Origin of the sequence: Formosa undariae, assembly GCF_042427615.1 — a bacterium.
Classification (GTDB): domain Bacteria; phylum Bacteroidota; class Bacteroidia; order Flavobacteriales; family Flavobacteriaceae; genus Formosa; species Formosa undariae.
The window spans coordinates 1-57,671 of record NZ_JBHMEZ010000031.1 but is presented as its reverse complement, the minus strand read 5'-3'; the positions used below and the strand labels follow the sequence as shown (position 1 = coordinate 57,671).

Annotated in this window: 46 protein-coding genes (1 of these 46 running past the window's edge); 13 read left to right on the top strand and 33 right to left on the bottom strand. The window is 34.0% G+C overall.

The genetic code is table 11. The annotated features are described in order from the left end of the window. From ribB to tpx, 6 genes are all read right to left on the bottom strand, one after another. A protein-coding gene (gene ribB, locus ACFFVB_RS16825; RefSeq protein ID WP_382384393.1) for a 3,4-dihydroxy-2-butanone-4-phosphate synthase crosses the window boundary here: on the bottom strand, positions 1-395 show its 5' end (the start). It extends 763 nt beyond the left edge of the window; only the first 395 of its 1,158 coding nucleotides appear in the window; its start codon is at positions 393-395; the stop codon falls past the left edge of the window. Positions 396-413: 18 nt separating this feature from the next. After that, the gene (locus ACFFVB_RS16820) at positions 414-2,411 is read right to left on the bottom strand and encodes an LptF/LptG family permease (RefSeq protein ID WP_382384392.1); all 1,998 of its coding nucleotides are present in this window, start codon (positions 2,409-2,411) and stop codon (positions 414-416) included. Positions 2,412-2,418: 7 nt separating this feature from the next. Continuing rightward, positions 2,419-3,060, bottom strand: a complete 642-nt coding sequence (lolA1, locus tag ACFFVB_RS16815; protein ID WP_382384391.1) for an outer membrane lipoprotein periplasmic chaperone LolA1 — start codon at positions 3,058-3,060, stop codon at positions 2,419-2,421. A 1-nt stretch (position 3,061) separates the two neighbouring features. After that, positions 3,062-5,527 (bottom strand): DNA translocase FtsK, encoded by a 2,466-nt coding sequence (locus ACFFVB_RS16810; RefSeq protein ID WP_382384390.1) that lies wholly within the window; start codon positions 5,525-5,527, stop codon positions 3,062-3,064. Positions 5,528-5,590: 63 nt separating this feature from the next. Next, positions 5,591-5,959 carry a diacylglycerol kinase gene (locus ACFFVB_RS16805; protein ID WP_382384389.1) on the bottom strand — a complete coding sequence of 123 codons (369 nt, stop codon included), beginning with the start codon at positions 5,957-5,959 and terminating at the stop codon, positions 5,591-5,593. After that, positions 5,952-6,458: a thiol peroxidase gene (gene tpx, locus ACFFVB_RS16800; RefSeq protein ID WP_382384388.1), complete on the bottom strand. Its 507-nt coding sequence runs from the start codon at positions 6,456-6,458 to the stop codon at positions 5,952-5,954. Before tpx ends, ACFFVB_RS16805 begins: the two co-directional genes overlap by 8 nt. Before the next feature lie 229 nt (positions 6,459-6,687). Here tpx and ACFFVB_RS16795 point away from each other — a divergent pair, with 229 nt between their 5' ends. Next, a complete protein-coding gene (locus tag ACFFVB_RS16795) occupies positions 6,688-7,266 on the top strand; it encodes a fasciclin domain-containing protein (RefSeq protein WP_382384387.1) in 579 nt (192 codons plus the stop codon). 249 nt (positions 7,267-7,515) lie between these two features. On the opposite strand, the gene katG is transcribed toward ACFFVB_RS16795, so the two are convergent. From katG to ACFFVB_RS16765, 6 genes are all read right to left on the bottom strand, one after another. After that, a complete protein-coding gene (katG, locus tag ACFFVB_RS16790; protein ID WP_382384386.1) occupies positions 7,516-9,819 on the bottom strand; it encodes a catalase/peroxidase HPI in 2,304 nt (767 codons plus the stop codon). A gap of 953 nt (positions 9,820-10,772) precedes the next feature. Next, positions 10,773-11,030, bottom strand: coding sequence for a DUF6952 family protein (locus ACFFVB_RS16785; protein WP_382384385.1), 258 nt, complete (start codon positions 11,028-11,030; stop codon positions 10,773-10,775). 72 nt (positions 11,031-11,102) lie between these two features. Further along, positions 11,103-11,411: a thioredoxin family protein gene (locus ACFFVB_RS16780; protein ID WP_382384384.1), complete on the bottom strand. Its 309-nt coding sequence runs from the start codon at positions 11,409-11,411 to the stop codon at positions 11,103-11,105. A gap of 69 nt (positions 11,412-11,480) precedes the next feature. Then, positions 11,481-12,119 carry a peroxiredoxin gene (locus tag ACFFVB_RS16775; RefSeq protein ID WP_382384383.1) on the bottom strand — a complete coding sequence of 213 codons (639 nt, stop codon included), beginning with the start codon at positions 12,117-12,119 and terminating at the stop codon, positions 11,481-11,483. Positions 12,120-12,258: 139 nt separating this feature from the next. Beyond that, positions 12,259-13,743, bottom strand: coding sequence for a Na+/H+ antiporter NhaC (gene nhaC, locus ACFFVB_RS16770; RefSeq protein ID WP_382384382.1), 1,485 nt, complete (start codon positions 13,741-13,743; stop codon positions 12,259-12,261). A 154-nt stretch (positions 13,744-13,897) separates the two neighbouring features. Beyond that, positions 13,898-15,100, bottom strand: a complete 1,203-nt coding sequence (locus ACFFVB_RS16765; RefSeq protein ID WP_382384381.1) for an aminotransferase class I/II-fold pyridoxal phosphate-dependent enzyme — start codon at positions 15,098-15,100, stop codon at positions 13,898-13,900. A gap of 157 nt (positions 15,101-15,257) precedes the next feature. Here ACFFVB_RS16765 and ACFFVB_RS16760 point away from each other — a divergent pair, with 157 nt between their 5' ends. The 3 genes from ACFFVB_RS16760 (at position 15,258) to ACFFVB_RS16750 (ending at position 19,638) form a co-directional block, all read left to right on the top strand. After that, positions 15,258-15,716: an Lrp/AsnC family transcriptional regulator gene (locus ACFFVB_RS16760; protein WP_382384380.1), complete on the top strand. Its 459-nt coding sequence runs from the start codon at positions 15,258-15,260 to the stop codon at positions 15,714-15,716. A gap of 122 nt (positions 15,717-15,838) precedes the next feature. Further along, positions 15,839-17,239: a dihydrolipoyl dehydrogenase gene (lpdA, locus tag ACFFVB_RS16755; protein ID WP_382384379.1), complete on the top strand. Its 1,401-nt coding sequence runs from the start codon at positions 15,839-15,841 to the stop codon at positions 17,237-17,239. Between the two features lie 251 nt (positions 17,240-17,490). Continuing rightward, positions 17,491-19,638: a prolyl oligopeptidase family serine peptidase gene (locus ACFFVB_RS16750; protein WP_382384378.1), complete on the top strand. Its 2,148-nt coding sequence runs from the start codon at positions 17,491-17,493 to the stop codon at positions 19,636-19,638. 37 nt (positions 19,639-19,675) lie between these two features. Here ACFFVB_RS16750 and ACFFVB_RS16745 read toward each other — a convergent pair whose 3' ends face one another. Next, positions 19,676-20,392, bottom strand: coding sequence for a LytR/AlgR family response regulator transcription factor (locus ACFFVB_RS16745; RefSeq protein ID WP_382384377.1), 717 nt, complete (start codon positions 20,390-20,392; stop codon positions 19,676-19,678). Further along, positions 20,379-21,449: a sensor histidine kinase gene (locus ACFFVB_RS16740; protein ID WP_382384376.1), complete on the bottom strand. Its 1,071-nt coding sequence runs from the start codon at positions 21,447-21,449 to the stop codon at positions 20,379-20,381. Before ACFFVB_RS16740 ends, ACFFVB_RS16745 begins: the two co-directional genes overlap by 14 nt. A 189-nt stretch (positions 21,450-21,638) precedes the next feature. Here ACFFVB_RS16740 and ACFFVB_RS16735 point away from each other — a divergent pair, with 189 nt between their 5' ends. After that, entirely contained in the window at positions 21,639-22,040 is a 402-nt protein-coding gene (locus ACFFVB_RS16735) for a MotA/TolQ/ExbB proton channel family protein (protein ID WP_382384375.1), read from the top strand. 82 nt (positions 22,041-22,122) lie between these two features. Here the strand turns inward: ACFFVB_RS16735 and ACFFVB_RS16730 are convergent, their stop codons facing one another. From ACFFVB_RS16730 to ACFFVB_RS16705, 6 genes are all read right to left on the bottom strand, one after another. Next, positions 22,123-22,608 (bottom strand): threonine/serine exporter family protein, encoded by a 486-nt coding sequence (locus ACFFVB_RS16730; RefSeq protein WP_382384374.1) that lies wholly within the window; start codon positions 22,606-22,608, stop codon positions 22,123-22,125. Position 22,609: 1 nt separating this feature from the next. Beyond that, positions 22,610-23,377 (bottom strand): threonine/serine exporter family protein, encoded by a 768-nt coding sequence (locus ACFFVB_RS16725; RefSeq protein ID WP_382384373.1) that lies wholly within the window; start codon positions 23,375-23,377, stop codon positions 22,610-22,612. A gap of 103 nt (positions 23,378-23,480) precedes the next feature. Then, the gene (locus tag ACFFVB_RS16720) at positions 23,481-23,894 is read right to left on the bottom strand and encodes an STAS/SEC14 domain-containing protein (protein WP_382384372.1); all 414 of its coding nucleotides are present in this window, start codon (positions 23,892-23,894) and stop codon (positions 23,481-23,483) included. Between the two features lie 303 nt (positions 23,895-24,197). Continuing rightward, positions 24,198-24,989 (bottom strand): S1/P1 nuclease, encoded by a 792-nt coding sequence (locus tag ACFFVB_RS16715; RefSeq protein ID WP_382384371.1) that lies wholly within the window; start codon positions 24,987-24,989, stop codon positions 24,198-24,200. Positions 24,990-25,005: 16 nt separating this feature from the next. Further along, a complete protein-coding gene (locus ACFFVB_RS16710) occupies positions 25,006-26,361 on the bottom strand; it encodes a DEAD/DEAH box helicase (protein ID WP_382384370.1) in 1,356 nt (451 codons plus the stop codon). Between the two features lie 41 nt (positions 26,362-26,402). Beyond that, on the bottom strand, positions 26,403-27,293 hold the full coding sequence (locus tag ACFFVB_RS16705; protein ID WP_382384369.1) for an aldose 1-epimerase family protein: 891 nt from the start codon (positions 27,291-27,293) through the stop codon (positions 26,403-26,405). A gap of 219 nt (positions 27,294-27,512) precedes the next feature. Between ACFFVB_RS16705 and ACFFVB_RS16700 the strand changes: the two genes are divergently transcribed. Further along, positions 27,513-28,805: an anthranilate synthase component I family protein gene (locus tag ACFFVB_RS16700; RefSeq protein ID WP_382384368.1), complete on the top strand. Its 1,293-nt coding sequence runs from the start codon at positions 27,513-27,515 to the stop codon at positions 28,803-28,805. On the opposite strand, the gene ACFFVB_RS16695 is transcribed toward ACFFVB_RS16700, so the two are convergent. Continuing rightward, positions 28,802-29,494, bottom strand: a complete 693-nt coding sequence (locus tag ACFFVB_RS16695) for a hypothetical protein (RefSeq protein ID WP_382384367.1) — start codon at positions 29,492-29,494, stop codon at positions 28,802-28,804. The genes ACFFVB_RS16700 and ACFFVB_RS16695 overlap by 4 nt on opposite strands. 123 nt (positions 29,495-29,617) lie before the next feature. Between ACFFVB_RS16695 and tilS the strand changes: the two genes are divergently transcribed. The 5 genes from tilS (at position 29,618) to ACFFVB_RS16670 (ending at position 34,552) form a co-directional block, all read left to right on the top strand. Beyond that, positions 29,618-30,934: a tRNA lysidine(34) synthetase TilS gene (gene tilS, locus ACFFVB_RS16690; protein WP_382384366.1), complete on the top strand. Its 1,317-nt coding sequence runs from the start codon at positions 29,618-29,620 to the stop codon at positions 30,932-30,934. 109 nt (positions 30,935-31,043) lie between these two features. Next, entirely contained in the window at positions 31,044-32,582 is a 1,539-nt protein-coding gene (locus ACFFVB_RS16685) for a YifB family Mg chelatase-like AAA ATPase (protein ID WP_382384365.1), read from the top strand. Between the two features lie 59 nt (positions 32,583-32,641). Beyond that, a complete protein-coding gene (locus ACFFVB_RS16680) occupies positions 32,642-33,061 on the top strand; it encodes a hypothetical protein (protein ID WP_382384364.1) in 420 nt (139 codons plus the stop codon). Positions 33,062-33,068: 7 nt separating this feature from the next. Then, on the top strand, positions 33,069-33,770 hold the full coding sequence (locus ACFFVB_RS16675) for a hypothetical protein (RefSeq protein ID WP_382384363.1): 702 nt from the start codon (positions 33,069-33,071) through the stop codon (positions 33,768-33,770). Next, positions 33,746-34,552 carry a sensor histidine kinase gene (locus tag ACFFVB_RS16670; RefSeq protein WP_382384362.1) on the top strand — a complete coding sequence of 269 codons (807 nt, stop codon included), beginning with the start codon at positions 33,746-33,748 and terminating at the stop codon, positions 34,550-34,552. The genes ACFFVB_RS16675 and ACFFVB_RS16670 overlap by 25 nt, the downstream gene beginning before the upstream one ends. A 1-nt stretch (position 34,553) precedes the next feature. Here the strand turns inward: ACFFVB_RS16670 and ACFFVB_RS16665 are convergent, their stop codons facing one another. From ACFFVB_RS16665 to ACFFVB_RS16630, 8 genes are all read right to left on the bottom strand, one after another. After that, entirely contained in the window at positions 34,554-35,246 is a 693-nt protein-coding gene (locus tag ACFFVB_RS16665) for an RluA family pseudouridine synthase (protein ID WP_382384361.1), read from the bottom strand. Between the two features lie 145 nt (positions 35,247-35,391). Then, positions 35,392-36,210 (bottom strand): 3-methyl-2-oxobutanoate hydroxymethyltransferase, encoded by an 819-nt coding sequence (gene panB / locus ACFFVB_RS16660; RefSeq protein ID WP_382384360.1) that lies wholly within the window; start codon positions 36,208-36,210, stop codon positions 35,392-35,394. Between the two features lie 123 nt (positions 36,211-36,333). Beyond that, entirely contained in the window at positions 36,334-37,992 is a 1,659-nt protein-coding gene (locus ACFFVB_RS16655) for an MBOAT family O-acyltransferase (RefSeq protein WP_382384359.1), read from the bottom strand. Beyond that, positions 37,985-39,280, bottom strand: coding sequence for a GDSL-type esterase/lipase family protein (locus ACFFVB_RS16650; RefSeq protein WP_382384358.1), 1,296 nt, complete (start codon positions 39,278-39,280; stop codon positions 37,985-37,987). Before ACFFVB_RS16650 ends, ACFFVB_RS16655 begins: the two co-directional genes overlap by 8 nt. After that, positions 39,280-40,767 carry an SGNH/GDSL hydrolase family protein gene (locus ACFFVB_RS16645; protein ID WP_382384357.1) on the bottom strand — a complete coding sequence of 496 codons (1,488 nt, stop codon included), beginning with the start codon at positions 40,765-40,767 and terminating at the stop codon, positions 39,280-39,282. Before ACFFVB_RS16645 ends, ACFFVB_RS16650 begins: the two co-directional genes overlap by 1 nt. An 86-nt stretch (positions 40,768-40,853) precedes the next feature. Beyond that, positions 40,854-42,278: an L-serine ammonia-lyase gene (locus tag ACFFVB_RS16640; RefSeq protein WP_382384356.1), complete on the bottom strand. Its 1,425-nt coding sequence runs from the start codon at positions 42,276-42,278 to the stop codon at positions 40,854-40,856. 154 nt (positions 42,279-42,432) lie between these two features. Then, positions 42,433-45,054, bottom strand: coding sequence for an MGH1-like glycoside hydrolase domain-containing protein (locus tag ACFFVB_RS16635; protein WP_382384355.1), 2,622 nt, complete (start codon positions 45,052-45,054; stop codon positions 42,433-42,435). Between the two features lie 620 nt (positions 45,055-45,674). Further along, positions 45,675-49,241: a choice-of-anchor I family protein gene (locus ACFFVB_RS16630; RefSeq protein WP_382384354.1), complete on the bottom strand. Its 3,567-nt coding sequence runs from the start codon at positions 49,239-49,241 to the stop codon at positions 45,675-45,677. A gap of 233 nt (positions 49,242-49,474) precedes the next feature. On the opposite strand from ACFFVB_RS16630, the gene dnaK reads away from it, so the two are divergent. Then, positions 49,475-51,376 carry a molecular chaperone DnaK gene (gene dnaK / locus ACFFVB_RS16625; protein WP_382384353.1) on the top strand — a complete coding sequence of 634 codons (1,902 nt, stop codon included), beginning with the start codon at positions 49,475-49,477 and terminating at the stop codon, positions 51,374-51,376. A gap of 478 nt (positions 51,377-51,854) precedes the next feature. On the opposite strand, the gene rplT is transcribed toward dnaK, so the two are convergent. From rplT to thrS, 4 genes are all read right to left on the bottom strand, one after another. Beyond that, positions 51,855-52,199 (bottom strand): 50S ribosomal protein L20, encoded by a 345-nt coding sequence (gene rplT / locus ACFFVB_RS16620; protein ID WP_159021242.1) that lies wholly within the window; start codon positions 52,197-52,199, stop codon positions 51,855-51,857. Positions 52,200-52,302: 103 nt separating this feature from the next. Continuing rightward, positions 52,303-52,500, bottom strand: a complete 198-nt coding sequence (gene rpmI / locus ACFFVB_RS16615) for a 50S ribosomal protein L35 (protein ID WP_382384352.1) — start codon at positions 52,498-52,500, stop codon at positions 52,303-52,305. A 58-nt stretch (positions 52,501-52,558) separates the two neighbouring features. After that, entirely contained in the window at positions 52,559-53,107 is a 549-nt protein-coding gene (infC, locus tag ACFFVB_RS16610; protein ID WP_084817534.1) for a translation initiation factor IF-3, read from the bottom strand. 34 nt (positions 53,108-53,141) lie between these two features. After that, positions 53,142-55,076, bottom strand: a complete 1,935-nt coding sequence (thrS, locus tag ACFFVB_RS16605) for a threonine--tRNA ligase (RefSeq protein WP_382384351.1) — start codon at positions 55,074-55,076, stop codon at positions 53,142-53,144. Positions 55,077-55,727: 651 nt separating this feature from the next. On the opposite strand from thrS, the gene ACFFVB_RS16600 reads away from it, so the two are divergent. Beyond that, positions 55,728-56,618, top strand: coding sequence for a hypothetical protein (locus ACFFVB_RS16600; protein ID WP_382384350.1), 891 nt, complete (start codon positions 55,728-55,730; stop codon positions 56,616-56,618). Positions 56,619-57,671: the final 1,053 nt, after the last annotated feature.

Sequence of the window (57,671 nt, the reverse complement as noted above, 5' to 3'; positions counted from 1 at the left end):
TAAGATTTGGTTTCTGGATCTACTAAGGCTTTTACAGTAAGTGCTCTGTCTGAAGCAGAAATTCCTGTAGTAACACCTTTTCCTCTTAAATCTACAGAGACTGTAAAAGCTGTTTCCATATGATCGGTATTGTTAGTTACCATCATATGTAAATCAAGTTCTTTACATCTGCTTTCTGTAAGTGGAGCACAAATTAATCCACGGCCATGAGTGGCCATGAAATTTACCATTTCTGGTGTCGCTTTAGCTGCTGAGGCAACAAAATCGCCTTCGTTCTCGCGATCTTCATCATCTACTACTATAATTACTTTACCATTTCTAATATCGTCAATGGCTTCTTTAATTGTATGTAGTTTAAAAGAAAGGGGAGTCTTTTCTTTGGTATCTGTTATCATAGTGCAAAGATATTGTTTTTAGTTCAAATGTTGGATGGCATTCTTGCTTAAGTCTGCCTTAACCTTGTGTTTAAAAAACACATTTGCCACAGGGTAAATTATAAATCCTAAAAGGATAAAAGGAACATCGGAACTTTTGTTTTTCTTTAAATGTGCGTTAAAATCTTTTAAATTGAGTTGTTGTGCGATGTAATAAACTATAAATAGCACAAAACTAATTATACTTAATTGTATGGATGATGTTGCTAATTCTGGCATCTTATTGTTTCGTAAAATAAAATATAGAACTAATAATGCGATACCTATAACATTAAAAATAAGAGCAAATCTTGAATATATATTAAACAGAGAAACAAGTCTTTTCGAGGCTTCGAATTCCGGACTTATATTAATCCCTCGAAGTCGAATTGCTTCTAGATCTAAATTACGTTCTTCTAATGTATTCAGAGCTTCTATTTTACCTGATTCATGATAATTATATGCTGTAGGATCCTTAATTAATGCAAGTAATTTATCTTCTTTATAGCGTTTAAAATCGCTGAAATCTCTGCTTAATCCATCTGGAAAAATATCTCTAGAGTGGTCCTGGAATGGTAATAGTTTTTTTAGCGGAATTAAAATATGATCAAACTCGAATAGACCTTTATCAGCTGTCGCACGACGTATTAAGAACACTCCCAACGGAAACATCACTAAAGTTGAAAACCAAGTCGCTAGAATAGGGTCCAGTGTGCCGTCTTTAGCGCTGTTTTTTGCGAAAAGTCCAATAAAGTGATACGTAAGAAAGAGTAAAATAGCAATAATCATTGGCAACCCTAAACCTCCTTTTCTAATTAAAGCTCCTAATGGTGCGCCAACAAAAAAGAGAATGATACAGGCAAACCCCAAAGATAATTTTTCATGTAAAGCAATAATATGCTTGTTTAGCCAAGTGGATTTTGCTTTAAACGATTTTTCATTTGTTCTAATAATTTGTTGTGTGCTCGTTATATTATTAATGGCCAATTCTACAACTTGAAGGCGTTTGTAATTATTGAATATATCTAACAGATTTCCTTTAAAAAGCGTGTCTTTAATTACCGTGTCTTTTTCTTTCTTTTTAGATGTTAATATATTCTGTAAACCATATCTGTCGTACACATTTTTAGTGAATTTTTTGTGCTCTTTATCACGTTCTGCTTCAAGCGAGTCTATGGTATAGCCTAGATCTTTTACATCTAACATATTGTATTTGTCCGTAACATTCTTGTCGTCCAAATCGACATTATTTAATTGAGACAAATCTGTGTTTATAGTATAAGTGTCGAAAGCACTTTTAGTAAAGGGTTTACGGCGTCTTTCTTTTAGTTTTTTAGGTGGAGTATCGTCATAATAATAACCATCTGTCAAGATTAATCTTAAAATATCGGAATTTTCCTGAGTTAAAAATTCACCTTCTTTGGCGACAATTGTAGTGTAATTTCCTATACCATTATTCGTTTTTTTATGAATAATAACATCGTGTAAAAACTGACCGTTATCTCCCGATTTTTTGGCGACTTTTATATTTATAGTACCGATATCGTTAAACTGTCCTTCGGCAATTACCATTGCCGGTTTTAATTTGGCGATATTTTTCCTTAAGTTATAGGAGTTGTATTCTCCCCAAGGAATTACATTATTTGTAAAGAAAAAAGTAAGGATTCCTAAGGCTACAATAAACACACTTAGTCCAGCCATAGCACGTTGTAGCGAAATCCCTGTAGATTTCATAGCTGCAAACTCGTAATTTTCTGCAAAACTACCAAAAACCATTATCGATGCTAATAGTATGGTAAGCGGCAGTACTAAAGGGATTAATTTAGGCGAGTAGTATAGTAAAAACTTAAAAATAATAATGACATCTAAATCTTTACCAGCGAGTTCTTTTATAAAAAGCCAAATAGTTTGCAATACAAAAATCATCATTAGTATAATGAATACACTAAGGAAGGTTTTAAGATAGGTGGTTAGGATATATCGGTCTAATATTTTCAAGTAAAGCCTAGTTTAATTTATTAATGTAATAGTTTTTGTATTTATCTTTATTGAAAGAAAACATGGCTTTAGATAAGGTCTGATTGGTTTCGAAAGACGTTACAGTAAGTGTTGTCATGGTTCCGTTATTACCAACTTCAATTAAATTATAGATATGTTTTGTTTGTGGATCGATGCCTAAAAGGACATGATCGATTTCCGAATTAGAATCTATAGGATTTAATTTTACAAACTGAATACTGCGTCCTTTAATGTTTTGTTTTTCGCCCATTTCGTAAGTGTATCCGTCGCTGTAAAACGATAACATCTTACTAGGAGTAATACTACCTTCGTCCTCTGGATTTTCTGTAGAAATAGTAACTTCTTCATCTTCAGGATTAATGCTATACAATGTTTTTCCGTCGAAAATTCTTGTAATACCTAAGATGTTTAAGATGTATTTATCACCCTCCATAACAACATCACCACGTGTTTCTTGGTTAATGTTTTCTGCAGTATTGTGAAGTACATATTTAAAATCTAATGAAATATTATCGTAAGATTTTACTTTTGTAGAAACTTGGTCTAAAAGCGCTTTCGCTTTAGGATCGTTTTGACTAAAGCCCAAAAGGGTGAAACATAAGGTAAGTGAAAGTAAAAATGTCTTCATTCTAGTTATTCTTTTCATTTTCTAATAATTGTTCTAACGCAACAAAATCGGGAACTAATACTTGACGGGCTTTACTACCTTCGAAAGGGCCAACAATTCCGGCCGCTTCCAATTGGTCGATTAATCGCCCAGCACGATTATATCCTAATTTTAATTTACGTTGTAATAATGACGCAGAACCTTGTTGTGCTGTGATAATAACTTCGGCAGCGTCTTTAAATAATTTATCTCGGTCGGAGATATCAATATCAAGATTTGTGCCACCTTCTTCACCAACATATTCTGGAAGTAAATGTGCGTCTGGATATGCTTTTTGTGCGCCAATAAAATCGACAACACGTTCCACTTCTGGAGTGTCGACAAAAGCACATTGTATACGTACCAATTCGTTACCTTGAGTGTAAAGCATGTCTCCGCGACCAATAAGTTGATCTGCTCCAGAGCCATCTAATATAGTTCTTGAATCTATTTTACTTGTTACTCTAAATGCGATTCTAGCAGGGAAATTCGCTTTAATAATACCTGTAATTACGTTTACAGATGGTCTTTGTGTGGCTATAATTAAGTGAATACCAATGGCACGAGCTAATTGTGCTAAACGTGCTACAGGGGTTTCCACTTCTTTACCAGCCGTCATAATTAAATCGGCAAACTCATCGACAACTAAAACAATATAAGGTAAAAAGGCATGTCCGTCGTTCGGATTTAATTTACGAGCTTTAAATTTCGTATTATACTCTACAATGTTACGGCACAATGCATTTTTAAGCATCTCGTAACGATTATCCATTTCGATACAAAGTGAATTAAGCGTATTAATTACTTTAGTATTATCGGTAATAATCGCTTCAGCTTCATCAGGAAGTTTTGCTAAGTAATGACGCTCTATTTTATTGAATAGCGTTAATTCTACTTTTTTAGGATCGACCAACACAAATTTAACCTCGGCTGGGTGCTTCTTATATAGTAATGAAGTAAGTACCGCATTTAGTCCAACAGATTTACCTTGACCAGTAGCACCTGCCATAAGCATGTGTGGCATTTTAGCCAAATCGACTACAAAAGTTTCATTACTAATGGTTTTTCCAAAAGCAATAGGCAATTCCATTTCTGATTTCTGAAATTTCTGAGATGCAATTACAGATCGCATAGAAACGATAGTAGAATTTTTATTAGGAACTTCTATACCAATGGTTCCTTTTCCAGGAATAGGGGCGATAATACGAATACCTAATGCTGATAGCGATAAGGCGATATCGTCTTCTAAGTTTTTAATTTTAGAAATACGAACACCGGCTTCTGGTACAATTTCATATAATGTAACTGTTGGTCCAATAGTCGCTTTAATACTCGCAATACCAATTTTATAATTGTTTAAGGTCTCTACAATTCTATTTTTGTTACCCTCAAGTTCTTCTTGATTGATAGAAATGCCTTCGTTATCGTATTTTTTTAATAAATCTAATGGTGGAAATTGATATTTTCCAAGCTCTAAAGTTGGATCGAACAAACCAAAATCTGCGACTAATTTATTAGATAAATTATCGGTTTCAGAAAGTTCTTCTTCAACGGTTTCAATCTCTAGTTCTGCAGTGTCTTCAATCGTTTCTTCTTTTGGTGTTTCAACTTCAAAAGTGCTTGTAGGAATATCTTTTACAGTATTGGTAGAAATAGGTTCGAATTCTATAACTGGTGTAGGTTCTGGAACTATAGGTTTTGGATTTACAGGAGCAACCGGTTTTGTTGGTTTGGACTTCTCTGTAGTACTTGTGGCTGCCTTGTGTGCGGCTTTTATAGCTTCTGCCTCGGCTGTTAAATTGTTATCGAAAGCAATGCGTTCTTCTTTGTCAGATTTTAATTCATCTGAAATATTCTTTTTAGCCGACTTAAATAGCGCGATAAAACTGTGAATTGTAATCTTATATCGTGTAGCTAGATACACAATAAGTCCGAAAAATAATAATAGCGCGACACCTAATATACCGATGTATTCTTGCAAGAAAGTGTTGGTTTCGTAACCTACTGTACCTCCTAGAATGGAATGTTTTTCTCCGAAAAAACCAAAAAACACAGATAGCCATACAATAAGGTATAGACCCCAAAACCAATGTTGTCTTAATTTAGAATGATTTATATTTAAAAGCACGTGCATTCCAGATCGAATAAAAAGTCCGGAAAAAATAAAAGCGGCAACACCAAATCCGCGATATATAAAAATATCACTAAGAAAAGCACCTAGTTTTTTTATCCAATTCTTTGCTTCGACATCGCGTGCAGTAAATTCATTAAGAATGCTTTGGTCGGCTTTTCCTGTAAAGAAATAAGATAGAAATGCGGTACCTAAAATAATACCAAAGATGATTAACAAACTACCAAAAATAAGCTTTTGTTGGTTTGTTAATTTTAGACTTGGTTTCTTTAATTTAGGAGTACTAGGTTGTTTAGTTCTGGGTTTCTTTTTAGCCATCAAAGCTGTTGTTAATTTGAGCAAAAATACAAATTACTAACGGTTATCCTAAAGGTATAGTATTTAAAATACTTTTGGAAAGTAAATAATAAAACCAACTATGGTTGCTGCGATTGCAGCTATAAAAACGGCTCCAGCAGAGATGTCTTTTATAAAACCAATTTTTGGATGGTGTTCAGGATGTATAAAATCTGCAATGGCCTCTACAGCTGTGTTTAAACCTTCGGCAGTCATAATAATTCCGATAGCCAAAATTTGTGCCATCCATTCTGTTGCCGATATCTCGTAATAAAATCCAGTTACAGTTACGCAAAGCGCAATTGCAAACTGGATTTTTATACTCGATTCTGTTTTTAAGAGTAGGATAGCGCCTTTAAACGCATACCCTACACTCTTAATTCTATTTACTAGAAACGATTCTTTTTTAGGCATTTTTTACAGCTTCTAAAGCAGCTTTGTAATTTGGTTCGTCTACAGTTTCAGATACTTGTTCTGTATATTTAACTTCTCCTTTTTCGTCTAAAACGACTACACTACGAGAAAGTAAAGTTTCAAGAGGTCCTGTAGTGAAGTTTATTCCGTAAGCTTTTCCAAAACTACCATCTTTATAATCTGATAAAGAAATAACATTATCTAAGCCTTCTGCACCACAAAAACGCGCTTGAGCAAATGGTAAATCGTGAGAGATACAAAGTACTTTAGTGTTTTCTAAAGCACTAGCTTCTTTATTAAATTCTCTTACAGATTGTGCACAAGTTCCTGTGTCTACACTAGGGAAAATATTTAAAATCACTTTAGATCCTTCGAAATCCTTTAAAGATTTAGCACCTAATTCAATAGTTGTTAATGTGAAATCTGGTGCTTTTGTCCCTACTTTAGGTAGTTCTCCAGAGGTTTGTATTGCGTTTCCTTTTAAGGTTACTGTTGCCATAATTGATATTTTTTGGTTTAAAGTTTAAAAATAAGAATAATTAGATGCTTAAACTATTTGTTTTTTTTGATTTTTTGTTTTCTGTTTAAAAATGTGAAAATCAGTTGTTTATTCCTGTTGCTCAGTTAATGAATTGTTAAAACGTTTATTTTAAAAAAACCGACATCCTTTAAATTTCGTTAATAGGATGTGAACAATAAAAATAACAAATATTAAAAACATCCAAATTATGAAAACATTAAATGTATTAAAATCCGTATTATTTTCTATCGCAATTTTCTCTTCTATAAGTGTATTTGCTCAAGATAGCATGATGAAAGAAAAAACAGTTATGGTAGGTGGTGCTAAAATGTACCCAAGTAAAAATATAGTTGAAAATGCAGTGAACTCTAAAGACCACACCACTTTAGTAGCAGCAGTTAAAGCCGCAGAATTAGTAGACGTATTATCTAGTGAAGGACCTTTTACTGTATTCGCACCCACTAATGACGCTTTTGCTAAATTACCAAAAGGAACGGTCGAGACTTTATTAATGCCTGAAAACAAAATGCAATTACAAACACTATTAAAATATCATGTTGTTTCTGGTAAGTGGAATGCTTCAGATCTTTTAAAAATGATTAAAAAAGGAAAAGGTAAAGCAGAAATTAAAACGGTAAGTGGTGGTATGATTACTGCTTGGTTGAAAGGGAAAGACGTTTACGTAACAGATGAAAACGGGAATTCAGCACAAGTAACTATTGCAGATGTGAATCAATCTAATGGTGTGATTCATGTTATTGATGCTGTATTATTGCCGAAATCTTAATTTATTTAAGGGATTTATTAAGATTGGCTTTAAGGGTCTCTTCATTTTGAAGAGGCTCTTTTAGTATACAGTATAGAAGCATTCAGTGTTTGAGTATGTTATTCGTGTAGGACTTTAATACTATTTCTATCTCGTTAAAATAGCGTTTAAACTGATAAAGTATCTATAGGTAAATAACTTTCAATTAAAATAGCGGCTCCAATATAAATTGAAGCCGCTATTATTTTAATATGCTCTAGTGTTCTGATTTTATTTTAAATCGAAACGGTCTGCATTCATTACTTTATTCCATGCTTTTACAAAGTGATTTACAAATTTCTCTTTGTTATCGTCTTGTGCATACACTTCAGAATACGAGCGTAAAATAGAATTAGAACCAAATACTAAATCCATACGCGTAGCGGTCCATTTAACAACTCCCGTTTTACGATCTCTAATTTCGTAAAGACCTTTTTCGATAGGTTTCCATGTGTTACCCATATCTGTTAGGTTTACAAAGAAATCGTTAGTTAAAGCACCAACCTTATCTGTGAACACACCATGTTTTGTATTGTAATAGTTTGTTCCTAACATTCTCATTCCTCCAACAAGCACTGTCATTTCTGGTGCAGTTAAGCCCATTAATTGAGTACGATCAAGCATTAACTCTTCAGGACTTACTACGTATTCCTTTTTAGTATAATTACGGTATCCATCTGCTAAGGGTTCTAACGGTGCAAAAGAATCTGCATCAGTCATCTCGTCTGTAGCATCACCACGTCCTGGAGTAAATGGGACATCAATATTTAAACCGCCAGCTTTTATTGCTTTTTCAACTCCAACATTACCCGCCAAAACAATAGTATCAGCAATACTAATTCCAAATTCAGTTGCAATAGGTTCTAGCACAGATAATACATAGGCTAAACGTTGTGGTTCATTTCCTTCCCAATCTTTTTGCGGTGCTAAACGAATACGTGCACCATTTGCTCCACCACGCTTATCAGATCCACGGAAAGTACGTGCGCTATCCCAAGCTGTATTTACCATTTCAGGTATAGACAATTCTGAAGCTGCTATTTTGTTTTTTACTGCCGCAACATCATAATCGGTTTTTCCTTTTGGAATAGGATCTTGCCAAATTAAATCTTCCTGAGGTACGTCTGTACCAATATAATTTGTTTTTGGTCCCATATCTCTATGAGTTAATTTAAACCAAGCACGCGCAAAAGTTTCTGAGAAATACTCTTGATCGTTCATGAATTTTAATGAGATTTCCTTGTAAATAGGATCCATTTTCATAGCCATATCTGCATCAGTCATCATCGGATTGTGACGGATACTAGCATCTTCAACATCTACAGGTTTATCTTCATCTTTAATACTTACTGGTTCCCATTGCAAAGCTCCGGCAGGACTTTTAACAGATTCCCATTCGTGATTGAATAGCATTTCAAAGAAACCACCATCCCATTTTGTAGGGTTCGTTGTCCATGCGCCTTCAAGTCCGCTAGTTACTGTATAGCGACCTTTTCCAGATTTCGTTGGATTGCTCCAACCTAATCCTTGTTCTTCTACATTTGCAGCTTCGGGTTCTGGGCCTAAAATACTAGCGTCTCCATTACCGTGTGTTTTTCCTACGGTATGTCCTCCGGCTGTTAAAGCCACAGTTTCTTCATCGTTCATTGCCATGCGTGCAAACGTTTCACGAATATGAGCTGCAGTTTTTAACGGATCTTGTTTTCCGTTTACACCTTCTGGATTTACATATATTAATCCCATTTGCACGGCTGCTAAAGGATTTTCCATTGTTGAAGGCGTGTCTACATTACTATAACGTTCGTCACTTGGTGCCAACCATTCTTTCTCGGCTCCCCAATAAGTATCTGTTTCAGGATTCCAAATATCTTGACGTCCGAATGCAAATCCGTAGGTTTTTAATCCCATATCTGCATAGGCAATAGTTCCTGCTAGAACTATTAAATCTGCCCAGCTTACTTTATTACCATATTTTTTCTTGATAGGCCAAAGTAATCTTCTCGCTTTATCTAAACTAACGTTATCTGGCCATGAATTTAAAGGAGCGAAACGTTGGTTTCCTGTTCCACCACCACCGCGACCATCAGAAATTCTGTAGGTTCCAGCAGAGTGCCATGATAAACGAATAAATAATCCACCATAATGTCCCCAATCTGCAGGCCACCAATCTTGACTATCCGTCATTAAAGCATGCATGTCCTTTTTTAAGGCCTCTATATCTAATTTTTTAAGTTCTTCATGATAATCGAAATCTTCTCCTAGAGGATTTGTCTTCGTATCATGCTGATGTAAAATATCAAGATTTAGAGCATTAGGCCACCATTCCATTACAGAATCTTTACTAGAGGTGTTTCCTCCATGCATGACAGGACATTTTCCTGCTGATGCGCCATGACTACTTGAATGCTCATCGTTTTCTTCTGAAATAGGATCAGCCTGATCTTTGTGTTGCTGCTGTTGTTGCTGTTCCAATTGTTGATGGTGCGGACATTGACTAATGTCTCCAGTTGGCTTTGAATTTTTATCGTTTTCCATATGTGAAAGTTTAGATGTTTTGTATTTGCTATAGATCAAATATACCCTAGTTCGTATTTATAAATTGAAAGATTTAATTTTCATATTCTATTTAGCTATAAGTGTAATTGATTGAAATTTGTTTTAGTATAATTTATTATTATCAACGATTGGTTTCCTCTAAAATTAAAATAAAAACACAAGAAATTTAAATATTAAGGTTAAATAATTGGTAATATGATAATTTAAGATCGTTTTGACTTCTTAGAATTTAAGATTCCATCATAATTTTAGTGGTTTCGAACATCTAAGTCGAGGAAATATTTCTAGCCTTTCAGAAAATGACTAGTGCAGAATTGTTCTAAATACTTAGTAAAGGGCAAGCCATTTTAAGAGTCTATGTTTTTTGAGAAATGAAAAGAGAGTAGGAGGCTTGGACCGTTTTAAATTTTTCAATTTATTTTTTTGGGTTCATTCCTAATTGTTGTGTTTTTTCAGAACCTGGAGGGGGCAGAAAAAACGCTACTTTTTTATGTTCTCGACTACGCTCGAACACCGTGTAAAGAGATGTTTTTTAATATTTTACATGCAATCTAGAAGATGCGTTAAAAAATTAAGTACTGAGCACTTAAATGATATTCGAGCATTAGTTAGAAAGAATAGTAATATTCTGAAGAAACTAGCAAACGAAGTTTGTCGAGAACCCCGATGATAATCTATAAACAATTTTCCTTTGCTTTATTTAGTAATGTGATTCGTGATTGTAAAATGTTCTACAAGTGCCTTTGGTAATAATAGCTTCAGAAGGTTCATTTACAAATTCAGTGTTTTTCTATAAATATCAAATATAATTTTGGAGAATGATTCATTTTTTTGTGGTTCCGTTTGCACTATAATATTCTGAGTTTACGGTATAAAAAAATCCCCTTTTCCAAATGAGAAAAGGGGATTTTAAATTTTATAAGAGGTTGTTCTTATTTGTCTATAGAACCTAAAACACGTTTCATAAAACTATTTAAAGCTTCTTTTTGTGGGGTACCATTTTTAATCATGGTATTTACCTCAAGTGCTCCGTACATGTTAGAGATTAATTCCCCAATAACATCTAGTTCTTCATCTTTTAATGATGATACTTCAGTTAGAGCTTCAAGTGTTTCTATTGTTTCGTTTACGAAATCTTCGTCGTTCTCCTCAATAAATTGAGTCAGGTGTTTAATTACTGGTAACTTCATTCCCTTCTTCCGTCTTCCCAAAGGGAAGAAACTAAATTAATGGTTATTATTTTATTTCCGTAAAAGGAAACTTTACACTACTTCGTCAACAAGTTCTTTCAAAACGTCAAACTTATTGGTTTGTACTTGATTTACAAATTCACCTTTTTTAAAGGTTGCAAAAGTAGGCAAGTTATCAACGTTTGCTAATTTTCTTGATTCCGCGAATTTTTCAGCATCAGCAATTACGAAAGTAACATTTTCGTTTTCAGTAGCTAATTTTTTAAATTTCGGTTTCATAATTCTACAATTACCACACCAAGTTGCAGAAAACTGTACGACAACTGTATCATTACTAGATACAATTTCACTTAAATTGTCTTGTTCTAATTCTTGTACCATAACAGATGATTTTTTTAGATTACCATCCTTTAACGAAAAAGGATGGTATATTTTGAGAGTGTTGAGTGCTTAGTTTTTTGCTAAATATGCAGCAGTACCTTTAGCATTGGCTTGCATTGCATCTTTACCTTCTTCCCAGTTTGCTGGACAAACTTCACCATTTTTTTGTACGTGAGTTAACGCATCTACAATACGTAAATATTCATTAACATTTCTACCTAATGGCATGTTGTTAATACTTTCGTGTTGTACAATACCGTCTTCATCAATAATGTAAGTTGCTCTGTAAGTTACGTTGTCACCTTCAACAAGTACTACTCCTGTTTCTTCGTTATACGTTTCGTTAGAAATATCTAAAATTCCTAAAGTAGACGCTAAGTTTCTGTTAGAATCTGCTAAAATTGGGTAAGTAACACCTTCAATTCCACCGTTATCTTTTGCAGTGTTTAACCATGCAAAGTGTACTTCTGGAGTATCGCAAGATGCACCAATTACAATTGTATTTCTTTTTTCGAATTCTGCAACAGCAGCTTGAAATGCGTGTAATTCAGTAGGGCATACAAAAGTGAAATCTTTTGGGTACCAAAATAAAACTACTTTTTTCTTGTTGTTAACTGCTTCTTCTAGAACGTTTACTTTAAAAGTATCGCCCATTTCATTCATTGCGTCAACGTTTAAATCTGGAAATTTTTTACCTACAAATGCCATAATATCTATATTTTTAAAATTGTTAATTTTCTTATGCAAATATAGGACTCTATGTGTATTTAAAGTGTGAACAAAATTTTAAATTTTTATAACGCTATAAGATTTTCTTATACTTAGTTTGAAAAATGATAGTTTTTCGTTATTTGTCAGATAGTTGTTTAATTTTTATTTTGAAGGCTGCAAAGATTAAAGTGGTAAACGGACTTAAATAATTGAAGAAGGCGTAACCGGCATAATGAAATGTATCTACTCCTAATACGCTACTCTGGTAAGCTCCACAAGTATTCCATGGTACTAAAACAGAAGTTACTGTTCCGGAATCTTCAAGCGTTCTACTTAAGTTTTCAGGAGCTAATCCTTTATCCTCGAATGCTTTTTTATACATTCTACCAGGAATTACAATTGCTAAATATTGATCACTAGCAATAGCATTTAATCCGATGCAACTAATTACTGTACTTGCAAATAATCCGAATACAGAATCGAACATGTTTAATACAGCTTTACTAATTCTTGCCAAGGCTCCAATCGCATCCATAATACCTCCAAAAACCATGGCACAAATAATTAACCAAATGGTTCCAAGCATACCATACATTCCTCCAGAAGAGAATAAATCATTTAATTCTGCACTATCTGTAGCTACCGAAGTATCTACTGTAATAGCCGTCATTATACCTTTATATGCCGTTAGAAAATTAAGTTCCGTAGCGCCAGTAATTGATTTTACTATTTCTGGTTGAAAAATTAATGCAAATACACCTCCTAATAAGGTACCAACTAATAATGCAGGTAATGGTGGAGATTTTTTAATGATCATGAAAATTACAACTGCGGGTACTAAAAATAACCAAGGCGATATATTAAAGGAATGATCTATAGAGGCAAGCATTGCCGTAGTATCTGTAGTTCCATGAACATCTAATGAAAAACTGATAATAATAAACAATATAAGTGTCACGATTAGAGTCGGAATCGTCGTATACGTCATATACTTTATATGCGAGAATAATTCTCCTCCAGCCATAGCAGGAGCAAGGTTTGTGGTATCACTTAAAGGCGACATTTTATCTCCAAAATACGCTCCAGAAATTACTGCTCCAGCAGTCATTCCGTGGTCAATGCCTAAGGCATTTCCGATACCTACTAATGCAATACCAACGGTTGCAGACGTGGTCCAACTACTCCCTGTGGCCACCGATATAATGGCACAAATAATAACACAGGCGGGTAAGAAAATCGTCGGATTTAAAATTTGTAATCCGTAATAAATCATGGAAGGAATAATTCCACTAATTAGCCAAGTTCCAGCTAAAGATCCTACAAATAACAGTATGAGTAAAGCACCGGTAGTCGATTTAATATTTTCGGCAACTTCTTCTATCATTTGGTCGTAAGAGACGTTGTTAAAAAAGCCAACTATGGCAGCAACGGCTGCTCCAAGTAATAAAAGAAACTGATTACTTCCACTTAAAGCATTATCTCCAAAGGCATATTTTACATTGTAAAACAACATAATTACTAAAGCTAAAACAGGGATTAAAGCCTCCCAAATAGTTAATTCTCTGTTTTCTACAATTTGGTCGTCTTTGGGTGTTGTGGGCTTTATGTCTTGGCTTTCCATGCGGTGTTGTTACGGTTATATTAAGATTTGTAATGTTACGATTTTAGTCGCTTATGTGCAAATACGGGCCGAGATAAACAAAATTTTTAAAAAACGGACATAAAAAAAACACTTCTAATAATAGAAGTGTTCTTAAGTTTAGAATAGATAATTTCTAGTCTAATATTTCTAATTCTACAATGCAGTCGTGCATCATTTTATAGGTGCGTTCGATATCGGCATCTAAACCTATAGAAAACCGAATTAAACCATCGCTTAATCCCATTGCTTTTTGTTCGTCTTCTGGAATTTCTGATGAAGTTGAGCTTCCAGGTGCTGAAAATAACGTTTTATAAAAACCTAAACTCACGGCTAAGTAGCCTAAGTTTTTATGTTGCATAAGTTCCATTAGTGCGTTGGCTTTTTCAATAGAGCCCACATCAATGGTTAGCATGCCTCCAAAACCATATTGAGTATTCATCATGGTTTTAAATAACTCGTGAGAGGGATGAGATGCTAATCCTGGATAGACGGTTCTTAATCCGTTAGCTTCAAACTTTTCTGCCAAGTACAATCCGTTTTTACTATGCTGTTGCATACGAAGGTGAAGCGTTCTCAGGTTTTTTAAAACCGATGCAGATCTCATGCTGTCCATTGTAGAGCCTAAAAGCATAGCCGCACCGTCATTTACACTTCTTAACTGATTAATAAAATCTTGAGTACCGCAAACGACACCGCCAACAGTATCGCTACTTCCGTTTATAAATTTCGTTAAACTATGTATTACCACATCAGCTCCCAGTTTTGCAGGAGAAATACTTAATGGTGAAAACGTATTATCGACTACCAATTGTAAATTATGCTTTTTTGCAAGTGCAGCTAAACCTTTAATATCTGCGATCTCTAATAGCGGATTACTCACACATTCACAAAAGATTATTTTAGTGTTGGGAGTAATCGCAGCTTCTACACTATCTAATTTTGTAATGTCTACAAAAGACGTTTTTATGTTGAATTTCGGTACGAAATTTTTAAGAAAGGCATAGGTGCCGCCGTAAATGGTTCTGCTAGAAACAACATGATCTCCAGCGCCACAATTTTGTAGTAAAACAGATGTTATGGCTCCCATTCCTGAAGCGTAAACATTTGCAGTTTCTGTACCTTCCATGGCCGCTAATGCTTCACCTAAATATAAGTTGGAAGGGGAAGAGTGACGTGAATATAAATAACAGCCATCGGTATTCCCTTCGAATGTATCGAACATGGTTTTAGCCGATATAAAGGTGTAAGTAGATGAATCTGAAATGGAAGGATTTACACCTCCGAATTCTCCGAAATATTGTAAATCTTGGATGCTGTTTGCGGGTTTAAATGCCATTATTTTGTTTTTAGATGAATATCAAAAATGATAAAATTTAGTATATTTATCAATGGTTAGTGTTTTATTTAGATTATTAGACTGATTATTGGTTGTAAAATAGTTTTATGTTTGGTTTAGTGCTAAGTTTATTCATTCTAATAGAAAATTTTTCAATATGACTTTTGATGCCATCGACAGACAACTCATTACATTACTTCAGATAGATAGTAAACAGACTAATAAAGCCTTGTCTACCAAACTAAATTTATCCGTGACAGCTGTTTACGAACGAATTAAAAAATTAGAGAACCAAGGGGTTATAGATAGGTATGTAGCTTTGGTAAATAAGGACGAAGTACAGAAATCATTTGTAGCGTATTGTCATATAAAATTAGAAAAACACAGTCAGGATTATGTGGTGCAATTTGAAAAGGAGGTTGCTAATTTAGAAGAGGTCATGGAGTGTTATCACATAAGTGGTGATTACGATTATTTGTTAAAAGTGATGGTAAAAGACATGGTTGCTTTTAGGGAATTTATGGTAAATAAACTCACAACAATTAATCATATTGGAAGTACCCATAGCATGTTTGTTATTAATGAAGTGAAACACAGCACTGTAATTCCTGTGTAATGGCAGATTAACTTTGATGTATTCTCAAAAAAAAGCTTAAAATTTTAATAATGTTAAGCGAGTAAACCTCTGTAAATTTGTATTTTTGTGTACCATTTAAAAAAAGAATCAAAATAAACTTTATGAATTCATACGATGTAGCCATTATTGGTTCAGGACCTGGAGGATATGTAGCAGCAATTCGTTGCGCACAACTAGGCATGAAAACTGCAATTATAGAAAAATATTCAACACTTGGGGGAACCTGCTTAAATGTAGGATGTATTCCTAGTAAAGCCTTACTAGATTCTTCTCATCATTACGAAGATGCGATTAAGCATTTTGAAGAGCACGGAATTGAAATTCCTGGTGAAGTAAAAGTAAATCTTGAAAAAATGATTGCGCGTAAGCAGTCTGTTGTAGACCAGACAACTGGTGGGATCGACTTCTTGATGAAGAAAAATAACATTGATGTTTATCAAGGTTTAGGTGCATTTAAAGATGCGACTCATATTACAATTTCAGGTGACGAAACTGTAGAGATCGAAGCAAAAAACACAATTATCGCAACAGGAAGTAAGCCTTCAAGCTTACCGTTTATCAATGTCGATAAAGAACGTATCATTACGTCTACTGAAGCTTTAAAACTTAAAGAAATTCCAAAACACTTAATCGTAATTGGTGGTGGTGTTATTGGTTTAGAATTAGGACAAGTTTACAAACGTCTTGGTTCTGAAGTTTCTGTAGTAGAATTTATGGATCGTATTATCCCTACTATGGATGCTGGCTTATCTAAAGAACTTAATAAAGTTTTAAAGAAGCAAAAATTCAAAATGAATGTGTCTCACAAAGTAAAATCTGTAGAGCGTGTTGGTGATGAAGTTATTGTGAAAGCAGATAACAAAAAAGGAGAAGAAGTCGAGTTTAAAGGAGACTATTGTTTAGTATCTGTTGGACGTCGTCCGTATACAGATGGATTAAACGCTGAAGCTGCAGGAGTGAAACTTACAGACCGCGGACAAATAGAAGTTAACGATCATTTACAAACTAGTGCTTCTAATATTTATGCTATTGGTGATGTTGTAAAAGGTGCAATGTTAGCGCATAAAGCTGAAGAAGAAGGTGTATTTGTTGCTGAAACTTTAGCAGGGCAAAAACCACATATCGATTATAACTTAATTCCAGGTGTAGTTTACACATGGCCAGAAGTTGCAACTGTTGGTAAAACGGAGGAGCAATTAAAAGAAGCTGGAGTAGAATACAAAGTTGGATCTTTCCCTATGCGTGCTTTAGGTAGAAGTAGAGCAAGTATGGATTTAGACGGATTTGTAAAAATTCTTGCAGATAAAACTACAGATGAAATCTTAGGTGTACATATGGTTGGTGCTCGTGCTGCCGATATGATTGCCGAAGCTGTTGTAGCGATGGAATACAGAGCTAGTGCAGAAGACGTATCTAGAATGTCTCATGCGCATCCTACATTCACAGAAGCGATTAAAGAAGCGGCTTTAGCTGCAACTGGAGATCGTGCTTTGCATATCTAAAACACAGATTTAAATTATATTTAAAAGGCTTTCCTTATTTTAGGAAAGCCTTTTTTTTGTTGAATAAACTAAAACCATTGCTGTCTGTAAGTCGGGGGAGTAGTTTGTGGTTTTAAAATTTTAATGTAGGTTGATTAATAGATAAGATTATTAATTAATAAGGCATCAAAAAAAGCATAATTTCCTTAGCGGTAGTTGTTAAATTTAATATTTTTATTATCCCAAATCGAATACCTTAATAAGGTCTATTTATGTCTAAATTTTACGCTTTTACCTTACTATTCTTTATTGTATCTCAGTTATCTGCTCAAAAACAATACGAGTATGAGTTAACTCCAAAAGATTCGAGTACAAACACCTATTTTAATACAACACTAAGTGATCCCTATCAATGGATGGAAAATCCAGCAGATCCCAGACTCGCTAATTGGCTAGAGGCTGAAACGAAGCTTACCAAAAAAGTAAAAAGCAGATATTTAAAGACCTTAGATTTAAAAGATCAAATAGCGGCTATGTATTATGGTGTTAAGGAGCAAAAAATTAAAGGATATGTAGAAAAGGATAAAGCCAATAAGAGTAAGTACGAATTTAAGTATAAGACACAAAATAGCAATCGATTTCCAAATTTGTATTACAGAGAAAGAGGAGATAAGAATTACAGAATTTTAGTGGATATTAAAAAATTCATGAAAGACCAAGGTAAGAATATTGCTATCATGGGCTATGATATAAATGAAGAGTACGATTTAGTGGCGATTAGGTTATCTCAAGAGGGTAGTGATTGGCAAGAATTGTTCTTTTTTTATCTGAGTAACGGACAGCAAATCCATAATTCGCTTAAATATATCAGGAGTGGAAGCAATCTTGTTTGGGATAAGATGAACCTGTATTACGACAGATATGATGCGCCTAAAGATAATCGTGCACATTTGGATAAAGCTGTAGGTCAGAAATTATACTATCACAAATTTGGTGATACTCAAGACAAAGATAACATGCTTTATGCTAATAGCGCTCAGAGCAATACAGAAGAATTTATCTGTTTCGAGTTAAATGAAAAATTATTTTTCTATAAAACGTTAAGTCATAAAAATAAAGAATATCGCGCACTTGCAGTAGCCGAAAAGAATGATTCATTACTTAATTTAAAGAATTTTCTTATCTATCCGTATAGCAGTACCATTAACATAACTATAGAAGAGGCCTTTGGTGATAAAATACTTTTAAGAACTAATTGGGAAGCTCCAAATGGAAGAGTTCTTATTGTCGATACAAATAACCCTAATAAACCCTCAGAAATTGTTCCTGAATACGATGTGTTTTTAAAACAAGTAAATCGGTTAGGTAACGATAAATTTGTGTGTATTTATAAAAACGGAAACCGTGATCTTGCTTTGTTTTATGATTTAGAAGGGAATTTATTACACAAAATTGATTTTCCAGAAGGGAAAAAAGTCAACGGACTTAGAGAAAATAAGGAAGATGTAGAATTCACAGATTTTTATGTGTCTTCATTTTATCATCCCGACTTATACTATCAACTTTCTTTAAAAAACTTGACATTTAAACCGAGTTTATCGGTATCCGTACCTTACGATCCAGAATCGTTAGAAACACGATATGTAAAATACAAGTCCAAGGATGGAACAGAAATCCCCATGTATATTACGTGTTTAAAAACAACAGAACTCAATGGTGAAAATCCGACTTTACTTTACGGTTATGGAGGTTATGGCACCACAGTAGAGCCCGCTTTCGATGAGTCTAGAGCATTGTGGTTACTTCATGGAGGTATTTTAGCTATTCCAAATGTACGGGGTGGAGGTGCAGAAGGTTCAGACTGGAGCCTTGAAGGTAGACGATTAAAAAAACAAAATGGAATAGACGATTTTATTGCGGCGGCAGAATACCTTATTCAGGAAAAATATACCAGTTCAGAGCATTTAGGAAGTAATGGTGGCTCTCATGGCGGCTTATTAGTTAGTGCGGCGGCAATACAAAGACCTAATCTGTTTAAAGCTGTAGTTGCCGAAGCTGGGCCATACGATATGTTGCGTTTTGAAAATTTTACCGTGGGCTCTGCCGCTACCAATATTAATGAATTTGGAAGCACAACCAATGAAGCCGATTTTAATAATTTGTGGTCATATTCACCTATGCATAATATTAAAGCAGGTATTAAGTATCCAAATTATCTAGTAATGACTGGGGAAAGTGACGATCGTGTGCCGCCTTTGCATACGTTTAAATTTTTGGCTACACTTCAAGAAAAGGCAAGTCCAGAATCTTTATATCTCATGTATTTAATTCCAGGTGCAGGGCATGGCGGACCATTGTCTTTTAACGATTGGTTCGATAAGGTGTTGTATAAATACGCTTTTTTATATCACTTTCTGTAATACATTGAAATGTAGGAAGTGTCAATCTTGTAACCTATTAATACCGTTCTAAAAGCTCTAAAACCTCTTTTTTATAACTTCTGCTAATGGGCAATGCTTGGTTTAAAATGGTAACATGTTCGTTAGTAAACGAGGTAATATTTTTTACTGAAATAATATACGAACGATGAATTCTTAAAAACTGTTTTAAAGGAAGTTTAACTTCAATAGCGCTAATGGTCTCGCGAGTCACGATGGTGGAATCTTGTAAATGAATTTTTAGATAATCGCTATAGCTCTCTATATAAACAATAGCGTCAAAATCGATTTTTATCATTTTCCGGTCGGAACGCACAAACATAAAATCTGATGCTTCTGCCGGTGGAACATTACTATGTTGGGATTCGGTATAGACTTCAAAATAATTATTTACGGCCTTCAATAATCGTTCGAAAGGGATGGGTTTTAATAAATAATCTACAGCCTGAAGTTCGAAACCTTCAACCGCATAATCGCGATAGGCTGTGGTAAAAATTATTTTTATACTGGGGTTAATGGATTTTGCAAACGAAATTCCTGAGATTTCTGGCATATTTATATCTAAAAAGACCAAGTCAATTTTATGATTACTAATCTGATTAAATGCTTCAATGGCATTACTACAACTCGCAACAACCGTAATGTTGCTAATTTTAGATAGGTGCGATGCAATTACTTCTCTAGCGATGACTTCATCATCTACAATAAGGCACGATATGGTTTTATTGGTTTTCAAAAGTGTCTTCAGTTTTTAATGTTAAACGGACCTTAAATGTGCCTTTAGTATTTAAAATAGACAGTGTATAGGTATCCTTGTAAAGCATATCTAAACGTTTTTTTATGTTTTCTAGTCCAATACCGGATTTGGTTTCAGAAGATGATTCACTTGTATTTTCAATATAAAAATAAATCATGTGGTCTTTAAACGATAAATCAATTTTAATATAGAGTATGCCTTGTTTTAAAACACCGTGTTTAAAGCTGTTTTCTATAAAAGGAAGAAAAAGCATGGGGGCAATTTTTGAAGTCTCGGGGATGTTTTCAATATTGAAATTGATATTCAAGGTTTTGTTGAATCGAAGTGATTCTAACGCAATATAATCTTGAATGTGATTAATTTCATCTGTCAATAATACAAATGGTTTATCGATTTGATAAAGTAAATAATCTAATAAATTCGAAAGTTTTAAAATCATTTCAGGCGTTTCATCAGCCTTTTTTAATGAAAACCCATACATCGTATTTAAGGTGTTAAATAAAAAGTGAGGATGAATCTGCATTTTTAGATACTGTAATTCCTGTTCTTTCAGCTTCAGTTGTGTTTCAAGAATTTTGTGCTCTAATTTACTGGTGTTTTCAACTTGTTTTAAATTCAACTTTAATAATTTAAAAGCACTCACTATAGTGGTTACCAAATACACACCAATCATGACAAATAATAAATTCTGACTTACAGGTGCCATATTATTGTATTCGAAATGCGATAAATATATGAGCCCGTAAAAAATGGAAAGTATAATAAGGTAAGACGAAATAATGAAAGTGTACAAACTATACAATCCGAAAAGGGCATACTTTTTCAGCATTAAATAATCCGGAATCAGTTTGTAAATAAACACGTAAGTTGTCGCAATTGTAATGGGCATTAAGAACAGCGAGAAAGAGAGTACGTAGCTCATGTCGCTACTTCCAGAGCCAAAGAAATACGTGTAAAATAACAAGACACCACACCAAAATAGGATGTGTAGACCAAGTCGGCCTAATTGTTTTAATATAAAATGTAGTGTTAACATAATTTCAATCTTATACAATAATACTATATTTTTGAAATGCTGAGGTGTTTTAGAGACGAATTACAGAATTAGCAACCGATTTAACAAGCCGGTTAAAAAAAGACCTAATTTGGTAGTCCGTCGCATTAAATATAATGATGCGCTATTTGAATGTAGTTTTGAAGTCTACTAACTATAATATATTTTACTATGTATGTTTTAATTATGCAACAACAAGGTTTTTTTACACAATTAGCTAATCGTTTTAGTGAGGGTGGTGTTTTATTTATGTCTTTAATCCTAATCTGTTTAGTGCTGTCTTTTTACTTTTTAATTAGCGGATTCTATCTAGCGAAAAGGAATGAAGTGAAATCTAGAAAAATGATTGGTCTTGTAAGTGACTCTAGTTTATTAGGATTGGTAATCGGTTTTTTAGGTTCTATAATAGGATTAATTACTGCTTTTGATGCTATTGAAGGCATGAATTCGATATCTTCTGGGATGCTAGCAGGAGGTTTAAAGGTCTCTTTTTTAACGACGCTTTTTGGAACTTTAGTCTTCGTGATTTCTAGAATAGGAATCTTAATCTATAAGTGGATGTATAAATTTTAAAGTCTATTATTTGAAATAAACTAAAACGGGCTCAATTATATAATTGAGCCCGTTTTAGTTCTTATTAAAATTGAAAAGATCATTACTCCATTTTCTTAACTGTGTTTTTTCTTAAGAGTAGCAAAGGAAGAGAAATTCCGATAGCAATAGATATAAGTATAAAAACCATGGTTAGGCCATTAGAAAATATATCACTAATTAGCTCTGCTTTCTTTAAAGGGTCTTCTTCAATAAAAAGGAAATTCATTATAGCTAATATGGTTTCGTAAGCAAAGTATCCAGGAATCATAGGTATAGCTGGAGGAATACAAAAAACGACAGGTGGATGATGAATTTTATGTGCAATGGGCATGCCCACAAAGCTGACAAATAGAATGCCTAAAAAGGTTGCTATAATAATGTTTACTCCAAAATGAATGAGCGTAAACTTTATAAGCCCGGCAAAAAAGCCCAAGGCAAATACAGTAAATATTGTGGATTTAGGGATGTTAAATAAAATACCAAATCCGACTGCGGCAATGCCAGACCAAATAGAAACTTCGATAAGTTTAAAAAGTATTTCTGCCATGTTAGTTTAAATTAAAAATTAACATTGAAATAAATAAACCTAGTGCTATTGCAAGTACCATCATAGAACCCGTAGTGAATCTAACCAGTCCGTTTATAATATTGTTATCCAAAAAATCGGTAAAAGAATTTATTAAAGGCACTCCAGGAACAAGGTATAAAACTGAGGTTGCTAATGCGGTTGCTGGTTTTGCTCCAATATCGAGTTTAATTCCAATAGAAGCAATCGATGAGGCTACCAGAGAGCCTATAAAAATTCGGAGATATACATTGTAGTTTTTTCGATGTGTATATTGTAAAACCAGTAGTCCTATAAAGGTGCTTACAAAAGAGACTAACATATTTAAATAATCGCCTTTAAAAATATTACAAAAACCTGCGCCGGCTAGGCTTACAGCTATAGTAACTATTATTTGAGGATATCTTTTAAGTTGTTTTATTTCTTCAATCTTACTAGAAATCTGATCGTATTTCCAGTTTTTTTCTAAAGCTTTCCAGCTTGTTTTACTTACGGCAGATATTGCTGAGAAATTAAGCGTAAGTCCTGGAATGTTTTTTACACGTGTACAACTCTCGGAAGAATTTTCTCTATACAACGTCATGATCATACTTTTCTGACTAATAAAAAATGAAGCGTTATAGCCAAGGCTATCTGAGAATCTTTTAATGTTTAAATTTACACGATTGGTATTTGCTCCAGACACCATTAAAAAGGAAGCAATCTCTAAAAGGAGGTTTGTTGCTTTTATTAAATCTTTTGAAGAATCCATATAAGATTAAAATACATTTTACAAGTGTAAATGTAATTTATTCTTTATTATAAAGTAAGAGATTTAGGGTGTTTATATATAAGTTAGACTTAACCTAAATATGTTATATTTCAGATTGAATTGAATCCGTGTTTAGAGCATTTTTTGTATGTTCAATGACAATATTAGTGGCCCATAACTTAGCCTCCGAGATCACTTCGAAAGATTTGTAGATCTTTTCTGTAAACTGACTTTCAATCTTAGTATTGTTTAAAGCATTAGGGATATTAGACACAACAGCGAAAGCGACTAAATTTTTAATTTTAGAAGCTTCTGTGATAGCAGATGGATCTAAAGCATAAGAATGTTTGCGATAAGAGATATACGCAAAGAAGTGTCCTTTATAGTGCTCCTCAGCAATATCACGTAAAATTTTACCTGCGTCTTTTGACAATGTTGCACCCTCATTTATTTGTGCAAGGACATAGTTGTCGTACAGTTTTAAGGAGCCAAAATCATATGTAAGTAAACGTTTCATCTGATGTTTTTTTAAACAAAAAAATTATTTCCATTAAGTTAATAAAAATAGTTTGCAAATGTATCATGTTTATTGTTTATAATTACTTGTAAAGTATAATTTTATTTGTTTTTACATATTTTAAATATAATCGATTGCTTTTTTACAGATGTTGAGTTGATGTGACGATTTTATAGGTGAAATATGCGTAATTGTCTGATTATTATTGATTAATAGATAGTGGCATAAGTTGATTTTTGACCAAAAAAAAGTTGATGTATAAAAAATACATCAACTTTTACGCTAATTTAATGAGTGTATGTGTTAAAAAATATCGTTTAATAGTCTCGCTAAACGAATTCCTCCTTTTTGAATTTGAGAGCGTGCAACACTAAGATTGTTATACGCATATTTGTAACCTAAATTGTCGCCTGTTTTTACGTCTTTATAAATGGCATTGGCTAATGTATGTGTTTCATTAACCCAGTCGGTAATTGTACCAGCTTCAATACTTTTTATTTGTTCTTTAGAAAGCGCATCTGCATTCGAAGCTAATTCTGTGTAGCTCATGTCGTAACCATTAATCATATCGCTATCCCAAATACGGTGTAAATTTGTGCTTTTACCCATCCATTTTACATCAATATCGTTTCCACCTTTATCTGCTTCTAATCCAGCGTGCATTGGTTGATGAATATCTCCAATAATATGAATTAATAATTTTAAATAAAAGGCCTTATCGTCATCAGTTGCATTTTTATCTTTTAAAACGGATACGCAATATTCAGCACCAACTACAGCATCTCCTTTAGGATTCTTTTTAGAATCTTCGTAAGATTGATTCGCTTCCATATTTACATAATGCCAAGTACCAAATTTTCTATAACGGTCGTCAGATTTTATTTCATCACCGTATGTAGATACAAATGCTAAAGATTGTCTGTTTAATAATTTTTGAATCGCACGTTTAGTACTTCCTTTTAAATAATTATCTGCGATTTTACCAACCACACGATGTCCTGTTGGTCCCCATTCTGGAGCAGGTTTAACATTTGCTAGTGTTGGTGTTACAATTAGTAAGGCAAAGAAAAGTAGAGCTATATATTTCAGTTTCATAATAGTGAAATCTAACTTATTTTTTGAATTTATTGTTTTTGTTGTAGTTTTTGTCACCTCGAGTTTTAGGCTTTTTATACTTTTTAGCAATTTCTCGACGGTAAGAACCTCCTAAGTTTTCCTTGCTATTCTTTTCACTTTTGTCATGAAAAGCAGGGCCAGGAGCATCTTCTTCTTTACGTTTAGTAGGATTATTACGTTCCTTAATTTTAACGCGTTCCTCTTCCAATAGCTCTGTAGAAATTTCAATATCTTCAGGAATTTCTGTAAGCGGAATAGTCATTTTCATTAACGCTTCAATTTTCTCTAAAGCGTCTTGTTCTTTTACTGTAGAAAACAAAATAGCATGTCCTTCACGTTCTGCACGTCCTGTTCTACCAATTCTATGCATATAGTTTTCTGGAAAATCTGGTGTGTCGAAGTTGATCACGTGAGAGATGTTATCAATATCTAACCCACGCGCCATAACATCGGTAGCAACCAATATACGGTTGTCTCCATTTCTGAATTGCTCGATACTACGTAAACGGTAATTTTGAGTTTTGTTAGAGTGAATTACACAGCTTTCTTCGCTAAATGTTTCGTCTAAAGCATCAAAAAGTCGATCTGCCATACGTTTATATCCGACAAAAATCAACACTTTATTATAGGTCTCTTTATCCTGAAGAATAGCATTTAGCAGGTTAACTTTTGTGTAAAAGTTAGGGACATTATAACGTTCTTGAGCAATATTATCTAAAGGCGTTCCAGATACCGCGATAGAAACACGTTCTGGAGAAATAAAGAAATCGTCTATTAAGTAGTCTACATCTTGCGTCATCGTTGCCGAGAACATAATGTTCTGGCGGCGTTCTGGAAGAATATCGAAAATGTTAATTAATTGATGTCTAAAGCCTAAATCTAGCATGACATCAACTTCATCAATCACTAATTTCTGAATCGATTTTAATTGTAATACATGGCTTACTGCTAAATCGTAAAGACGTCCTGGTGTTGCTACTAAGACATCTACACCTTCAGCAACCTGTCGTTTTTGGGTATTAATATTTGTTCCTCCGTACACACCTAAAACACGGGTGTTGATGTATTTTGAAAGTTTTTCAATTTCATCGACTACTTGAACTACCAATTCTCTTGTAGGTACTAAAACCAAGATTCTAGGCGTATCTTGCTTAGAAAATTTTAGGTTTTTAAGAATAGGAAGCATGTAGGCAAAGGTTTTTCCTGTACCTGTTTGTGCTATACCAACAACATCTTTTCCTGAACTAACAACTCCAAAAGCTTCAGCTTGGATAGGAGTTGGTGTTGTAAAGCCTAGATCGTCTAGTGCGTTGTATAATGGGGTGTTTAAATTTAAATCTTGAAAAGTCACTTATTGTAATTTAGTCTGCAAAGTTAGTGCTATTATTCCTTTTAAACTAGATGCTTTTTGTCTATTTCAATGACGTAAGAGGCTTTAAATGTTAGTTTTGAATCTAAAGTTTGTATCCCTTCTTTAGTTTTAAAGTCCTGATTATGATTTTCATGGTCGGCTACACCTAACCAAGGTTCTATACAAACGTAATCTGCATTTGGTTTCGCCCATATGCCTAAATAAGGAAATTCAGGATAATCGACCGTTAAAATTGTACCATTTGTTTTACTTCTTAAAGCGACTTTTCTAGATTTTAAATCTTTGAAAATCAAAGCGTCTTCTTTAAACAAGTCGTAATGTAAAGGGATTTTGTTACCATCCGAAATAACAGGAAACGAGTTGTCTGTTACTAATCCGCTGTCCATATTTAAGGCATAAGATTCAGCCGTTTCTTTCTGCTCAAATTCTAAATAATAATCGGTGTAATCTTCATTTTCGTAAACCGGACATTTAAAAGCAGGATGTCCACCAACTGAAAAGTATAATGTTTTATCATCTAAATTTTCAACGCTATGTGTCACCTTTATAGTGTTCTCAATTAATTCAAAAGCAATAGTAAACTTAAATTTAAACGGATACTGTTTTAGTGTGGCTTCAGAATATAGAAGAGAAAAACTAAGCGTCGTATCTGTTTGTGCCTCGAGTTTAATAGCGGTATTGTTTCTAATAAACCCATGCTTAGTCATATTATAAGCATCCCCTTCAAAAGTCATGGTGTCCTCTTTTAAAGCCCCGATGATAGGAAATAGGTTAGGAGCAAAATTCGCCCAAATTTCAGGATCTGCATTCCACATAAATGCATTGGAATTGTTTACGGCATCAATGGCGCAAAGTTCGGCTCCCGACTGTTTTACGGCAATTTTTAATAATTCGTTTTGTAAAGTATACATGGGATAAAGATTATTTATTAGTTGTCGTCAAGCAATATGTGTTTCAGGATCTTATTATTTTAAAAATCATAGGACTTATAAATAGGACATTGAAACGCAATTTAGCTGACGAAGGTTGAAATTCTAATTATAGATATTCGTTAAAACATCTAAACAAAAATACAAATCTGATTCTATATTCAAGAAACTAACTAACTTTACATCTAAAATTTTTGAAACTTGAGGGTAACGTCATCACAACATATTCAGGATCCTATCGTCTTTAAACAACAGCTTTTACATTGGAGCCAGCAGTTTGACGACGTGGTTTGGATGGATTCAAACCTTTACAATACGGCCTATTCTAGTTTCGATGCGATTCTTGCTGTAGATGCGTTTACAAGTATACAAACCGATTATTTAGACGCTTTCGACAAGTTACAAGAATACCAAGAGTCTACTAAAGATTGGATTTTTGGGTATCTCACATACGACGTTAAAAACGGATTAGAACAATTAGAATCTAGTAATTACGATGGATTAGAATTTTCTGATCTTTTCTTTTTTCAACCAAAGAAATTATTCCTAATTAAAGGAAATCAGGTTGAAATTAAATATTTAAATATGGTTGATGATGAATTGGAATCTGATTTCGAATTCATTAATACTTGCCAAATTCACGAGACTGTATCAGAATCAACTTCTATTAAAATTAAGCTTCGTATTCATAAAGACGCTTATTTCGAAAAGGTAAATGCGATGTTAGATCATATTCATCGTGGCGATATTTATGAGGCTAATTTTTGTCAGGAGTTCTATGCCGAAGATGCCGAAATTAATCCGCTTGAAACCTATTTGAACTTAAATGCCGTTTCAAAACCGCCATTTGCTACATTTTTGAAACAACACGATAAATTCTTAATGTCTGCTTCACCGGAACGTTACATTAAAAAGGAGGGAAGCACCATCATTTCTCAACCTATAAAAGGGACCGCAAAACGATCTGAAAATGGGATTGAAGATGAACAGCTAAAGCAAAATCTAGAACACAATGAAAAGGAGCGTGCCGAAAATATTATGATTGTAGATCTGGTGCGTAACGATTTATCTAAAACAGCAATTAAAGGTTCCGTTATTGTCGAAGAATTATGTAAAGTGTATACCTTTCCGCAGGTTCATCAAATGATTTCTACGGTAACCTCTAAAATTTCTGAAGTTACAAAACCTGTAGATGTATTAAAAACAACATTCCCAATGGGAAGTATGACAGGCGCTCCGAAGCTTTCAGCAATGAAAATTATTGAAACATTAGAAGAAAGTAAACGCGGTTTATATTCAGGAACTGTTGGTTATTTTACTCCGGATGGCGATTTCGATTTTAACGTCATCATCCGAAGTATTTTGTATAACCAAAGTAAAAAATATGTCTCCTATTCTGTAGGTGGTGCAATTACAGCTAAAAGTGATCCCGTTAAAGAATACGAAGAATGTTTGCTTAAAGCGAAAGCTATGCGAGACGTTTTAGAACGTTAATTTATGTGATTTCTAAATCGTTTTTTTACGTTTATTAAGATTTTTTCTATTCGCGTTATTTCAATTTTCTTAATTCTAGAAATGTCTTCATAAGGTAAATTAGCGACAACATATAGATCGACTACATTCGAAATTCTAAAAGGTAACCAACCGTAAAATTTGCTCATGATTTTTCTGTTTGTGGTAGGCTGTAAACCTTTTAAATCTAGTGCATTTACAATTTTCTGATTGTTTTCGTCGTACAAAAAGACTTCTTTTTCATGTCTGTTTTGTTTATACGAGATATCATCTAAATCTTCTAACATCACGAAATCCATATCACCATCAATAGAATACGGTTCATCTAAACGGTTTAATTCGTCTTGTAAAAACGTATTTGTGCTAATCGTATCCAAGTTATGCCTCTCTTTTAAAAGGAGTTCTTCTAAGTAAATATCTACTATTCTAAATAGTTTAATTTTTAAATCGTGAGGCGAAATATCTGCGTCATATCCTTTTTCGTAAAGTCGAATAATACAATCGTCTATAACCCCATTAGAATGGTATAAGTTTTTTCGTAAAACACCAACAGATTCTGCGATATATAATCTGTGCTTTACATAGGGTTGTAAACTAGCTGTTATTGATAATACTTTTTTGTTGAAGGCTTTTTGTGCCGTGTCTGCGTTAATTTGTTCGTCTGTTTTCATGCTAAAAAGTTTAATAACGGTTATTCTAAAGTTACTAAAATTAGACATATAAAAATGTTAATAGATAGCATAAAATCACTAGAATATTAAAATTCCATTTTTTATAAAGTGTATATTTGTGCTATGGTCAATACATTCAAAAATCATATAAATGATACGCTTCCATTTCTAAAAGGCAAGAAATTAATACTCACAATTTCTGGAGGAATTGATAGTGTCGTGCTTGCGCATTTATGTCATAACTTAGGTTTAAATTTTGCTTTAGCACATTGTAATTTTAATTTACGTGGAGATGAAAGTGATGCCGATGAAGCGTTCTTGGTTAAATTAGCAGACGATTTAGATTTAGAGCTTTTTATAGAACGTTTCGATACCAATCAATATGCCGAAGATGCTAAACTTTCCATTCAAATGGCTGCTCGAGAACTAAGATACCGTTGGTTCGAAGAATTGGTCGAATTGTTACACTTCGATTATGTGTTAACTGCGCATCATGCCGATGATAATTTAGAGACCTTTTTAATTAATTTATCTCGCGGAACAGGAATAGAAGGCTTGACCGGAATTCCTGAAATTAACGATTATATTGTGCGACCGCTATTGCCTTTTTCTAGACATGAGATTGTTGCATATGCAGAAGCTAACAGCATAACATGGAGAGAAGATAGCAGTAATAGTTCGACTAAATATTTACGAAATAAATTGCGTCACGATGTTATTCCTGTACTGAAGGAAATTAATCCGCAATGGCTACAAAATTTTAAAATGACGCAAGACCATTTGCATGATTCTAAAATTTTGATAGACGATTTTATGACGCAAGTTTATAAAGATGTCGTTCATTTTGATGGAAATATTATAAAATTTGATATTTCTAAACTCTTAAAATACCCCAATCCCAAACCCTATTTATATCAGCTTTTAAAGTCTTACAGATTTACAGCTTGGGACGATATTTATACTTTGTTAGATGCGCAATCGGGAAAACAAGTGTTTTCTGAAACACACAGATTATTAAAAGACCGTGAGTATTTAATTTTAAGTTCTAACGATAATCAGGATGATATTATAGAGAAACAATATGAAGTTTCTGAAGATTTAAAGATGCTTGAAACAGTATTTGGGACGTTTGCTTTTGAAACGGTTTCAGAATTAAAAGCGACTACAAAGGATACAATTTTTGTAGATCAAGATTTACTTCAGTTTCCATTAACGATTAGAAAATGGGAAAAAGGTGATTTTTTCTTTCCGTTAGGAATGCGCGGAAAAAAGAAACTGAGTAAATACTTTAAAGATGAAAAATTATCACTTATAGATAAAGAATACGTTTGGGTATTGTGTTCGGGAACTCAAATTGTTTGGGTTATAAACCGACGAAGTGATAACCATTTTAAGGTAACTCAAGAAACGGAACACATCTTAAAAATATCTTGTACTTAAGTCCTTCTCGTTTTTTAGTTTACTTCTGTATATTTAATTTTTTATTTTAATTCGTTTTAATTCAGTTAGTTAATTCGTTTTTAGTATTTTTAAGTAAACGAACTAATTTATGTTAAAGAAAGTCTTCGGAAGCGCCGTCTTTGGTGTAGATGCCACAACAATTACTGTAGAAGTTAATGTAGATTCTGGTATTGGTTACCATTTGGTTGGTCTTCCAGATAATGCGATAAAAGAGAGTAACTTCAGAATTGCCGCTGCATTACAGAATAACGGTTATAAAATTCCAGGAAAGAAAATCATAATAAATATGTCGCCTGCCGATTTAAGAAAGGAAGGTTCTGCTTATGATCTAACTTTAGCACTCGGAATTTTAGCAGCAACAAATCAAATTCCTGCCGATGGTTTAGACCATTATATTATAATGGGAGAACTGTCTTTAGATGGAACTTTACAACCCATAAAAGGAGCATTGCCAATCGCGATTAAAGCGAAAGAAGAAGGATTTAAAGGGTTTATTTTACCTGCTCAAAATGCCAAAGAAGCCGCGATAGTAAACGATTTAAAAGTGTATGGTATAGAGTCTATAAAAGAGGTTATTGATTTTTTTAAGGATGGCAAACCATTAGAGCAAACCATAATAAATACACGTGAAGAATTTAATAAAAGTTTAGATTTTCCTGAATTCGATTTTGCCGATGTTAAGGGGCAGGAGAGTATAAAACGTTGTATGGAAATTGCAGCTGCCGGTGGACATAATATTATTTTAATAGGACCTCCCGGTTCTGGAAAAACGATGTTAGCGAAGCGATTACCTTCTATTTTACCACCCATGACTTTACATGAAGCACTAGAAACTACTAAAATTCATTCCGTGGTTGGCCGTGTAAAAGCGCATTTGGGATTAATGTCGCAGCGCCCTTTTAGAAGTCCCCATCACACGATATCGAATGTGGCTTTAGTTGGTGGAGGGAGCTATCCGCAACCGGGAGAAATTTCATTATCGCATAATGGGGTATTGTTCTTAGATGAATTACCCGAGTTTAAACGTGATGTTTTAGAGGTTATGCGTCAGCCGTTAGAAGATAGAGAAGTAACAATTTCTAGAGCTAAATTTACGGTTACGTATCCGAGTAGTTTTATGCTAGTCGCGAGCATGAACCCGAGTCCGAGTGGTTATTTTAATGATCCTGGATCTCCTGTTACTTCTTCTCCATCAGAAATGCAACGGTATTTAGGTAAAATTTCAGGGCCTTTACTAGATCGTATAGATATTCATATTGAAGTGACTCCTGTGCCATTCGAAAAATTGTCTGAAGACCGTAAAGGAGAATCGTCTGTAACGATACGCGAACGGGTGACAAAAGCGAGGTCTCATCAAACCGATCGCTTTAAAGATTTTGAAAACGTGCACTATAATGCACAAATGAATACAAAGCATATCCGTACTTATTGTAAATTAGACGAACCTTCTAAACTGTTGCTAAAAACAGCTATGGAACGTCTAAATTTATCGGCAAGAGCCTATGATAGGATTTTGAAAGTTTCGAGAACGATTGCCGATTTAGAAAATTCTGAAGAGGTTAAAGGTGCTCATATTAGTGAAGCTATTCAATACCGAAGTTTGGATCGAGATGGTTGGCTGGGGTAAGAGTCAAATATAATTAGTATTTTTAAACTCATATTACTAAGTTTTAAAACCATCCCTAAATGAGTAAGAAGATTAATAAAATGGAAGCCCCACGCGGATTGATAACACCTGACGAGGCAAAGGAATTAGATCAGGCTTATGATTCTAGGCACGAGCTAATTAGCGAATCCATTTTAAAGCGACCAGATAATCGTTCTACTTGGTACGCCATCGAAGAGATTGAAAAATTCTTGGATTATGCCAAAAATCAAGCGAAAGATTTGGGATATACTTTAGATGGTATTCGTATTTACGAAGGGGCTTACCCCGATGTAAAAGACGAAGTAGGGTATACAACTATGTTTTTAATTCCGACAGGTACGCCAAATAATAAAAACGCTTCTAGATGTACTTCTATCGATGGTGGCGACATTCCTGGAGGAAGTGGCCTTAATAAGGGAAACGCTGGTACACCGCCAAATTCGAATTATCCTCAATAGATTTTGTATGGACGAATTTTTTAAGAATTACTTTTATATCCTAAACACTTCTTTTGAATTAATAGCTGCTTTAACAGCCGTATTTACTTATAAAAAGTATAAGCATACTGCTATAAAATATTTTGCATACTTTTTAGTCTATGTTGTGGTTTGCGAAGCATTAACGTTGTATACATTTCTAATTAAAGATGGCATTTTAAATTTCTTAGAAGGTACTGTTTTTCAAAAGAATTATTGGTTTGTGAACTTGTACTGGGGTATAGGAGCTCCTCTCTTCTTTATGTTTTTTTATTTGAAATTATTCAATTCTATTAAGATTAAAAAAATTGTGAGAGCATTAATTCCTTTATTTCTAATATCCTCCATAGGAACAATTGTTTTTAATGTAGAAGATTACTTAAATAATTATGTCGTTTCTAATGACATTCTCGGAGCACTTATTATTCTGTTTGTGGTAACTGTTTATTTTTATGAAATATTGCAATCAGATAAAATTATTACGTTCCATAAGTCTATTTACTTCTATATAAGTTCTACGGTGTTTATTTGGGTGTTAATTACAACGCCTTTAGTGTTTTATGATATGTATTTTACAACTGCAGATTGGAGTTTTATAATTTTAAAGTATCAATTTTTTTTATTTTCTAATATGTTTATGTATCTAACTTTTAGCTTAGCTTTATTATGTTGCAAACCGGAGAAACGTTAATTAGTACACCTGCCGAAAGGTATTTATTGATTTACATGATTGGTGTACTTTTTATAGTATGTACATTAATTATAGTATTCTTTATGGTGTTTCAAAAACGAAAGAATAAGTTATTAATAGATAAATTTAATCAACAACGGTTATTTGAAGAAGAAATTTCAATTACCCGAATAGAGATTCAGGAACAAACTTTAAAGAATATAGGGCAAGACTTACATGATAATGTTGGCCAGTTATTATCTGTAGCAAATATGCAACTTAGCATTCTATCGAAACAAGTTGGACCAGAATTGCAATCGTCGTTTTTAGAAAGTAAAGATTTAGTAAAGGAAAGTTTACAGGAATTGCGTTTACTTTCAAAATCATTGAACAGTGATGTTATCGAGCGTCGTGCGCTAGAAGATTCTATCACCACAGAGATTGAACGATTTAATAAATTAGGATTAATTGATTCTGAATTAATTGTTGAAGGAAATTCTAGTCAGTTTAAAAACGGAAAAGATGGTATTATCTTATTTCGAATCTTTCAAGAGTTTTTCGCTAATACAATTAAATATTCGAAAGCATCTCATTTACTCGTACACATTGATTATACAGCCGATTTTGTAATAATAAACGCATCCGATGATGGTGTTGGATTCAATATAAAAAAAGTTGAAAAAGGTTCGGGCTTAATAAATATGGAAAGTAGAGCCGCATTAATTCATGCCGATTTTAATCTGACTTCAAAGCCAGAAGAAGGCGTAAATCTAAATGTTAAATATAAGTATCGCTCGTACTAAATTACAAACATGCATCCCAGAGTGGATCTTTTGGAAGTGGCGCAGAAATGCTAATATTCTCTTTGGTTACCGGATGAATAAATTCGATATGTCGGGCGTGTAAATGTATGCTAGCATCTTTATTACTGCGGTCTGCACCATACTTTAAATCCCCTCTAATAATACATCCAATATTTGAAAGCTGACATCTAATTTGATGATGACGCCCTGTTTCTAATTCAATTTCTAACAACACATAGCGATCTAATTGCTTAAGAACGGTATAATGAAGAATCGCTTTTTTGCTTTCCTTTATTTCCTTTGGATACGCAGTAGATTTATTGTTTTTTGGATTCTTTTTTAACCAATTTATTAAGGTGTCGTTTTGTTTTGGAGGCATACTATGCACAAGAGCCCAGTAGGTTTTATTTACATCCTTACTAACAAACATGGCATTTAATCGGGTTAATGCTTTACTTGTTTTGGCAAATATAACCAGACCTGTTGTTGGGCGGTCTAAGCGATGTACAACACCTAAATATACATTTCCGGGCTTATTGTATTTGTCTTTTACGTATTCTTTTACAACGTCACTTAAAGGTTTATCGCCTGTTTTATCACCTTGTACAATATCTCCAGCACGTTTATTTATTATAATAATGTGATTGTCCTCAAAGAGGATCTGTAGATTGGATTTATTGGATAGTAATTTCATGACTTAGAACATGAGAGTTTTCAATTTATTTAGATGATGTGTTCACTTTTGACGTCATCTTCAGAAATAAATTGAAATATCTTTAACGATTAATAATTGTGTTTCAAAAACGGTCTAGTATTCTATAGAGCCTGTTTCTCTAAACTTAATATTGCTCTTTATCACTAGGGAAGTCAACAGATTTTACATCGTCAACATATTGCGAAATAGCCTTCGTCATATCATCAAATAAATTTAAATAACGACGTAAAAATCTAGGGTGAAATTCTTTTGTCATTCCTATCATATCGTGCAGTACAAGAACCTGACCATCGACACCGTTTCCTGCACCAATTCCAATAACTGGAATATCTAGCATCTCGGCAACTTCTTTAGCTAATTTAGCAGGGACTTTTTCTAAAACAAGAGCAAAACAACCTGCTTTTTGAAGCAATAATGCATCCGATTTTAATTTTTCAGCTTCTTCTTCTTCCTTAGCACGTACACTAAAGGTGCCAAATTTATAGATAGACTGAGGTGTTAGCCCTAAATGTCCCATTACAGGAATCCCAGCATTTAAAATGCGTTTAATAGATTCTTTAATTTCTTTACCACCTTCAACTTTTATGGAATGCGCTCCACTTTCTTTCATAATTCTAATGGCAGAACGTAACGCTTCTTTAGGGTCACTTTGGTAACTTCCAAAAGGTAAATCTACCACAATTAAAGCGCGGTCTACACCACGAACTACAGAAGAGGCATGATATATCATTTGGTCTAATGTAATTGGTAAGGTTGTCCTATGTCCGGCCATAACATTACTTGCAGAATCACCAACAAGAATAACATCTATGCCTGCACCATCAACAATTGTAGCCATAGTATAATCGTAAGCGGTTAACATGGAGATTTTCTCGCCATGCGCTTTCATATCGCTTAATGTTTTTACGGTAACTTTTTTATAATCTTTTTGTGCTACAGACATACGTTTCTATATTTTAGAGGGTAAAAATACTGAGTTTTTACAGACTAATAAAGAATATACCTATTAATTCCTTAAAATGGTATAAAAAATTAATACCTAAATAATGAATAATTGAATTGAATTTTAGAATTGGAAATAAATAAAAGGTTGAAAATCACTTGAAAACGCTTGATAACAAATTACTCCAGTAGATACGGCAAATGCAATTTTAATATAAACAGGACTTTTAGAATATATTACTTCAATCTTATTTTTAAAAGTTTCTGGTAGCCAATGTGTTAGGTAGCCGATAGCCATTACCCAAAATACGGCTTGATAATGTACCAATATATCTACGGCATGTGTCCAGTCCATATTATTTACAACTTGCGAATACCAACGTGAAATATGTCCCATACTTTCCCCTCGGAAATAAATTCTAGTAAACGTGATAAATATAAAGGTGACTAATATTTTCCAAGTTCTAACATACCATTGATTTTTGAATTCGTATGGACTTATCTTCCTCCAGAATTTATAAACTACAATTCCGAGTCCGTTTAAACCTCCCCAAATCACGTATTTCCAAGATGCACCATGCCATAACCCGCCAATTAACATGGTAAGCATTAGGTTTATATTCGTGTTAATTTGATTGCGAACCTTACTATTGTAAAGTGATAAAATAAATAAAGCCAGGGACGTCATTAGAATTGTGCCAACAATAATTAGATCATCAAAAGCGAACATAACACCCAATAAGATGATGCCTAAAATGATGTATGATGCGGTCGTTCCTTGACGATTTCCTCCTAAGGGAATGTATAAATAGTCGCGTAACCATGTAGATAATGAAATATGCCAACGTTTCCAGAAATCGCCAGCATTTGTCGCTTTATAAGGTGAATTAAAGTTTTTGGGTAATTCGAATCCCATTAGTAAAGCTAAACCAATTGCAATATCCGTATATCCTGAAAAATCACCATAAATTTGAAGGGAATATCCAATCATTGCCATAATATTAGCAAAGCCAGAAAACATCTCTGGAGAATCGAAAACCCGGTCTAGAAAATGCATCGCAATAAAATCTGCAAATAGCATTTTCTTGATGAGTCCTTTTAGAATTAAATAGGTTCCTGCATCAAAATTATGTTTTGTTAGTATAGTAGGTTTCGAAATCTGAGGCACAAAACTTTCAGCTCTCACTATAGGACCTGCAACTAACTGCGGAAAAAAACTGACATAAAACCCGAAGTCTAATATTGAGTTTAATGGTTTTAGTTTTTTTCTATAAATATCGACACTATAACTTATCGTTTGAAAGGTGTAAAATGATATTCCAACAGGTAAAATAATTTTATCAATCGTAAAATAATTCTGATCACTAAAACTATTTCCCCATTGAGCGAGGACATTTAAAACGTGATAATCGGTATTGAAAAGTGCATTAAATGCATCTGTGAAAAAGTAAGCATATTTAAAATAACAAAGTACTAAGAGATTGATAAAAACACTTAAAGTAACTAAGGCTAGTCGCTTATTTTTATGGTCTGTTTTGTAAATGGTTCGTCCGATAAAGAAATCGACTAGGGTACTAAAAATTAAAATTCCTATAAAAAGTCCACTCGTTTTATAATAGAAAAAAAGTGAAATCAGGAATAAATATGAGTTACGAAGCGGTACTTTTTTATAGAGTAATGCGAATATAAAATAGGCAACCGCAAAGAAAATCCAAAAATTTACTTGTGTAAAAATTAATGGAAAATCTTCCGAAAAGGTGAAAATGTCGTAAAACCTATTCATTCAAATTTTTAAAATGCGTTAATAAAACATCTTTGTCTCGATGTGTCGATTCTGCCCAAGCATCGATCATTGCTTTTAAAAATAAATCGGCTTTTATACTGTAACCTAATTTTGTAAAATGAATACGATCGCGAGGCATTAATTTTGCTTTATACCAATCGTTAGACGATCCCAAGCCTCCCATAACATTAAATAAATCCCAAACAGCCATTTTATATTTCTTTGTTAATTCTAATATAATGCGTTGTTGCACAGCGGTATTCGGATTCGGAATTCTTTTCTGATAATAATCGTCGTTAGGTACGGTTAACAAAATGGCGCAATCCGGATTAGCACGTTGAATTATTTGAATAAAACTTTCATAATACGCTCGAAATGCATTGGCATCAAATTCGTCTTTAGGCATATAGGCATCATTAGTGCCTACAGAGATAATAAACATATCGGGTTTATATAATTGTAGTTGTTTCTCGAAATAGACCGAGCGATCGTACCATGCAAAACTAGCTCCGTTAACCCCAATTGTAGTGTATTCAATACCTGGGTCGTCGTTCATGAATTCCATTCCCATCAATAAAAATTCTGGAGAGACGCAGGTTGTATCTGTCATTTTTAAATTTAGAACGACCGAATCTACCGTTTTGTTAAAGCGAAATTCTTTATACATTCCATCATAGTTAATCGTATCTGTTACAATGAGAGTGCTATCCGAAACGGTTAAATCGTAATCTTCCATCCAGGTATTGTGAAAGACTCTAATCTTATTAAATGTATACGGTTTTTTGGTGTAGTTTTTATAATTTGCTTTGGCGATAATTTGATCTTCACGGCCTCTAAAAGCTGCACTTACTCCCGATAGTCCCCAAGCCACACTGTCTTTTCTAACCGAGCATCGGTAGCCTTGCCACTTATCGTTATCTGCCTCAATTCTATAGTTTAAAGGATTATTAGTATGCGCTAAATGAAAAGGGTAAACAAACCCACGTTGCCCTAGAGATACAGCGTTCATGTTTTGAAGATATGTTCTAATTTTATTCGAATAGATGTCGGCTTGAATATGAGAACCTCCAATATGGAAAATGTGCATCTTTTTCTTTTTCCCCAAATAGATGCTATCTAAATCTGAAAAGAACTTTTGAAAAGTAGGGGATTCCGAAGCATATTGAAAAGTGTTTGCTTCAAAATTTATTAAATGGCCATACTTTGGCGTAATACTATCTAAAATGTAGTCTTGTGCGAAAATAGGCAATGACATTAAAAGAGAAAGCACTAAAATTTTAAGTTTCATTAGTTTTGTGTTAAATCCATATATAAAGAGAGAAAAAATAATTCTGAAATTATTCGTGTCCCCGAAAGTGAAAAATGTGTGTAATCGCTACCTGCAAGTTTTTGGTCTACCCAATGTTCCATCGCATTTTCTCCACCCATAGCTTTAAACGTACTCCAATATGCGATATCGTTGTCATAACACATCTCGCGTAACAGTTTATTTAAATAGGGTAAAAGCGGATAGGTTCGTAAGGCACCATTTTCTGTTGTTGTCATATCTGCAGGTCCGATAAAAATGATGCTCGCATCTTTTGTTTTTCGCCTTACCCAACTGATATGATTTTTTAAATATCCCACATATTGACTCACTTCTAAAGAGTCTTTAACGTAAGGCACTGAGTTTCCGCCATATTGAAAAATTAGAACTTTTGGGTCTAATTCTCTATACATCTGCGCGAAGTTTTCTCCATTCAAACCCGCAAAAACGGTTCCGGCAGAACCACGCATGGCTACATTGTCTAACTGAATGCCTTCTTCGCCATCTAGAGTTAATCCATATACATCAGGACTCATTTTTCCTTCGAGTTCAAAAACTAGTTCAGTCGAAGGAGCTGATAGTTTGATCTTGAAATTATGATAATTACCATCAGAGATTAACTGGCCTTCTTTTATTAGCGATCCGTTTGAAAACACTTTTATCGAAACAGGAAGTTGAGCGTTTCCGTAATGAAAACCAATCGTAGTAAATTGACGCATATTAGTATACGTTTTTTTAGATGGTTTTACAGAAATGCTTGCTTTTACAAGTTGTAGGGTATCTAAATTGATACGATCTGCGAAAATCTCATAATAAGGGGTAAATCTAGAGAATGTAGTGAAAGCGCCATATTTTTTGTGCTCATACCGTTTTTTTGAAGGGTCGAATGCTGCATGACGTGTCCAATTTTCTGAAGTTGTAACTACAGAACTTATGTTTTCATAAACTTGAGAAACAGGTGTAAATCCAGGGCCATTTCCTCCGTATAAATTTTGGAGTTTATTTCGGATATAAGACGACATACGATCGCCTTCAATTTGAGAATCTCCGTAATGGATAATTCTGCTTGTCGGAGCAGTAAGCTGTCCTTTTAAATGCGCAATAAACTCTTCTTTGTTTGATGGATAAGCGATCCGTTCAATTTTAGAGGTATCAATTTTTGAAAGATTAGGAATCTTAGGAATGAATTTCTTCTTTTCAACTATAACATTAATATCTTCTTCGGGATCTACTAAAGTTTCTATGTTATTTACAATACTGTCTAAAGACTTAGTGTTGCCTTTGGATGTGTTTTTAACACTCCAAAAAGAAGCTGTTGTAGGATATTTTATGGACTGTCCAAATAATAAAAAACCGTCTTCAGATTTTCCATTAGGTAAGGTGTTTGATGTACTAAAATAAGTAAGCCCCAATAATAGTAATAAGGTAACGCAAATGCTAAAGCATATTTTAAAAGGGCTGTAATTCATATAGACTTTAACCGAGCGTTTTTATAAGAACAATTATACTATAAATATATTGCGAACTCTAAATATAATCAAACTTAAACAACAGTTTAACAATCGGATAAGTGCACACCAACAGCTAATCCGCCTTCCGATGTTTCTTTGTATTTAGAATTCATGTCTTTTGCTGTTTCCCACATCGTAGATACTACTTTGTCCAAAGGTACTTTTACATTATTAGGATCGGTTTCTAGAGCAAGTTCGGCAGCATTTATGGCTTTAATGGCACCCATAGAATTACGTTCTATACACGGAATTTGTACTAATCCACCAATGGGATCGCAGGTTAAACCAAGGTGATGTTCCATTGCAATTTCAGCAGCGACTAAAACCTGTTCTGGAGTTCCTCCTAAAAGTTCGGTTAATGCACCTGCAGCCATTGCCGATGATACGCCTATTTCGGCTTGACAACCACCCATAGCGGCAGAAATTGTTGCTCCTTTTTTAAAGATGCTTCCAATTTCTCCAGCAACCAATAAGAATTTTTTAATATGTTCGAAATCGGCTTCATGGTTTTCGATTACCAAATAATACATAAGCACGGCAGGAATTACTCCGGCACTTCCATTTGTAGGCGCCGTAACAACACGACCTAAGGCGGCGTTTACTTCATTTACAGATAAGGCAAAACAACTTACCCATTTAAGAATTTGTCGAAATTTAACCTCGGTATCACGAATAGATTCTAACCATTCTTGCGGATTGTTATACGGAATGTCTCCATGTAATTTTTTGTGCATATCGTACGCACGTCTACGTACATTAAGTCCGCCAGGTAAATTTCCTTCAGTATGGCAACCAGTGTACATACATTCTAGCATGGTATTCCAGATGCGATGTAATTCGAAATCTATAACATCAGATTCACGTAAAGATTTTTCGTTTTCAAGAACAACACTAGAAATCGGTAAATTAAGCTGATTACAAAATTCTAATAATTTCACACCAGAATCTACAGGGTAGGGCAGTGTGCATTGAAAAATAATTTTATTGGCTTTAGAATTTACGCGTTCTTCTTTTACTACAAAACCACCACCAATAGAGTAGAAGGTCGATTTATATTTTCTCCCATTAATTAAAGCCGAAAATGTTAATCCGTTAGAATGGAAAGGCAGAAATTTTTTGTTAAAAATGATATCTGTTTTAAAATCGAAAGGAATGTCCCTTTCATTATTTAAAGCCAGTGTCTTTGTCTCTTTTATGGATGAAATAATAGCGCTAATCGAGTCTGTAGGAATACGTTCGGGATCGCCACCAGTAAGGCCTAGCATTAAAGCCAAATCTGTGGCATGTCCAACACCTGTTAAGGATAAAGATCCATATAGGTCTATTGTTACTTTTTCAACTTTATTAAATCTATTTGATTCTTTTAGTTCTTTAATCCAACGTTCGGCTGCTCTCCATGGACCTAAAGTATGAGAACTAGAAGGGCCAACGCCTATTTTTAACATGTCGAATACTGAAATTATCTCCATTTACGAAATCGTTTTAATCGAAACAAATATACAAGAACTTTCTCGTGAATAACGTGATAAAAGTGCGATATATGCTAATTATACGTCATAAAAAAAGTATGATTGAAAACCAGAAATTTAACAAAATTCAATCACACTTTTTAAAAAGCATGTACTACTTATTTTCTTCTAAATCCATAATTAAATTTGCAATTAAAGCAGTCCATCCCGTTTGGTGAGAGGCTCCTAATCCGCGACCTGTATCGCCATCGAAGAATTCATAAAAAAGATGTTGATCTTTAAAATGTTCATCTTTAGTAAACAAGTGGTTTTCATCATCGGTATGGTATTGATATTTACCATCTGTATTAGGTTCGAAAAGTTTTACAAGACGTTTTGTAATCTCGTTTGCAATTTCATTAAGATTAAGTTTGTTTCCTGAGCCTGTAGGGAATTCATAAACATATTTATCTCCATAAAAGGTGTAATACTTGCGTAGCGACTGGATAATCATATAATTTATAGGCATCCAAATTGGGCCTCTCCAGTTAGAATTTCCTCCGAACATATTCGATTGGCTTTCTCCTGGCTCATAATGTATTTCATGATGTCCATGATATTCGAAAACAAAAGGATGTTTTTGGTGATATTTAGAAAGTGAACGGATACCATAATCAGATAAAAACTCTTCTTCGTCTAATAAACGTTTCAACAGATGTTCTAATCTATAACCACGCATAATAGAGAATAAGTAATTTCCATCTTCATTCGCTTTTTCAATGTTCGAAATTAACGACGCTAAGTCAGGGCGTGTTCTCACGATCTCGGCAACTTTAACTTTAAACCTTCTTAGAGAGTCGAAAAGTTCTTTATTGATGACTTCTACAGCGAACATAGGAATAATACCTACTAAAGAGCGTACCTTCATACGGTCTGTAATTCCTGAAGACATTTCGACAACATCGTAATAAAAACTATCGTCATTGTCCCATAATGAAATGTCTTTTTGACCTATATGGTGCATCGCCCAGGCAATGTTTAAAAAGTGTCTAAGAAATTTGGCTGCAAAATCTTCGTAATTAGAATTGGTTTTAGCCAACTCTAAAGACATTCGAAGTAAATTTAATGTAAACATGGCCATCCAACTTGTTGCATCCGCCTGTTGCATTCTTGTGATACCTTCAGGCATTTGGTTACGGTCGAAAACACCAATATTGTCTAAACCTAAGAAGCCTCCTTCGAAAAGGTCTGTACCATTTTTATCTTTTTGGTTTACCCACCAAGTAAAATTGACAAGTAGTTTTTGAAACGATTTTTCTAAGAAATCGGTATCTCCAACACCGTTCTTGTTTTTATCTTTTTCATAAACATTCCAAACGGCCCATGAATGAACAGGAGGATTCACATCGCTAAAATTCCATTCGTAAGCAGGAATTTGTCCGTTGGGATGCATATAGTTTTCTTGTAGAACCAAAAGCAATTGTTCTTTTGCAAAATAAGGATCAATTTCTACAAAGGATGCCATATGGAAAGCCAGATCCCAAGCGGCATACCATGGATATTCCCACTTATCGGGCATAGATATTACGTGCCTATTGGTTAAATGTTGCCAATTAAAGTTTCTAGAATCTGCTCGGTAGCTTGGTTTTTCTCCTGGGCCACCAAAAAGCCATTTAAAAACATCGTAATAATAAAACTGTTTTGTCCATAGTAATCCTGAGAACGCTCTTTTCGCAATATGTTGATGCGTCTCTGGAATGTCTTTTTTTATAATGTCGCTATAAAAGGCTTCACATTCTTCAATGCGTTTATCGAATAGATCATTAAAATCTATCCAAGGTTCTGCAACTGGCTTTTTACTAAGACGTATTCTTACACTTTTTTCTTCTCCCGCTTTTAAAGTAAATTTTTGCCAAACAGCCATTCGTGATCCCGTTTTTTCAGGATTCACTGTTGGTTTTGAATTTACAACATAATCGTTAATTCCATCCTTAACATAGTCTACTTCGTTAGGGACATTGTAAATACGTTTATTGTTAGTTTCGTTGTCACAGAATAGTTGTTCACCATTTTCGTGATATAAAAAATACCTACCGTTTCTACCACTTTTTGTTTCAACACAATCGTCGGTAACAGAATATATACTTGGGCGTGTAAAACGTTTATTATGTTTCCAAAAATTTCGATACCATAAGTGAGGAAGCACATGAATTTCTGCCGGTTTATCGCCTCGGTTTACAATGGTAACTTTCATTAAAATATCGTCTACATCTGCTTTAGCATATTCGATAAAACAATCGAAATAGGCATTGTCTTTAAAGGCATCTGTATCTAATAATTCGTATTCTGTTTCTTCGCGACTACGTTGTGTATTTACTAATTCGTCGTAGGGAAATTCGTTATGAGGGTACTTGTATAAGTATTTACAATAGGAGTGCGTTGGCGATGATACTTGATGAAAATAAAGTTCTTTTACATCTTCACCATGATTCCCCTGATTATTGGTTAATCCAAATAAGCGTTCTTTTAAAATGGGATCTTTTCCATTCCAAAAGGCTGGCGCTAAACATAATATTTCTCGCGAATCACAAAATCCGCCAATACCTTCTTCACCCCATCTGTAAGCATTACTTCGTGCATTATCATGATTTATAAAATCCCAAGCATTTCCATGTTCACTATAATCTTCGCGAACCGTTCCCCATTGTCTTTCTGCTAAGTAAGGACCCCATTTTTTCCAATGTTTATAAGTGTCAGAAACTGCTAACCGTTCTGCTTCCTGAGTTTTTTTGCTCATTTATGCTTTTATTTTTGTTGGAATTAAGTTTTCAATATACCTATTTTAAGTCGAATAGCATTTCAGTTTGAATATTATCCATTTGAAAGCCTAATTTCTGAATAGGTGATTAGTAAAAGTAAGGTTTATTTTTGCACATGATAAGAAGGTATAAAAGTATTATTTAATTTATATTCTTAAAGGAATATTGTTTTCATTTTCGTAAAAAGGAAGAACATTATTTATAAAACTCATATCAATTAATAAAATAAAATCATTTAATAAAAGTAAAGGGTTCATATAAAAAGCGGAATATTTAGTTTTTAAGGGGCTAAATATGCTAGAATTATATTGTTTCTAAAATGTATAGAGTATTACCATTTGCTATTTTGAGGCTTTATTAATCTTAAAGAGTATGGCTTTACTTTATAATTTGTGTTGCACTAGTGGCCATTTTTAGTTGATTGTAGTTTGTCTTAAAGAGATGTAATTACTATTCGGTCTAACGTATTTTTAATCATCCCTATGTAATATAAGAGGGACAATGCGAATTTTGTTTTAGTTACAAATATTGAGAAACAAGAAAAAAGCGCCTTCATAAAATGAAAGCGCTTTGAAAAAAAATGACATTAATATGGTAATTATTCAACTACAATTTTTAAGGTTTTACCTAAGCTTGTTTTAGCTAAGTATGTTCCGTTATTTAAATTAGGAACTGTAAATGTTCTTGTGTTTTTCTCTGTTGAAATCTGTCTCCCTTGCATATCAAACAAGGTCACGTCTAAGGTCTGATTAAAGTAAATGGTCTGATTAGATTGTACTGGGTTCGGATAGAATTTAAGCGTATTTACTTCCTTCTCAATATCTCCAACACTTAACGTAATGTTGTCTAATCCGTAAACACTAATTGTAGAGCTTACTTCGTTAGCGATTACAACTAAACCTGTACCTAAAGTATTGTCTTCTGGTGCGATGTAAATAATACCTTCAGGCGCTAAATCTCCACCTTCATCGTCTCCTAAAGTACGATTATTCATATATTTAATGAATATCGGATTTGAAGGATCTGTTATGTCGTAAGTCATAAAACCACCAACACGTTCTAGCGTTATAAAAGCATAGAATTTATCTCCAATTTTAGAAATAGTGACACCTTCTGGCTCAGGACCTTTATTGTCACTTCGGTTTTTAAAGTTATTGTTGCTATTACTTACATTGAATAATTCGCCGTAAATAGGATCTGCAGCAGTGATACGTTCAAAATCATCACCACTATCGTAAACTAAAGCTCCGGTGGTAGCGTTTCTAATACTAAAAGAACGAGCGCCATACATGTGGATTTCGTCGAAATCTCCATCATTATCAATGTCTCCAGTAGTATTAGCCACCGCTAAGCGTCCAATATTTTGTTCCAGTTTTAATAAATCTCCATTTGGAAAAGTAATAGGGTCTAAGACATAATCGCCGTCTCCAACTTTAGCTTCATCTACAAAAGTATCGTATTCTCTTGCATCACCTTCGTTGGCTGTAACGACATAACCAATACCATTAAGTTCGTAATAGGCGATTGCGTCTGGCATGTACATGCCTTTAACTGGCCAATTTGCCATAAAGATAAAGTCCGTTTTATCTGAACCATCGAAACTATTTCCTGTTAAACTGAAATCTTTTAATCCTAAAGGAAGAATATCTGTAATGGTATTAGATTCTAAATCGATAACCGCTAACGCATTATTTTCTTGTAAGCTTACCCACGCTTTTTTAGAATTGTCTGAATACGTAATATATTCTGGTTCTACATCCTGAGACACTGTAGCATTCGGACCAGTAATTCTAACACCGCTAGCTTTTAATTCATTTAATTGCGCATCGAAAGCATTGAAGTTTATAGTTAATACATCTGCTTGAGTAATGTTTCCTAAGCCAGCAGTAGCCGTAATAATAGAAATCGTTCCTTCTGGGTCGATGCTATAATCGCTATTTGGTTGCCCTTCGTTAGCTGTAAGAATTTTTGTTCCGTCTGGAGTAAAACTGACATTGTCAGGTAAATTCCCTACAGTCACCATAGAAATATGGTCACCATTTGTATCCATAAACAACACCACACCATCGGTTTCTGGTCCATTAGACACAGAAGCAGTCACTAAACCGTTATAGACAGCAACACTCGTCGGGCCTTCGCTTCCGTAAGTAGATAAGTCTATAGTTTTAATTGGTATAATGTTTTCAGGATTAGAGAAGTCTAAAATTTCGATAGTTTTTCCGATAGAGTTTAAAACAAAAAGGCGTTTTGTTTCGGCATCGTAAGCACTAATTTCTGCAGAACCAGCAGCATCGACAAGATAACTCGTTTTAAACGTAATATTTAATGGGTCGTTAGGTATATCTAAAACATGATCGTTGTCTATAATATATACTCCAGCAGTTTCGTAAGCTCCTAAAGTGGCATTGGTAGGATTTGAAATTTCTAAAATGAAAAGTTCATCAGTTTCAACTGTTGAATCATCTGTTAGCGGAATGATTAATTCATACACTATAGTATTGGCAGGAATAGTCACTGATTGACTTTCAAAAGTAAAATCTGTTCCCGGAGAAGCAGTGATTAATTCACTCACTAAATTCACATCGAAAGTAACAGCTGTAGTTGAAGCGGTAGATAGTTTAAATTCAATTTTAACTTCAGACGCATCTTCAGAAACATTATATGTAGATGATGCAAAAGAAAGCTGAGGTTTAGCATTCATTATAGCATTAAAAGTTCCAGGTGTAGCATATACTTTAGAACCTAAAGATTCTGCCACTTCGTTAGAAGAAGCCATCCAGTTTGTACCTTCGTTAAAATCTCCATTCGGATTTAAAAGTTCTATGGACGGTCCATTGCCATCGGCAGCTGTTGGCCAAGGCTCTTTGTCGTCGTATTCCATTGTGAAAATGGTTTCACCTTTTGTATTTACAATTTCTAAAATTTCGCCTCCATTTCCTAAAGCGTTAGAAATACCTTGTGGCATATCTAGAAAGTTTACGCCATAAAAAGCATCGGCAGTAGTTTTGTCTGTTGCTAATAATACTGTCATTTTCGAAGCGACACTCATTTCAGGGAATGTAAAGATAAAGTTACCTTCGTCTTTTACTTGAATTCCTCCTAACTGAATAGCTTCATCAGTGGTGTTGTAAATTTCTAAAAATTCTAATGCATCCGAATTATCTGAAGGCGCATTATACATAATTTCAGTTATGATTAACCCTTCAGTTGTGACATTATAATATAAGGACTCACTTGTGTAATCTGTAACTTGTATGTTTCCTTTTAAATCTATAATATTTCCAATCGTTAATGCATATGCAATACCGTCGTTAAAAGCGTCGTGCGTTAAAGTCGCTGTGTTTGAAGTTTCATCATAACTAATATTAGAGACATTACGAGCAGGCGTGAAATTATAATTAGATAAGGTCTCTGCCGTTTCCTTAGGAATAGTTTCCGAGAAGATAACATGTGTTGTGCCTTTATCTGCACTTACAATGTTTACAACTGAAGGCGGAGTTACATCTTCGGTAGATATCACAAAAGCAGTCGTATTAAAAGTAGACTCGGGAGCAACACCATCGTTATGGTCATCTGCATCAGTATCTTGGGTGTCGTAATTAGACATGTCGTTAAGCGCGATGAGGTAGCCATTAACATCTAGTCCTGACTTCGGACCATTATAAACAGCAATATCTGTACCGTCTGGGGTATATGTAATAGCTGTTAGGCCTGGCGTTAATCCTGTATTTGTTAAATCTCCAAAAGCACCAGCCGCATTTGCAACAGCAGCAATAAAGGTTGTTGGTGTTTCTACATTTGTTCCTAAGTATGCAAAAATAGTTTCACTTCCAGAAGATAAACCTCCAGGTACACCATCGATACTACCAAAGTTTACAGAAGGGATGTCACTAATAGTATTAAAGGTAATTATAGAGCCAGCAGGAATAAGTGTTGTTCCGCTTAGCCAAGAATAGGCCGATTCTCCAGAATTAAACTCTGTGCCGGTCCATTCTTTGTCAGCAAAGTGAATTGTAGAGTTTGTCGGAATGTCAACAAATGTAACAATGGCAAAATCGTCGTCTCCATCGGCATTCATGCCAATAAAAGCCATATCGCCTGTGTTTATTTGTGCATTAAGGTAGCTTCCTATACATAAAGCTAAAAGAAGTAAAGGTTTTTTCATTTCTATTATATTTTTTAGTTGCACAAATGTAAAGGGGGTATGTACCGAAAGAGTGACTTAAACATTACGAAACCTTAAAGCTAAGGTTAGGCATATTAAATAATTGTTTCCGTCAATATAGACACGACAAAATGTAGTTGTGACACCTTGTCAGTATGAAAAGAGTTGGCACAATGATTGAAATAAGCAAAGGGAAATATATAAATTCAACAACATTAAAATATATAGTAATTATGAGTAAAATTATTGGAATCGATTTAGGAACTACAAACTCTTGTGTGTCTGTAATGGAAGGTAACGAGCCTGTAGTAATTCCTAACGCAGAAGGTAAACGTACAACTCCATCTGTAATTGCTTTTGTAGAAGGCGGTGAGATTAAAGTTGGTGACCCAGCAAAAAGACAAGCAGTAACTAACCCGACAAAAACAGTTTATTCTATTAAACGTTTTATGGGTAATAAATTTTCTGATTCTTCTAAAGAAGCAGGACGTGTACCTTACAAAGTAGTAAAAGGAGAAAATGATACTCCAAGAGTAGATATTGATGGACGTTTATATACGCCTCAAGAATTATCAGCTATGATTCTTCAAAAAATGAAGAAAACTGCTGAAGATTATTTAGGAACTACAGTTACAGAAGCAGTTATTACAGTACCAGCTTACTTTAACGATAGTCAGCGTCAAGCAACAAAAGAAGCAGGAGAAATTGCAGGTTTAAAAGTTCGTAGAATTATCAACGAACCAACTGCAGCAGCTTTAGCTTACGGTATGGACAAAAAAGGTACAGACCAAAAAATAGTTGTTTTTGATTTTGGTGGAGGAACACATGATGTTTCTATCCTTGAATTAGGAGATGGTGTATTCGAAGTGTTATCTACAGATGGAGATACGCACTTAGGAGGAGATGATGTCGATGAAAAAATCATTAACTGGTTAGCAGACGAATTTAAATCTGAAGAAGAAATTGACTTACGTAAAGACCCAATGGCTTTACAACGTTTAAAAGAAGCTGCTGAAAAAGCGAAGATTGAATTATCATCTTCAGCTTCAACAGAAATCAATTTACCATACGTTACAGCTACAGCTAGCGGACCTAAGCATTTAGTTCGTACTTTATCTAAAGCTAAATTCGAACAATTAATCGACGATTTAGTAAAACGTACTATCGAGCCTTGTAGAACTGCTTTAAAAGCAGCAGGATTATCTATTTCAGATATCGATGAGGTAATTTTAGTAGGTGGTTCTACTCGTATTCCAGCTGTACAATCTGCAGTAGAGAAATTCTTCGGAAAATCTCCAAGTAAAGGTGTTAACCCAGATGAGGTTGTATCTTTAGGAGCAGGTATCCAAGGTGGTGTATTAACTGGAGATGTAAAAGACGTATTATTATTAGATGTTACGCCTTTATCTTTAGGTATCGAAACTATGGGTAACGTAATGACTAAGCTTATTGAAGCGAATACAACGATTCCAACTAAGAAATCTCAAGTATTCTCTACAGCAGCAGATAATCAGCCATCAGTAGAAATTCACGTATTACAAGGTGAGCGTGCAATGGCTGCAGATAACAATACAATTGGACGTTTTCACTTAAGTGATATTCCACCAGCAAGAAGAGGTACTCCACAAATTGAAGTAACTTTTGATATTGATGCAAATGGTATTATCCATGTAACTGCAGGTGATAAAGCGACTGGTAAAACTCAAGATATTCGTATTGAAGCATCTTCAGGATTAACAGAAGAAGAAATCAAAAAGATGAAAGCTGATGCTGAAGCTAACGCTGAATCTGATAAATTAGCTAAAGAAAAAGCTGATAAATTAAATGCTGCTGATGCAATGATTTTCCAAACTGAAACTCAACTTTCTGAATTTGGAGATAAATTATCAGCGGATAAAAAACAACCTATCGAAGACGCTTTAGCTGAATTAAAAACAGCTTTTGAATCTAAAGATATCGCAGTAATCGATCCAGCTTTAGAGAAAATTAATGAAGCTTGGAAAGTAGCTAGCGAAGAAATGTACAAAGCACAAGCAGATGGACAAGGTGGACAACCAGGACCAGATGCAGGTAGCGAAGGACAAGCTAACGAAGGTAGCGATGTTGAAGATGTAGACTTCGAAGAAGTTAAGTAATCTAAAACACTTTATATAGTATTTAAAAGCAACCCAATTTGGGTTGCTTTTTTTGTTTCCGGAAATTTTAGAATGAAAAACTTAATTGTTTATTGATTTTTAGATTATCATGGTTGATTCTTGACTCCGCTCGAATAGCATTTGAATGCTGTTTAAGTTCTAGAATTTTAAACTTTTAACTTCTCTTTTATATTAAATGTGAAATCGTGAAACCCCATGTTATTGTAGGGTGTTCGAGCGGAGTCGAGAACATAAAAACAAAGTAGAATTCTGTCGTAATCAATTAACCATATAAGTGTAAAAGTACATCGGTTAGGGGTAATACGAAGCTAGAGCGCGCAAGTGAGCGGTTCTATTAGTATAGGCCTACGTATTTGTATAAGAATGAAGATGGTTTAAATAAAGACATAAAAAAACCGACTCTTTTCAGAATCGGTTTAATTTTATAAGCGAAATGTTATACAATTAGGCTAACGCCTTATTTTACTTTATCTACTATTGCTTTGAAAGCTTCAGGATTGTTCATCGCTAAATCAGCTAAAACCTTACGGTTTAATTCGATTTGGTTAGCTTTTACTTTACCCATGAATTGAGAATAAGATAATCCGTATTGTCTAGCTCCTGCGTTAATACGCGTGATCCATAGTGCACGGAATGTTCTCTTTTTATTTCTACGGTCTCTGTATGAATAAAGCATTGCTTTATCAACCGCGTTTTTTGCTACTGTCCAAACGTTTTTACGACGTCCGAAGTAACCTTTTGCTTGCTTAAGAACCTTTTTTCTTCTGGCTCTTTTTGCTACTGAGTTTACTGATCTTGGCATTCTTTTAAATGTGTTTTGTAGTAGGCGGTCATATTAAATTGACACTTTTATATTTAGGCCTAACTCCAGGGTTATTAAATTGTTTTAACCGATTAAAACGATATTACTTTAAACGTAACATTGTTTTAATACTGCTCTCATCTGCTTTGTGTACCAAACCATCATGAGTTAGCTTAAGCTTACGTTTTTTAGATTTCTTTGTCAATATGTGACTCTTAAAAGCGTGCTTTCTTTTAATCTTACCAGTACCTGTTAACTTGAAACGTTTTTTGGCACTAGATTTTGTTTTCATTTTAGGCATCTTGTTCTCCTAGTTTTAAATTATTTCGCTTATTATTTTTAAACCTGATTTACAGGATTTACTTTGATTTCTTTGGAGCAATAAACATAGTCATACGTTTACCTTCCAATCTTGGCATTTGCTCTACCTTACCGTATTCTTCAAGATCTTGCGCTAAACGCAATAATAAAATCTGACCTTGTTCTTTAAATACAATAGAACGTCCTTTAAAGAATACGAAAGCTTTTAATTTAGCTCCTTCTTTTAAGAATTTTTCTGCATGCTTCTTTTTAAATTCATAATCATGATCATCGGTTTGAGGACCAAAACGAATTTCTTTAACTATAACTTTAGTAGCCTTAGATTTTAGAGCTTTATCACGTTTCTTTTGTTCGTAAAGAAACTTCTTATAATCCATTATCTTACATACAGGGGGCACCGCTTTAGGTGAAATCTCAACAAGATCTAACTCTTGCTCCTCTGCAAGGGCTAAAGCTTTTCTTGTTGGATATACTCCAACTTCTACATTGTCACCTACTAATCTAACTTCTTCAACTCTAATCTTAGAATTGATTCTGTGCTGATCTTCTTTTTCAACCCTTCTCGGGGCTTGTTTTTTTCTACGTATTGCTATGGCTATAAAATTTTAGTTAAACTCTTATTTAAAATTGTTTTAATGTCTTATTAGTTTCTGTCTCAACGATTTTAGCGAATTCTTCAATAGATAAACTACCTAAGTCTTCTCCTCCGTGCTGACGTACAGATATTTTGTTTTCTTGCTCTTCACTCTCGCCTATAATGATCATATATGGAATCTTTTTCATCTCCGCTTCACGGATCTTTTTCCCAATTGTCTCATTTCTATTATCTACAAGGGCGCGAATTTCGTGATTTTCTAGCACATTTAAAACTTTTTCAGCGTATTTTTCATATTTCTCGCTAATAGATAATATTATGGCTTGATCTGGCATCAACCAAAGTGGGAAGTTTCCTCCCGTATGCTCTAGTAATATGGCGATAAAACGTTCCATACTTCCAAAGGGAGCGCGGTGTATCATCACAGGACGATGCATTTCATTATCACTTCCTTTATACGTTAATTCAAAACGCTCTGGTAAATTGTAATCAACTTGAATCGTTCCTAGTTGCCATTGTCTACCTAGGGCATCCTTCACCATGAAGTCCAATTTAGGACCATAGAAGGCTGCTTCGCCAGTTTCAACAACATAATCTAACCCTTTCTCAATAGTGGCGTTTAGAATCGCTTTCTCAGCTTTTTCCCAATTTTCGTCACTACCAATATATTTTTCTGGATTATTAGGGTCTCTTAAGGAAACCTGTGCTGTAAAGTTTTCGAAACCTAAAGAACCAAATACATAAAGAACTAAATCAATTACTTTTTTAAACTCTTCATCTAATTGATCTGGAGTACAGAAAATATGGGCATCATCTTGAGTAAATCCTCTTACACGAGTTAATCCATGAAGCTCTCCACTTTGTTCGTAACGGTATACCGTTCCAAATTCTGCAAAACGTTTAGGTAAATCTTTATAAGACCATTGTGAACTATTATAAATCTCGCAGTGATGCGGACAGTTCATAGGTTTTAATAAAAACTCTTCACCGTCTTTAGGTGTTTTAATTGGCTGAAAACTATCTTCTCCATATTTAGCATAATGTCCAGAAGTTACATAAAGTTCCTTTTGTCCGATATGTGGCGTAACGACCATTTCGTAACCTTGCTTCTTTTGAGCCTTCTTTAAAAAGTTCTCAAGACGCTCTCTTAATTCAGCTCCTTTTGGCAACCATAAAGGTAAACCTTGTCCAACTTTAGAAGAGAATGTGAATAATTCTAATTCTTTCCCTAGTTTTCTATGGTCACGTTTTTTTGCTTCTTCTAATAAATGAAGATATTCTGTCAACTCTTTTTGTTTAGGAAATGAAATTCCGTAAACACGAGTTAATTGTTTGTTCTTTTCGTCTCCTCTCCAATACGCACCAGCAACAGATAACACTTTTACAGCCTTAATTATTCCTGTATTAGGAATATGGCCTCCACGACATAAATCTGTGAATGTCGAGTGGTCGCAAAACGTAATGGTACCATCTTCTAAGTTTTCTATTAACTCAGTTTTGTACGGATTGTTTTTATACGTTTCTAAAGCTTCAGCCTTAGAAATAGGTCTTAAGTTAAAGGCGTGTTTACCACGAGCGATTTCTAACATTTTGTTTTCAATCGTTTTGAAATCTTTATCAGAAACTATTTGATCTCCAAAATCTACGTCGTAGTAATATCCGTTTTCAATAGCTGGTCCAATCGTAAGTTTAGCACCTGGATATAATTCTTCTATAGCTTGTGCTAATACGTGAGCAGAAGAATGCCAAAATGCTTTTTTACCTTCGTCATTATTCCATGTATATAATACTAAAGATCCATCGGTGGTTAAAGGCGTGACAGTTTCTACGGTTGTACCATTATAACTTGCCGAAATAACATTTCTTGCTAACCCTTCGCTAATGCTTTTAGCGACATCCATTGGAGTTACGTTTTCTTCAAACGCTTTAATACTACCATCAGGTAATGTAATCTGTATCATATTGTAAATTGAAATTGAATCCACAAAGATAAGAGTATATAAATAGAGACGCAATATATATGTAGAAAATTAGAGATTAAGGTTTATTTAAATGTTTGTTACTAATTTAAGGGGCTATTTTAATGTAGATGAATCTGTGTTTAAGGCTGAATGTATTCTAGCACATTTTATGTTATTGGGGTTGATTGAGCTGTTAATGACTACATCTTCAGGTGTATCTGTTAATGATTTTTAAAGATGAATGATAGGAAGTGTGTCTCAAGTGGCTTTCGATGCTTTATTGTTGTTGAATTTGATTCTTGGTGGATTCTATGAAAATATTTTTTAATAATTAAAAATGGGTTTCGATTTCTGAATAAAGACCATTGTCCGTATTCTGGTATATGCAGCCTGATTTTAGGCTCTAATTTTATTTATTATTTGGATTATTTAAAATTAGTATCGTAAATAAAACCGCACATAAACGTATATATTACATTATTTATATAATGTTTTTAGTCGAGTAATGTTTAAGTTAGTGTTCTGATTTAGAAAGTTATATTGTGTTAATATTTGGTTTTTTAGAATTCAATGCGGTATTTTATATATATTTGAAATTATAAACGTTATTAATACGTTTATAAAACAAGCAAATTAATTTAAACCAAAACCATGAAAACCAGAAGCAATCATTTAGTAAATCAATCTGTCTGTAAAATATGTTATAGTAAATATATAGGCTCCTTTAGAAGTAAGTTACAGAGAGATGTAGTTTTTATCTTATTATTAATGTTAAGTTTTAATATGGCTTCGGCACAAGAAGATGTTGCTACAGATGATTATAAACCGTTCAGTGTGGGTGCTCATTTAAAAAATATGCATTTATGGCATGGTTTTGTGGTGCATCCAGGTGCTGTGTTGGCTACAGATCTTGAGTATAATTCGCGAAACGAGAAATTCACATTCGGATTTTGGGGTGGTGCTAGTTTTTCTGGCACGGATATCTTTAACGAAAATACAGGAGAAAACGTTTCGGCTTACTATAAGGAGTTTTCTATATATACTAAGTATCGTTTTTCTGAAAGATTTTTTGTTGAAGCGGTTTCACATAATAATTATACAGGAGTAGAGGAGAGGGGAGATGATTTGCATTATTGGAGTTATGATAAGACGCAAGGCTATAATTTTGTCGATGTTAGTTTTGGTTATAATGTAACGCCAAACACGTTATTGTATTTAGCAACTATAGTTGGTGGTGGATCTGGAGATTATGAAGTTGAAGCGGATGGGGTATTAAAGGATTCTTGGACACAGTACTTTGAAGTCAGTAGTGTGGTTTGGCAAAATGAAAATTCTAACTTTTCTCTTTTTGTGGGAGGAGCTTGGTCTTTCTTTACGGATAAGACATTTTACACAGAGGGAGCAGGGAATATAGTTAATGTGGGGGCTACATTTAGTAAGGATTTATATGTTGTGAAATATAAAGTACCTGTTTCGGTTACGGCAATGTGGAATCCAGAAGAAGAGAAAACGGTGTTGCAGTTAGATATCGCATTGTTCTAAGATTAGAGGGGGGACGAACAAGATTAATATCATAGGTGTTTAGTTGGTATATATAGGAGAGTTATTTGTATTATAATAATAGGAGGTTCTGTCTTTTCGAGTTGTATTTGTTTTGTGGTACCTGTATAAGGTATGCGTATGTGTTGTTTTTGAATCTAAAGGATTGTTTGCTGCTAGCTGTTGCTTGTCTTTATTGTATAGGTATGAGTGTTATTGGGGGAATTTAGTAATACAGCTTAATCTATGATGAGATAAAGGTAGGAATTATGATTGAGTTTTAGTTCTAAGTGTTTTGTCTAACTAGAATCTTAAAGATTGCTATTGCTTGTCTTTATTATATAGGTGTGAATGCTATTTGGTTATTCTGCAGTGAATACTATGATAAACGGAATTGCTGTTGTTTTAGTTTTAAGTGCTTTGTGCTAGTTTGAATTTTGAAGATTGCTATTGCCTGTCTTTATTATATAGGTGTGAATGCTGTTTGGTTATTCTACAGTGAATACTATGATTAACGAAGTTGACATTAGAGCCTTATATAGGTTGATGATGTTTACTGGTTTATATAGGTGTTGGTTGTTTATATTGTATAGGTGTGAATGTCGTTTGGTTATTATAAAGTGTATACTAGTATATAATAAGACAAATGAAGAGATTGCGCTTAGTGTTCTTTGTTGGTTGAGGAGCTTTACTATGCTGTATGGATGTGTTGGTTCTCTTTTTGGGAGTCTTCATAGTTGTATGGTAGTGTTTGTATTGTTAATGGCAGATATTTATAGGTCTGTTTCCATTACTTAATACAGTGTAAGTGGGCTTGTCTTGTGTGAAGTAGAAGGTGTTGTGGATTGATACATGGGTTGTGAAAAATAAACATAAGTCTAACTATCTAATAACAATGAATTTACAATTTATTTCAAAAAAAGGTTATAAAACATTAGTTTGATAAGAAAGAAAGGGTGTATCTTTGCACCCGCTTAGCGACGCAACTACGGTAGTTTAGTAAAGCAAAACGTTCATTAACAGAGTTTTATTTATCGGATTTAGTTTAAATTAAAA

Excerpts from the sequence above, each read along its gene's own strand:
- lolA1 (WP_382384391.1), bottom strand. The coding sequence starts at position 3,060 with ATGAAGACATTTTTACTTTCACTTACCTTATGTTTCACCCTTTTGGGC.
- ACFFVB_RS16810 (WP_382384390.1), bottom strand. The coding sequence starts at position 5,527 with ATGGCTAAAAAGAAACCCAGAACTAAACAACCTAGTACTCCTAAATTA.
- ACFFVB_RS16805 (WP_382384389.1), bottom strand. The coding sequence starts at position 5,959 with ATGCCTAAAAAAGAATCGTTTCTAGTAAATAGAATTAAGAGTGTAGGG.
- tpx (WP_382384388.1), bottom strand. The coding sequence starts at position 6,458 with ATGGCAACAGTAACCTTAAAAGGAAACGCAATACAAACCTCTGGAGAA.
- ACFFVB_RS16795 (WP_382384387.1), top strand. The coding sequence starts at position 6,688 with ATGAAAACATTAAATGTATTAAAATCCGTATTATTTTCTATCGCAATT.
- katG (WP_382384386.1), bottom strand. The coding sequence starts at position 9,819 with ATGGAAAACGATAAAAATTCAAAGCCAACTGGAGACATTAGTCAATGT.
- ACFFVB_RS16785 (WP_382384385.1), bottom strand. The coding sequence starts at position 11,030 with ATGAAGTTACCAGTAATTAAACACCTGACTCAATTTATTGAGGAGAAC.
- ACFFVB_RS16780 (WP_382384384.1), bottom strand. The coding sequence starts at position 11,411 with ATGGTACAAGAATTAGAACAAGACAATTTAAGTGAAATTGTATCTAGT.
- ACFFVB_RS16775 (WP_382384383.1), bottom strand. The coding sequence starts at position 12,119 with ATGGCATTTGTAGGTAAAAAATTTCCAGATTTAAACGTTGACGCAATG.
- nhaC (WP_382384382.1), bottom strand. The coding sequence starts at position 13,743 with ATGGAAAGCCAAGACATAAAGCCCACAACACCCAAAGACGACCAAATT.
- ACFFVB_RS16765 (WP_382384381.1), bottom strand. The coding sequence starts at position 15,100 with ATGGCATTTAAACCCGCAAACAGCATCCAAGATTTACAATATTTCGGA.
- ACFFVB_RS16760 (WP_382384380.1), top strand. The coding sequence starts at position 15,258 with ATGACTTTTGATGCCATCGACAGACAACTCATTACATTACTTCAGATA.
- lpdA (WP_382384379.1), top strand. The coding sequence starts at position 15,839 with ATGAATTCATACGATGTAGCCATTATTGGTTCAGGACCTGGAGGATAT.
- ACFFVB_RS16750 (WP_382384378.1), top strand. The coding sequence starts at position 17,491 with ATGTCTAAATTTTACGCTTTTACCTTACTATTCTTTATTGTATCTCAG.
- ACFFVB_RS16740 (WP_382384376.1), bottom strand. The coding sequence starts at position 21,449 with ATGTTAACACTACATTTTATATTAAAACAATTAGGCCGACTTGGTCTA.
- ACFFVB_RS16735 (WP_382384375.1), top strand. The coding sequence starts at position 21,639 with ATGTATGTTTTAATTATGCAACAACAAGGTTTTTTTACACAATTAGCT.
- ACFFVB_RS16730 (WP_382384374.1), bottom strand. The coding sequence starts at position 22,608 with ATGGCAGAAATACTTTTTAAACTTATCGAAGTTTCTATTTGGTCTGGC.
- ACFFVB_RS16725 (WP_382384373.1), bottom strand. The coding sequence starts at position 23,377 with ATGGATTCTTCAAAAGATTTAATAAAAGCAACAAACCTCCTTTTAGAG.
- ACFFVB_RS16720 (WP_382384372.1), bottom strand. The coding sequence starts at position 23,894 with ATGAAACGTTTACTTACATATGATTTTGGCTCCTTAAAACTGTACGAC.
- ACFFVB_RS16715 (WP_382384371.1), bottom strand. The coding sequence starts at position 24,989 with ATGAAACTGAAATATATAGCTCTACTTTTCTTTGCCTTACTAATTGTA.
- ACFFVB_RS16705 (WP_382384369.1), bottom strand. The coding sequence starts at position 27,293 with ATGTATACTTTACAAAACGAATTATTAAAAATTGCCGTAAAACAGTCG.
- ACFFVB_RS16695 (WP_382384367.1), bottom strand. The coding sequence starts at position 29,494 with ATGAAAACAGACGAACAAATTAACGCAGACACGGCACAAAAAGCCTTC.
- tilS (WP_382384366.1), top strand. The coding sequence starts at position 29,618 with ATGGTCAATACATTCAAAAATCATATAAATGATACGCTTCCATTTCTA.
- ACFFVB_RS16685 (WP_382384365.1), top strand. The coding sequence starts at position 31,044 with ATGTTAAAGAAAGTCTTCGGAAGCGCCGTCTTTGGTGTAGATGCCACA.
- ACFFVB_RS16680 (WP_382384364.1), top strand. The coding sequence starts at position 32,642 with ATGAGTAAGAAGATTAATAAAATGGAAGCCCCACGCGGATTGATAACA.
- ACFFVB_RS16675 (WP_382384363.1), top strand. The coding sequence starts at position 33,069 with ATGGACGAATTTTTTAAGAATTACTTTTATATCCTAAACACTTCTTTT.
- ACFFVB_RS16670 (WP_382384362.1), top strand. The coding sequence starts at position 33,746 with ATGTTGCAAACCGGAGAAACGTTAATTAGTACACCTGCCGAAAGGTAT.
- ACFFVB_RS16665 (WP_382384361.1), bottom strand. The coding sequence starts at position 35,246 with ATGAAATTACTATCCAATAAATCCAATCTACAGATCCTCTTTGAGGAC.
- panB (WP_382384360.1), bottom strand. The coding sequence starts at position 36,210 with ATGTCTGTAGCACAAAAAGATTATAAAAAAGTTACCGTAAAAACATTA.
- ACFFVB_RS16655 (WP_382384359.1), bottom strand. The coding sequence starts at position 37,992 with ATGAATAGGTTTTACGACATTTTCACCTTTTCGGAAGATTTTCCATTA.
- ACFFVB_RS16650 (WP_382384358.1), bottom strand. The coding sequence starts at position 39,280 with ATGAAACTTAAAATTTTAGTGCTTTCTCTTTTAATGTCATTGCCTATT.
- ACFFVB_RS16645 (WP_382384357.1), bottom strand. The coding sequence starts at position 40,767 with ATGAATTACAGCCCTTTTAAAATATGCTTTAGCATTTGCGTTACCTTA.
- ACFFVB_RS16640 (WP_382384356.1), bottom strand. The coding sequence starts at position 42,278 with ATGGAGATAATTTCAGTATTCGACATGTTAAAAATAGGCGTTGGCCCT.
- ACFFVB_RS16635 (WP_382384355.1), bottom strand. The coding sequence starts at position 45,054 with ATGAGCAAAAAAACTCAGGAAGCAGAACGGTTAGCAGTTTCTGACACT.
- ACFFVB_RS16630 (WP_382384354.1), bottom strand. The coding sequence starts at position 49,241 with ATGAAAAAACCTTTACTTCTTTTAGCTTTATGTATAGGAAGCTACCTT.
- dnaK (WP_382384353.1), top strand. The coding sequence starts at position 49,475 with ATGAGTAAAATTATTGGAATCGATTTAGGAACTACAAACTCTTGTGTG.
- rplT (WP_159021242.1), bottom strand. The coding sequence starts at position 52,199 with ATGCCAAGATCAGTAAACTCAGTAGCAAAAAGAGCCAGAAGAAAAAAG.
- rpmI (WP_382384352.1), bottom strand. The coding sequence starts at position 52,500 with ATGCCTAAAATGAAAACAAAATCTAGTGCCAAAAAACGTTTCAAGTTA.
- thrS (WP_382384351.1), bottom strand. The coding sequence starts at position 55,076 with ATGATACAGATTACATTACCTGATGGTAGTATTAAAGCGTTTGAAGAA.
- ACFFVB_RS16600 (WP_382384350.1), top strand. The coding sequence starts at position 55,728 with ATGAAAACCAGAAGCAATCATTTAGTAAATCAATCTGTCTGTAAAATA.